Origin of the sequence: Streptomyces sp. P13-3-3 (assembly GCF_050571355.1) — a bacterium.
Classification (GTDB): Bacteria; Actinomycetota; Actinomycetes; order Streptomycetales; family Streptomycetaceae; genus Streptomyces; species Streptomyces althioticus.
Map to the genome: position 1 here is coordinate 55,208 of NZ_CP192229.1, position 54,699 is coordinate 109,906.

The window sequence follows — 54,699 nt, forward strand, 5'->3', positions numbered from 1 at the left end:
GCTCATCGGCCGCAACTACTGGCTCGGCAGCGTCTGCGTGACCCCGCTGGCGCTGCTCGTCACCGAGCTGCCCGGCTACCAGCCCACCGGCGAGCTGGTCACCGGCCGGGTCGTGGACACGCTGGTCGGCGCCCTGGTCGGCTTCGTCGCCGCCCTCGCCGTCACCAACCGGCGGGCCGGCCGGCGCGTCGAGCGGGCGCTCACCGCCGTCGACCGTGCCCGCGAGCACGCCGCCCGCCTGGCGGCCGACCCCATGTCCACACCCGCCGCGCTGGAGGCAGCCCGCCGCGGACTCGCCGCCGCCGTGGTCGACCTGCGCGCGACCGCCGACGCCGCGGCCGGAGAATGGTGGCAGCGCGCGCTGCCCCAGGAACGGGTGGTGCTCGCCGAGCAGGCGGCACACCGTACGCTCGCGGCGACGGTACGACGCCAGGGACTCCTCCCGGACCCCGGCACCACCAGCACGTATACGCACACGGAGGGCGCATCGCCATGACGGCGACCCAAGGGCCATCGGCCGGCGACGGTGTCACCGGCACGCCGGACACCTCGAGCACCGCGGACGTGTCCGCCTCCGGGCGCGACACCGTCGCCGAGGTCGTCCGGCAGTGGCGGGCGGTCCACCCCGACCTCGACACCGGGCCCATGGAGATCATCGGCCGCATCAACCGCTGCGCGGCCCTCTTCCAGCAGGCCGAGGACGCCCCGCTGCGGCGGGCGGGGCTCACCCGCCCCGAGTTCGACCTGCTCGGCGCGCTGCGCCGCACGGGGCACGAGCTGACGCCCAGCGAGCTGGCCCGCGAGACGTTCTCCTCCGGCGCCGCCGTCACCAAGCGGCTGAAGACGCTCACGGAGCGGGGGCTGGTGGAGCGGCGCGGGGACACACGGGACCGGAGGGTGGCCCATGTGCGGCTGACCGACGCGGGCCGTGAGGTGGTCGACGGCATTCTGCCGTCGCAGTTGTCCTACGAGAACGCGGTGTTGTCCGGGCTCGGCCCGGGTGAACTCGGGGACCTGGCCGGTCTGCTCGGGGGGTTGCTGGCGCAGCTGGAGGGGCGCCTCGGCGTGTTGCGGGCGTAGGTCTGAACGCGTCCCAGGGGGCTGCGCCCCCTGGACCCCCCATCGGCCCTGGACCCCCCATCGGCCCTGGACCCCCCATCGACCCTGGACCCCCCATCGACCCTGGACCCCCCATCGACCCTGGACCCCCCATCGGCCCTGGCGGGCCTCGTCCTCAAACGCCGGACGGGTTGGATCAGATCCCCGGCCGGTACCTCAGCGGGTGCTCCTCCGGGATCTGGACCAGGACGATCGGCGTCCCGTCCGGGTCCTCGATCCACATCTCGATCAGGCCCCACGGCTCCTTCACCGGCGGGCGGACGATCTCCACGCCCCGGGCGGCGAGTTCCTCCCGAGCCGCCTCCGCGTCCTCCACCTGGAGCCACAGCCGCACGTCGGGCGAGCCCGCCGGGGACGCCTCCGCGCGGCCCGAGAGCTCCAGGAAGCCGCCGCCGAGGAAGTAGACCGTGCCGCGCTCCGGGCCGGTGCCGAACTCGCGGTGGACGGCGAGGCCGAGGCGGCGGCCGTAGAAGTCGCGGGAGCGCTCGGGGTCGGAGGGGCGGAGCAGGACACGGCTGCTGAGTACATGCACCATGCGGCCGAGCGTAGAGGGGCAGGGCAGGCGCCGCCGTCCGGAGAGTGGACCGGCTTCCCGCGGGCCGGGAACCGCGCGTTAATCTCGGCCCGTCCCGGCCACGTCGAAAGAGACCCGCACGAATCGAGGAACCGCGCCATGGGAACCGCCGCCGACACCACACTGACCTTCCGTGATGCCACGGCCGCCGACGTCGACGACCTCGTCGAGCTGATCGAGTCGGCCTACCGGGGGGAGTCCAGCCGCACGGGGTGGACCACCGAGGCGGACATCCTGCACGGGCAGCGGACGGACCGCGAGGGTGTGCTGGAGGTCGTCGAGGCGCCGGACAGCAGGCTGCTCACCGTGGAACGCGAGGGCCGGATCGTGGCCTGCTGCCAGCTCGAACACCGCGGTGACAACGCCTACTTCGGGATGTTCGCGGTCAGCCCCGCCCTCCAGGGCGCCGGGCTCGGCCGTACCGTCATCGCGGAGGCGGAGCGGCAGGCCCGCGAAAGGTGGGGCGTGACCGAGATGCACATGACGGTGATCACCGTGCGCGAGGACCTGATCGCCTGGTACGAGCGGCGCGGCTACCGCCGTACGGGACGGACGACGCCGTTCCCGTACGGCGACGAGCGCTTCGGCATCCCGCAGCGCGACGACCTGGAGTTCGAGCTCCTGGTCAAGGAGCTGGCCTGACCGTCGTACGACGCCCGGCCGCTCACGCCGTGAAGCGGCCGGTGCGCTTGATCTCCGGGTAGTCGGTGGTCGCCCCGTCCAGCTGAAGCGCCCGCACCAGCCGCAGGTGGTCCTGGGTGTTGACCACCCAGCCGAACACCGACAGGTCCGCCTTGCGGGCGTGCTCCACGACCTCCAGGGTGATCCGCCGGATGTTGAGGCACAGCCGCGAGGCGCCGACGGCGACCGCCCGGTCCACCACGTCCGTGCCGTAGCGGCTCGCCACGAGCGCCGTGCGTACCCCGGGCACCAGCCGCCGGATCTCGGCGAGTGCCTCGTCGTGGAAGGACGCGACCTCCACGCGGTCGGCCAGCCCTCCGTCGTTCATCACCTCGGCCAGCGCGCGGGCCGCCCGGACGTCCTTGATCTCCGCCTGCAGCGGCGTCCGGACCGCGTCCAGCACCTCTGTGAACAGGGGGACGCGCTCGCCGCGCCCGGCGTCCAGGGCGCGCAGCTCGTCGAAGGTCTTGTCGGCGATGGCGCCCGTGCCGTCCGTGGTGCGGTCCACGCGCGCGTCGTGCATCACCACGAGCGCGCCGTCCTTGCTCAGATGCAGATCCAGTTCGACGACGTCGAGCCCGGCCTCCTGGGCGGCGACGAAGGACCGAAGGGTGTTCTCGGGCTCCACGCCCATGACTCCGCGGTGACCGATGGTGAGGAAGTTCAAGATCCGACCTGCTTCCGTCGACGGCGGCGGGGGGCCGCGTCCCTACGGCCCTCTGGGACCGTATCGCCTCTGCCCGCCGCGTCCAGAGGCTGAACTCGGAACGCATGGAGCGCCGCCGGACGGGGTAGCGGACAGGAAAATATGCGGTTGCTCCCCAGGTAAGGCAGGATATTTTCCTGAGGTACCCCTTGCTGGGAGAAACGGCCTGTGTATACGGTCAGGTGTACGCAAGGTTCTCCTGTGGAGGATGGGACATGACGGAAATTCTTGTGCAGCAGGCTGCGGGGGAGCGGAATCCTTCGGTGACCAGGGTGGTGGAGCACCCGGCATGGCCCGTGCTCAAGGATGCCGTGGAGCGGATCCGGCCCTGGCAGTCCAAGGACGGCTCCATCGACTTCGAGGCCGAGGGCGCTCCGTCCCGTGGCGACGCGGAGCACGCCGTGCGCACGGTGATCGGCGCGGTCGACGAACTGTCCCCGCTGCTCCCGCACGACCGCGCGTACCACGAGGCGCTGGGCAAGGACCTGGCCCGCTGGGCCGAGGGCGGCTTCGAGGTGCCCGACTTCCTCGACTCGCTGCTGGCCTTCCAGCCCGCCGCGCACCGCGAGGACGGCCTCGAGCACCTGGTCGTCTTCCCGATGTACACGCAGAACGGCAACCCGGACCGCAACCTCGAGGCGGTCGTCTTCCGCATGGTCTGGCCCGACTGGCTGGCCGAGCTGGAGCGCACCCGCTACGACAACCCGCTCTTCTGCGGCATCACCTTCGAGGACTTCACCGCGGGCTACGACACCAACTCCGCGGTCCTCTTCCCCGAGACCATCGCCGTGCGCGAGGCCCCCGAGCGCTTCACCTGGGGCGCCATCTTCTGCGACCGCGAGGCCGCCCGCTTCCGCCGGGTCACCGACGCCGCCGTCGACATCCTGGGCCTCGAGCTGCCCGAGGACGTCGCCGCCCTGGTCCACGACCAGAAGCGCTGCGAAGAGGCCTTCGTGCTCTGGGACATGATCCACGACCGCACGCACAGCCACGGCGACCTGCCGTTCGACCCCTTCATGATCAAGCAGCGCCAGCCGTTCTGGATGTACGGCCTCGAGGAGCTGCGCTGCGACCTCACCGCCTTCAGGGAGGCCGTGAAGCTCGCCGGCGAGGGCGTGCCGCAGGCCCGTGACGTGCAGATCGCGGTCATCTTCGACCGCATGTTCCGCTTCCCGGTGACGGGCGAGCGCGTGCGCAACTACGACGGCCTCGGCGGCCAGCTGCTCTTCGCCTACCTGCACAAGCACGACGTCGTCCGCTGGACCGACAACAAGCTCTCCATCGACTGGGAGCGCGCCCCGCAGGTCACCAACGAGCTGTGCGCGGAGATCGAGACGCTCTACCGCGACGGCATCGACCGCCCCAAGCTCGTCCACTGGTTCGCCGGCTACGAGCTGGTCTCCCGGTACCTGTCCCCGCACCCCGGCTCCACGTGGGCCAAGGGTCCCGAGGCCCTCGACCTCTCGCTGCCGCCGCGCAAGCTCGTCGATGACGTGCTTCCCGACGAGTTTCCGCTGAGCATGTTCTATGAGGCACTGTCCAAGAAGCTGAAGAAGGTGATCGCCTCCACCCGGGGCATCACGGCGGACGGCGCCGAGCGGGTCGCCGCGTGAGCGATCTCGTCCACAACACTGCTCAGGAGGCGAGAACCATGGGGAACGGGGCGCTCGAAGGCGCGGTGATCGCGGTGGCCGGCGCGGGCGGGCCGGCGGGACGCGCGGCCCTGCTCAGGCTGGCCGAGGCGGGGGCCACCGTCGTCGGCTCGGACAACGACCCGGAGCGGCTCGCGGCGGCCGTGGACGCCGCGCGGTACGCGCACGGAGGCGCCACGGTCACCGGTGAGACGGTCGACCTGCTCGACCTGGAGTCGACCCGCGACTGGGCCGCCCGCACGGAGAAGGAGTTCGGCCGCGTCGACGGCCTGGTCCACCTCGTCGGCGGGTGGCGCGGCAGCGAGACGTTCACCAAGACCAGCCTGGACGACTGGGACTTCCTGGAACTGCTGCTGGTGCGCACCGTGCAGCACACCACGCTCGCCTTCCACGAGGCGCTCCAGCGCAGCGACCGCGGCCGGTACGTCCTGATCAGCGCGGCCGGCGCGACGAAGCCGACCGCCGGCAACGCCGCGTACGCGGCCGGCAAGGCCGCCGCCGAGGCGTGGACGCTGGCCATGGCCGACTACTTCCGCAAGGCCGGGGGCGAGCAGGGGCCGACCTCGGCTGCTGCCATCCTGGTGGTGAAGGCGTTGGTGCACGACGCGATGCGCGCGGACCGCCCCAACGCGAAGTTCGCGGGCTTCACGGACGTCAAGGACCTGGCCGAGTCCATCGTCGACGTCTGGGACAAGCCCGCCGCGGAAGTGAACGGAAAACGTCTGTGGCTGACCGAGAAGCCGTGAACCCGCCGCGGACCGACGCGCGTCGTCATCACGACCCGGAGGTCCGCGGTTTCGCCAGCGACAACTACGCGGGCGCCCACCCGGAGGTGCTCGCCGCCCTGGCCCTGGCCAACGGCGGGCACCAGGTCGCCTACGGCGAGGACGCGTACACCGAGAACCTCCAGCAGGTGATCCGCAGCCACTTCGGGCCCACCGCCGAGGCCTTCCCGGTCTTCAACGGCACCGGCGCCAACGTGGTGGCGCTCCAGGCGGTCACCGACCGCTGGGGCGCGGTGATCTGCGCGGAGAGCGCCCACATCAACGTGGACGAGGGCGGCGCCCCGGAGCGGGTCGGCGGCATCAAGCTGCTCACCGTGCCCACCCCGGACGGCAAGCTCACCCCGGAGCTCATCGACCGGGAGGCGTACGGCTGGGACGACGAGCACCGGGCCATGCCCCAGGTCGTCTCCATAGCCCAGTCGACCGAGCTGGGCACGGTGTACACCCCGGACGAGATCCGCGCGATCTGCGAGCACGCGCACGCGCACGGCATGAAGGTGCACGTCGACGGCTCCCGGCTGGCCAACGCGGCCGCCACGCTGGACGTGCCGCTGCGCACCTTCACCAACGCGGTGGGCGTCGACCTGCTCTCGCTGGGCGGCACCAAGAACGGCGCGCTGTTCGGCGAGGCGGTCGTGGTGCTGGACCCGGACGGGATCAAGCACATGAAGCACCTGCGCAAGCTGTCCATGCAGCTCGCCTCCAAGATGCGCTTCGTGTCCGTGCAGCTGGAAGCCCTGCTCGCCCGTGACCTGTGGCTGCGCAACGCGCGGCACGCCAACGAGATGGCCCAGCGCCTCGCCGAGGGCGTGCGCGCGGTGCACGGCGTGGAGATCCTCTACCCGGTCCAGTCCAACGCCGTGTTCGCGCGGCTCCCGCACGGCGTGAGCGAGCGGCTGCAGAAGCGGTTCCGCTTCTACTTCTGGGACGAGGCCGCGGGCGACGTCCGCTGGATGTGCGCCTACGACACCACCGAGGACGACGTGGACCGGTTCGTGGCCGCCCTCAAGGAGGAGATGGCCCGCTGACACGCTGACTCCCCCAGTGTGCATAGGTATGCGATCGACTGAAAAGTCATTGACTCTCGGCCGGTCGCATACCTATGCTCCGGCGCCATGCAGCTGATCCAGGAAAACCGGGACCTCTCCGCCTACTTGGCCGCCGACGAGGTGATCGACCACCATCACCCGCTGGTCCGGGAGGTGTCCGCACGCGTGGCCGCCGATGTGCACGACTCGTATGAGTATGCGCGGGCGGCTTTCGAGTACGTCCGTGACCGGGTCACGCACTCCCAGGACGCCGACGACCCCCGCGTCACCTGGCGCGCCTCCGACGTACTGGAGCAGGGCACGGGCATCTGTTACGCCAAGGCCCACGCCCTGGCCGCGCTGCTGCGCGCCGAGGACATCCCTGCCGCGCTCTGCTACCAGCGTCTCGGAGTGGTGCACGGACTGGTCGCCGTGCGCTTCCACGGCGCGTGGCATCGCCAGGACCCGCGGGGCAACAAGCCCGGCGTGGACGCGCGCTTCTCCCTCGACGGCGAGCGGCTGGCGTTCACCCCCGACCCGTCGAAGGGCGAGACGGACCACCCGGTCCTGTACGCCACCCCGCCCCCGGCCGTCCTACGCGCCCTCCGCGACGCCACCGACCGGGCCCACCTGTGGCGGACGCTGCCGACCGCGCTCTGACCTCCGGTCATGAACCTGGGCGCCCTGGGGGTGAGGTCGTCAGGTGCCGTCGCGTGGCGGGTGCGGCGTTGTGGGGGTTGGTCGCGCAGTTCCCCGCGCCCCTGGGAGGTGGGTGGTTCCTCTGCGGTGCGGTGCGTGCGGCATTGTGGGGCTGATCGCGCAGTTCCCCGCGACCCTGGGGTGGGTGGTTCCTCCGGAGAACGCAGCAAGGTCCCGGGTGCGTGCTGTGCACGCTGCCCGGGACCTGGGCGGGAGTCTCAGCGGGCCTCTGCCTCGCGGACCTGCTCCGGGGTGGGGGCCGTGCCGCCGAGGTGGGCCGGCATCCACCAGGTGTCCTGCGCGTCCTTCGGCCGCACCGGGTACGCCCGCTGCGCCGCCTCCAGCAGCTCCTGCACCCGCTCGCGGAGCTGGCGGGTGATCGCGCCGGCGTACTTGTCCTTGGACGCCTCGATGGCCTCGCCGACGCGGATGGTGATCGGGGTGTGGCTGCGCTTGAAGTTGCGCGGGTGGCCCTTGGTCCACAGCCGCTGCGTACCCCATACGGCCATCGGGATCAGCGGGACGCCCGCCTCCTGGGCCATGCGCGCGGCACCGGACTTGAAGCTCTTCAAGGTGAACGACTGGGAGATCGTCGCCTCGGGGAAGACGCCCACGATCTCACCGGACCGCAGCGAACGCAGCGCGTGCTCGTACGCGGCCTCGCCCTGCGTGCGGTCGACCGGGATGTGCTTCATGCCGCGCATCAGCGGGCCGGAGACGCGGTGCCGGAACACCGACTCCTTGGCCATGAAGCGGACGAGCCGCTTCTGCGGAAGCGCCGCCAGTCCGTTGAACACGAAGTCGAGATAGCTGATGTGGTTGCTCACCAGCACGGCGCCGCCCGAGCGCGGGATGTTCTCCGAACCCTGGCAATCGATCTTGAGGTCCCACGCCTTGAACAGGGTGCGGGCGAAGCCGATCACGGGCCGGTAGACAAGTTCTGCCATGGGCGGGTCGGAACCCTTCCTTCTCTGCCTGGGAAGGGGCTCTCCCAGTCGAAGTTACGCAGCCGTAGGTTTACGGCCTGTCGCTGATGCTGCCCCAAGAACGGCCGGTGAACCAGCCCCGGTGCCGGTCCGTGGCGGAGATTCTCGTCACGTTCCGCCGGTCGACCTCGGGTTTTGCGGTGCGGGCGGGAATCTTCGCGGCGCCTGGGACGCTGGAGACGGTTGGACGTGACACCCAGGGCGGGAGCGGCGAGTGCGAGGCAGTGACGACACGGGACGGTCCGGCGGCGACGGCGGAGCGGGGCCGGGTCTCGCGGCCGAACTCGGCGCGGAATTGGGTGAACGCGCCACGCTGGTGCAGTTCTCCAGCGCCTTCTGCGCGCCCTGCCGGGCCACCCGCCGCGTGCTGGGCGACGTGGCGGCCATGGTCCCCGGCGTGGCCCACGTCGAGATCGACGCCGAGGCCCGCCTGGATCTCGTACGGCGGCTGGGCGTCGAGAGCACCCCGACCGTGCTGGTGCTCGACGCGGCCGGCCGGGTCGTGCGGCGCGCGGCCGGACAGCCGCGCAAGGCCGACGTGATCGCCGCCCTGGGCGCCGCGCTGTGACGGCCGTCGCGATCATGGTGAGACATCTCCCATCCGCGGGGGCCCGCTTGACGCTGCGTGCTCGTTGTCGTCAGCCTGACAACAAGTGGTCGGGATCGTCGGGACTCCCTCGCCGCCGTCGGGTACCCGGCCCCCTCCCGGCCGACGCCCGCGTCCTCCCGCACGGGACGCGGCCGGGCCGGTGAGCAGCCGCACACCCGCTCGTGACCCCTCCCAGAAGGATTTCTTCATGACGGCAACGTCCGACCTCGGCGCCGCCCGGCCCGCCTCGCCCGACCTGCTGCGCTCCGTCTTCCGCCGGCACCCGGCGGGGGTCGCGGTGGTCACGGCGCGCGGCCGTTCCGGTCCGGTCGGCTTCACCGCCACCTCCCTCGCCTCCGTGTCCGCGGAGCCGCCGATGCTGTCGTTCGGCGTGTCCACGGGCGGTTCCAGCTGGCCCGCGATGGCGGAGACCGACCATGTCGGCGTGCATCTGCTGGGCGAGCACCAGCAGGACCTCGCGGAGACCTTCGCGCGCCGCGGCGCCGACCGTTTCGGTCCGGGCACGGCGTGGCGGGAGGGGCCGGAGGGTGTGCCGGTGCTCGACGACGTGCCGGCGTGGATGGTGTGCCGGGTGGCGGCGCGGGTGCCCGCGGGCGACCACCGGATCGTGGTGGCCGAGGTGCTGCTCGGGGACCCCACGGGCCACGGCCGCCCCCTCGTCTACCACCAGGGACGCTTCGGCGGACTGCCCGACTGAGACGTGGGGACGCCGGTCGCGGGCCGGAGGAGTTCCGGTTACGCTGCGTTGCGAAGGTCACAGTTCAAAGCGCTTGCTTAGCGGGCAGGAACTGAGTGTACTGACGAGTAATATTTCGGTCGGAGCGTGGGTCGCCCCGACCGGGACCGCCCGCTTGAGGCGCCTATGCTGCCTGCAGGCAGGCAGCCAGAAATGACGATGCAGTAGGAGAGCCGGCGTGAGCTTGAGGATCGTTGTCACTGTGAAGTACGTGCCCGACGCCACTGGCGACCGGCACTTCGCCGATGACCTGACCGTCGACCGTGACGACGTGGACGGTCTGCTCTCCGAGCTGGACGAGTACGCGGTCGAGCAGGCGCTGCAGATCGCGGAGAACTCGGACGACGACGTGGAGGTCACCGTCCTGACCGTGGGTCCCGAGGACGCCAAGGACGCGCTGCGCAAGGCGCTGTCCATGGGCGCCGACAAGGCCATCCACGTCGAGGACGACGACCTGCACGGCACGGACGCCATCGGTACCTCCCTGGTGCTGGCCAAGGCCGTCGAGAAGGCGGGTTACGACCTGGTCGTCTCCGGCATGGCCTCCACCGACGGCACCATGGGCGTCGTCCCGGCACTGCTCGCGGAGCGCCTCGGCGTGCCGCAGGTGACGCTCCTGTCCGAGGTGAACGTCGAGGACGGCAAGGTCACCGGCCGCCGCGACGGCGACGCCGCCTCCGAGCAGCTCGAGGCCTCCCTCCCCGCGGTCGTGTCGGTCACCGACCAGTCGGGCGAGGCCCGCTACCCGTCCTTCAAGGGCATCATGGCGGCCAAGAAGAAGCCGGTGGAGTCCTGGGACCTCTCCGACCTCGACATCGACGAGGACGAGGTCGGCCTGGAGAACGCCTACACCACGGTGGAGTCGGCGTCCGAGCGCCCGGCCCGTACCGCGGGCACGATCGTCAAGGACGAGGGCGAGGGCGGCAAGCAGCTCGCCGAGTTCCTCGCGAGCCAGAAGTTCATCTGAGCCGCAAGGCACGGCTCGCTTCCCGCCCCTCATACTTCGCAAGCAGGAGAGAAGAAGTCCCATGGCTGAAGTTCTCGTCTACGTCGACCACGTGGACGGCGCCGTCCGCAAGCCGACCCTGGAGCTGCTGACCCTCGCCCGCCGCGTCGGCGAGCCGGTCGCCGTGGCGCTGGGCAACGGCGCCGGCGACACCGTCGCCACGCTCGCCGAGCACGGCGCTATCAAGGTCCTCACCCACGAGGCCGCCGAGTACGCCGACTACCTGGTCGTGCCGAAGGTCGACGCCCTCCAGGCCGCCCACCAGGCCGTCTCCCCGGCCGCCGTGCTGGTCTCGTCCTCCGCCGAGGGCAAGGAGATCGCCGCCCGCCTGGCGCTGCGTCTCGGCTCCGGCATCATCACCGACGCCGTCGACCTCGAGGCCGGCGACGAGGGCCCGGTGGCCACCCAGTCGGTGTTCGCCGCGAGCTACACCACCAAGTCCCGTGTCTCCAAGGGCACCCCGGTCATCACGGTCAAGCCGAACTCGGCCGCCGTGGAGGCCGCCCCGGCCGCCGGCGCGGTCGAGTCCCTGAGCGTCACGTTCTCCGAGCAGGCGACCGGCACCAAGGTCACCGGCCGCACGCCGCGTGAGTCGACCGGCCGTCCGGAGCTCACCGAGGCCGCGATCGTCGTCTCCGGCGGCCGCGGAGTCAACGGCGCGGAGAACTTCTCGATCATCGAGGCCCTCGCCGACTCGCTCGGCGCGGCCGTCGGCGCCTCGCGTGCCGCCGTCGACGCCGGCTGGTACCCGCACACCAACCAGGTCGGCCAGACCGGCAAGTCGGTCTCGCCGCAGCTGTACATCGCCAACGGCATCTCCGGCGCGATCCAGCACCGCGCCGGCATGCAGACCTCGAAGACCATCGTGGCCGTCAACAAGGACGCCGAGGCTCCGATCTTCGAGCTCGTCGACTTCGGTGTCGTCGGCGACCTGTTCGACGTCGTCCCGCAGCTGACCGAGGAGATCAAGACCCGCAAGGGCTGATCACCTCCGGAACCGTCCGAGGCCCCCGCGACCGCACCGGTCGCGGGGGCCTCGTCGCGTTCCGCCGGGCCCGCTGGCGGGCCGGACCGGCCCGTAGGACGGTGTTGACCGTCGTGGAGACCGGCGGATACCGTCCTTCAACGAATTGTTGAAATGGCGTCGCGGAAACGCGGTGCCGGGTTCCGGATCGCGGACGTCTGGGAGGGTGGCATGGGCCAAGGGCAGCAGGAGCGGGTGCCGACGAGTCTGGCGGGCGCCGTCGCCGAGGAGATCGGCGCCTCCCTCGCACCGGTCGACGCCGCACTGGAGCGCCTGTACCCCGGGGACCCGGGAACCCGTCAGCCCGTCCACACCGTGTACGTCCCCGGCGACCGGTTCACCGCGGACACCGTGCGCGAGTGGGGCGACCAGGCCCTCGCGGCGCTGGACGACCACGCGCCCGACGCGGCCTCGTTCGGCGCCGTCCTCGGGATGGACGGCGCCCTCGCCGAGGACGTGTACGCCCGGGTCCGCGCCAAGCTGGAGCGCGAACCGGTCGAGGACCTGCGCGTCGACTTCGAGGACGGCTACGGTCACCGCCCCGACGCCGAGGAGGACGAGACCGCCGCCCGCGCCGCACGGCTGGTCGCCGAGGCCGCCGCGCACGGCACACCGGCCACCGCGGCCCCCTGGGCCGGCATCCGCATGAAGTGCATGGAGGCGGCCGTCCGCGACCGCGGCATCCGCACCCTCGACATCTTCCTCACCGGCCTGATGCGGGCCGGCGGACTGCCCGACGGCCTCGTCCTCACCCTCCCCAAGGTCACCTACGCCGAGCAGGTCACCGCCATGGCGAGGCTGCTCGACGCCTTCGAGAAGACCTGGGGCCTCGCACCCGGCCGCATCGGCTTCGAGATCCAGATCGAGACCAGCCAGTCCATCCTGGCCGCCGACGGAACCGCCACCGTCGCCCGCATGATCCAGGCCGCCGACGGCCGCGCCACCGGACTGCACTACGGCACCTTCGACTACAGCGCCTGCCTCGGCGTCTCGGCCGCGCACCAGTCCTCCGACCACCCCGCCGCCGACCACGCCAAGGCCGTCATGCAGGTCGCCGCCGCCGGCACGGGGGTCCGCCTCTCCGACGGCTCCACCAACGTGCTGCCGGTCGGCCCCACGGAGCAGGTCCACGCCGCCTGGCGCCTCCACCACGGTCTCGTCCGCCGCGCCCTCGCCCGCGCCTACTACCAGGGCTGGGACATGCACCCCGGCCACCTCCCCACCCGCTACGCCGCCGTCTTCGCCTTCTACCGGGAGGGCTTCGCGACGGCCGCCGCCCGTCTCCGGCGGTACGCAGAACAGTCCGGCGGGGACGTGATGGACGAGCCGGCCACGGCGAAGGCTCTCGCGGGGTATCTGCTGCGCGGCCTGGACTGCGGCGCCCTGGACGAGGCGGAGGTGGCGCGGGATAGCGGCTTGGACCGCGACGGGCTGGAGGGTTTCGCCTCACCCCGGCGAGGAGGCCTGACCGTCTCGGCCCAGTGACGGACCGGCCGCCCGGAATTGCGCGGGCTATCGAAAATCGATAGATTCCCATCGTGCTTCGAGTGGAGGAGTGGCGATGGGACAGGTAACCGTGCTCGCGCTGCGCGCGGTGATCGCGGCGCTGCTGGCGGGCTCCCTGGCGGTGCAGACGCTGATGGTGCCGCTGCTGGCGAGCGACCTCGACGGGCTGGACGAGCGGTACGCCTACGTGCGGACCCCGCTCCTGGCCGTCGTCGTGCTCATCGTGCTGGCCGCACAGACCGTGCTGATCTGCGTCTGGCGGCTGGTGACCATGGCTCGCCGCGGCACGGTCTTCTCCTACGCCGCCTTCCGCTACGTCCACATCGTGATCGGCGCGTTCGTCGCCGCGGCCCTGCTGGTCTTCACGCTCGGCGCGCTGCTGGCGCCCGGGGAGGCCGTCGCGCCCGGCGTCGTGCTCCTGGTCGGCGGGGTCGGCCTGGCCGTCGGGGGCATCGCGCTCGTCGTGCTGGTCCTGCGGATGCTGCTGGCCCAGGCCGTGGCGCGGGAGCTGGAGGCCTCCCGGATGCGGGCCGAGCTGGCCGAGGTGATCTGATGCCGATCGCCGTCGACATCGACGTGATGCTCGCCCGGCGCAAGATGTCCGTGGGCGAACTCGCCGAACGCGTCGGCATCACCCCGGCGAACCTGGCCGTCCTGAAGAACGGCCGGGCGAAGGCGGTCCGCTTCACGACGCTCGCCGCACTGTGCGAAGTACTGGAGTGCCAACCGGGAGATCTGCTGCGGTACGAGCCCGACCACGCGCCGGCGGAACCGGCGACGAACCGGGCGTAGCTGTTCGGCTCCGCCGGTACGGAGGGCGTGGGGGGCGGTCCCCTCTTCCATGGCCGGCACCTGCGCTTCCGGTGTGGCGGATGACGCCGCGCCTGTCTCCGGGGGCCGGTCCTCGCGGAGCTCGGTGGCACCCTGCTGCTCGCGTACGGCGTGGGCGCGGGACACGTCTGGACGGTGGCGGTCCTCGAGTTCACCCCGGAACTGCGCCCCTGAGCGCAACGGCGCCGCAGGTGCCCCCGGCCACGAGCCCGTACTCGGCGACCCGTTCGGCGCCGTGCTCCGCCGCTGCTGGGAGGGCGGCGGCCGCGACCTGGCCTTCGAGGTGGTGGGGCGCGACGACGGCTTCATCATCGCGTAGGACGCCGGCAAGTACTTCGAGCCGCAGGAGCAGTGGCCGCAGACGGAACAGTGGGCGGTCGAGCGCGCTCACGGCCGGGTCCTCGACGTAGGCTGCAGCGCCGGACGCCACGGTCTGGCGCTCCCGCAGTCCGGGCACGAAGTCCTCGACGTGGACTCGACGCGATTCAGGCCGAGTTCACGGGTCTGCCGGAGGGCATCGGCCGCTTCGACTCGTTCCTGCTGCTCGGCAACGGCACCGGTCTGCTCGGCACTCCGGAGCGGGCCCGCGCGATCCTCGACGCGCTCGCCGAGGTGGCCGCTCCCGGCGCGCTGCTGTTCGGCGACGGCCTCGACGTCCCCACGCCGCCCGACCGGCTCAGCTACGAGCAGTGGAACAGCGAGCGCGGCCGCCCCGAGGGGTTCGTCCGTATCCGGCTGCGCGACCGGCTCCTGGCGAGCGACTGGTTCGAGTACGCGATGATCCCGCCGTCGGACCTGGACCGGATCCTCGAAGGCACCCGGTGGGAGCTGAAGTCGGTGGAGAAGTCGGCGGTGCACTACCTGGCGACGCTGCGTCTGCGGGACTGAACGGGCGCGGACGGCGCACAGGGGCGGCGGGCGCCCGGAGAGATCCTCTCCGGGCGCCCGCCGCCGTATGCCCTGCCGCCGTGCGTCCCGCCGTCACACGAAACGTACGTTCCGCTCCTCCGCGTCCTCTCCGGCGAAGGCCAGCAGCGCCTCGCCCTCGGCGAGCACCTGCTTCCTGTCGGACGCGGCGAACGGCGCGAACGGCTCGATCTCCAGCGTCACCGCCTTCTTGGCGCGCACCAGGCGCCAGCGGCCCGCGACCTTGCCGTCCACGAGCACGGTGGCCGCGACGCCTCCGTTGCGGGTGTTGGTGATCGCCCGGTGCTCGTCGCTGATCACCCGGGTGCGGTCGGCGTGGGCCACCAGGAGATTGTCGAACTCGGGCAGGAACCGCACCGGCGCGGGCGTGCCGGCGTCGGGACGCGGCGCATCGGGCAGGTCGAACAGCTCGACGCCGGACTCCGCCGAGCGGAACGTCACCAGTTTCGGGCGCAGTTCGTCCACCGGCTGCTTGAGCCGTGTCAGTCCCGACCAGGCCTGGATGTCCTTGACGGAGGCCGGGCCGAACGCCGCGAGGTAGCGCAGGATCATCTCAGAGGGCCCGTCGGACTCCGGCAGCGGCGTGCCGAGCCAGGAGTCCACGGTGGCCAGCGGGGTCGAGCCGCCCGTGCCCCAGGTGCCGCCGGGCGGCACGTAGACCGTGGGCAGCAGGTACTGCACCGAGTGCAGCAGCGAAGTGGCGTTGCGCTCGGGCCACTTCGCCGCCAGGGCTTTGCGCAGCTCCACGTTGGTGGAGTACCGCTCATCGAGGACCGAGGCGCAGAACGCGGCCAGTTCGCCGAGGTCCATCCCCTCGGTGTCACGCCGGAAGAACCCGCGCTGCGCCCTGTCGTGCACGGGCTGCAGGACGGGCCGCAGCCGCAGGAAGTCCCGTGCCGTCACCACGTGCAGCGTGCCGCGCATCAGCCCGCCGCGTACGGCCTTGCGGCTGGTCAGAAGCTCGGTGAGATCCGTGATCGCGAACGTGGACAGCCGCGACCACAGGCCCAGGTAGGGCGGGTTGGCCAGCTGGCCCTGGAGACCGACCAGGTGCTCCATGGCCTCGGTGGCCGTCATGGCGTGCCGTCGCAGCAGCAGCTGGCGGGCGAGGGTGGCACGGCCCAGTGCCCTGTTGTCGAGCACTTCGGGGTCCGGCATGCGATCCACTGTCCCTGTGTCCTCTCGCTCAGGTACGTCCGGTGAGCCTGCCCTCCCAGACGCGGCTCATATCCGACGTGTCGTGCCGCAGGAAGCGTGACCGGGTGCGCCACCGGCCGCCGCCCGCGCCTGCCAGTGCCGCAGCGCCTTGCCGGCGTAGCGGGCCAGGCCGGAGCGGGTGCCCTCGATGTGTGGCGTCAGGTTCGCGCGCCGCCTCCTGGGCCGGGCGCGCCCCGAGAGGCCGGGTGCCTGGGTGGCACGGGTGCGCTAAGTCCGGGGCGGGTCCGACGGGGCGCCCTGTTCCGCGCCGCCGGGAGGCGTCACGTACCGCTCCAGCCCGCCGGTCGTCACCAGCCCCTCCTCGGCGAACAGCCGTGTCCCCTTCTCACAGAGCGCGCGGTCCGCGGACGCGCGGGCGGTGAACTCCTGCGGCGTGGTGCCGAACAGGTCCCGCAGGCGAGGGAGAGTCGCCAGGAGGTTGGTCAGCAGGGGGCGTTGACCGGGGTGGGTGCGGGGGGCGCCGGCGCCGTCGTGGAGGACGCCTCGTCGGTTGACGTAGGCGTACGCGCCGGGGAGCGTGCTGCCGTCGGGCAGTTCGACCCGCGCGTCCGGCGCCGGCAGCCACGCGCGGCGGAAGTTGCCGTGGGGCAGCGGAACGCCTTCGCTCGCGTCGATCACCGTGAGCTGCCGGGCGTCCAGCCAGAGCACGAACAGCTCGCTCACCCGCCCCGGCGTCGCCACGGGGGAGTTGGAGACGTAGCCCATGAGGCTCACGTGGGCCGAGACGCCGATGCCGACGCCCGTCACCCGGGCCCGCACCATGGGCAGCGGTGTGGTGATCCCCGCGCCGGTCAGCTTGTGGCGCAGTTGCCCGGGGCAGGCGTTGGAGCCGATCGAGATCACCGGCACCCGGTCCTCGAACGCCCACCGGTCCAGCGGCAGCATCCGGTCCCCGTCGAGCAGCCCCGACTCGCGCGGCCAGGCGCCCGGATACTCCAGCGGATGCTCGCGCGGCACCACGTCAAGCCCCAGCGCCGCCAGCGTACGGTCCTCCGTCGGCACCGATCCCGCCTCAGTCCGCCGGGGGCAGCTCGCCCGAGCCGCGGGTGATCAGACGGGTCGGCAGCTCGATGCGCTCCGGGGCGATCAGCGTGCCGTCGAGCTGGCGGAACAGCCGCTCGGCGGCGGTCCGGCCGAGGGCGGCGGCGTCCTGCGCGACGACCGTGACGCCGGGCTGCAGCAGATCGGCCAGCTCGATGTCGTCGAAACCGACGAGGGCGACCGGGCGGGCGTGCTCGGCCAGCACCCGGATCACCGTGACCGTCACCCGGTTGTTGCCCGTGAAGATGGCGGTGACCGGCTCAGGTCCGGAGAGCATCTCCCGCGCCGCCCGGCGCACCCGCTCGGGGTCCGTGACGCCCAGCGACATCCACGCGTCCGCCACCGGTATCCCCGCGTCCTCCATGGCGGTGCGGTAGCCCCGCAGCCGCTCGGCCGCCGTGTGGATGCGGGGCATGTCGCCGATGAAGCCGATCCTGCGGTGCCCGTGCGCGATCAGATGGCGCACGCCGTCGCGCGCGCCCCCGAAGTTGTCCGACACCACCACGTCCGCGTCGATGTGCCCCGCCGGACGGTCGACGAACACCGTGGCGACGCCGGCCTTGATCTCCGGCTCAAGGTAGCGGTGGTCGTCGCCGGCCGGGATCACCACCAGGCCGTCCACCCGGCGGGCGCACAGCGCCAGCACCAACTCCTGCTCACGGTCGGCGTCCTCCGCGCTCGACCCGTTGATCAGCAGCGCGCCGTGGGCGCGGGCCACCTCCTCCACGGCCCGGCTCAGCGGGCCGTAGAACGGGTCAGCGAGGTCCTCCAGGACCAGGCCGATGCTGGCGGTCCGCCCTTTGCGCAGCACCCGCGCGCTGTCGTTGCGGCGGAAGCCGAGCGCCTCGATCGCCTCCTGCACCCGCCGCTCGGTCTCCGGCGTCACGCCCGGCTCGCCGTTCACCACACGCGAGACCGTCTTCAGGCCTACCCCGGCCCGCGCGGCCACGTCCTTCATCGTCGGACGGTTGCCGTATCGGGTCCCTGGGAAGCGGTCGGTGCGGCGGGTCGTCTCCGGCACGATGCGGTGTCCTGTCCTGTCGGCCACGGGGATGCGTGAGTCCATGGGCTTGTATGAGGATGTGGCGTCGAGCATAGAGCCTGGACAACGTTGTCAGGCTCGGGGGACACTGTCCGACGCACACTCCGGCCCGCACCTCACCGCTCGACCGGGCCGTTGCCCGTGTTCCATGTGTTGCCTCCTGGTCGCGCATGGCCGTTCTCAGCGTGTTCTCTGATGGTTTCCGATGGTTGACGGGGAGATCCGACTCTGATGCACACCGACCTCGTGGCTGCGCTCGACATCGGCGGCACCAAGATCGCCGGCGCGCTGGTGGACCGTGAGGGCCGGATCCTGGCCCGCGCCCAGCGGCCGACCCCGGCGCAGGAGGACGGCGACACCGTCATGGCGGCCGTCGGGGCGGTGATCGGCGACCTCGCCGCGTCCCCCCTCTGGGAGCGCGCGAGCGCGGTCGGCATCGGCAGCGCGGGACCCGTCGACGCCTCCGCCGGCACGGTGAGCCCGGTCAACGTGCCCGGGTGGCGCGACTATCCGCTGGTCGCGCAGGTGCGGGACGCGGTCGGCGGGCTGCCCGTCGAGCTGATCGGCGACGGGGTGGCCATCACGGCCGCCGAACACTGGCAGGGCGCCGCCCGCGGCCACGACAACGCGCTGTGCATGGTCGTCTCCACGGGGGTCGGTGGCGGCCTGGTGCTCGGCGGGCGGCTGCACCCGGGACCCACCGGCAACGCGGGACACATCGGCCACATCAGCGTGGACCTCGACGGCGACCCGTGCCCGTGCGGGGCGCGCGGCTGCGTGGAGAGGATCGCGAGCGGTCCCCACATCGCGCGGCGCGCGCTGGAGAACGGCTGGCGGCCCGGCCCGGACGGCGACACCTCCGCCGCCGCGGTGGCCGCCGCCGCCCGCGCCGGCGACCCGGTCGCCGTGGCCTCCTTCGAGCGGGCGGCCCGCGCCCTCGCCGCCGGCATCGCGGCGACGGCGACCCTCGTCGAGATCGACATCGCGGTGATCGGCGGAGGCGTGGGCAAGGCGGGCGAGGTGCTGTTCGCCCCGCTGCGGAAGGCGCTGACCGAGTTCGCCACGCTGTCCTTCGTCCGGCGCCTCACGGTCGTCCCGGCCCAGACCGGCACGGACGCGGGTCTCGTGGGCGCGGCAGCGGCGGCGCTGATGGGGCGGACGGACGCGGCGGACGCGGCGGTTGCCGGGGTGTGAGGGGCGCGGCCGGGATCGACCCGGGCGGGTCGGAGGAGGCGCCGGCCGGGATTGACAGGGGCGGGTCGGAGGCGGCCCCGGCCGGGATTGACAGGGGCGGGTCGGAGGCGGCCCCGGCCGGGATTGACCGAGGCGGGTCGGAGACGGGTCCGGCCGGCCCGGGCCGGGGTGGTTCCGGGCGTGGCTGGAGCGCCACCGGGTCGAGTCCGGCCGGGGGCTGGCTCGGGCCGTGCGCAGGGCGGTGTCCGGGCGCGAGCACCGACGCGTCCGAGCCCCCGAGCCCGGCCGGAGACAGGTCCGGGCGCTCGGGGAAGCGAGCCGTGACCGAACGGCCCGTTCCACAGTTGAGCCGGGCATGAAGAAGCGCAGCATGCTCGCCATCGCCTCCCTCGCCACCGGTTTCGTCGTCGCGGCCGTCACCCCGTCGCACGCGCTCACCGAGACCCCCGCCCTCGGCACGCTCGACGTCGAGAACACGCTCGACTCCCTCGACCGCACGGTCGGGGAGAACAACACCTTGGAGCTGGACATCGACCGGGACGGCAACGCCTGACGGGCCCCACGCGGCGTCGAAGGCGGCGCCGGCACCCCTCCTCCACGACGGGGCGCCGGCGCCGCCTTCATGTGTTCTCAACTCGATCTGGTTTCCGTGGCAGGGTGGAACGGGCAAGCCTCAGGGGGCCAACAGAAGAGGGGGAACCGTGATCGTCTGGATCAACGGGGCGTACGGTGCGGGGAAGACCTCCACCGCGCGCGAACTGATCGAGCTGATCCCGAACAGCACGCTCTTCGACCCCGAGGTCATCGGCGGAGCACTGGACCGGCTGCTCCCGCCCAAGCACCTCGCCGAGGTCGGCGACTTCCAGGACCTCCCGATCTGGCGACGCCTCGTGATCGACACCGCGGCCGCGATGCTCGCCGAGCTCGGCGGGACCCTGGTGGTCCCCATGACCCTGCTGCGCCAGGAGTACCGAGACGAGATCTTCGGCGGCCTCGCCGCCCGGCGCATACCGGTCCGTCATGTCCTGCTCGCCCCGGCCGAAACGATCCTGCGGGAACGGATAGCCGGCCGCGAGGTCCCGGAGGACCTCCCCGACGGGGAGATGCGGGTGCGGCAGTGGTCGTACGACCACATCGAACCGTTCAAGGCGGCGCTCGCCGCGTGGCTCACCGCCGACGCCTACCCGGTCGACAGCGGCAGTCTCAGCCCGCGCGACACCGCCCGCCGCATCGCCGAGGCGGTCGGCAGCGGGGAGGTGCCCGCCTGCGACATCGTGCAGACGCCCGAGCCGACGGCGGAGACCGTCGCCGCGGGCGTGCTGCTCTTCGACGAGCAGGACCGGGTGCTGCTCGTCGACCCCACCTACAAGGCCGGCTGGGAGTTCCCCGGCGGGGTCGTCGAACGCGGTGAGGCTCCCGCCCGGGCGGGCATGCGGGAGGTCGCGGAGGAGACCGGCATACGGCTCGACGACGTGCCGGCCCTCCTCGTCGTCGACTGGGAGCCGCCCGCGCCACCCGCCTTCGGCGGACTCCGGCTGCTGTTCGACGGCGGCCGCCTCGACTCCGAGGACGCCGGCCGCATGCTGCTGCCCGGCCCCGAACTCCGCGCCTGGCGCTTCGCCTCCGAGGCGGAGGCGGCCCACTTGCTGCCCCCGGTCCGCTACGAACGCCTGAGGCGCGCGCTGCGGGCCCGCGAACGCGGGCGGGCGATGTACCTGGAGGGCGGAGTGCCGGTGGGGTGAGGGGTTGGACGCCCTTTGGGCCGTCGCCCCCTGTCCTTCGGCGGCTCGCGTGACGCGTGAGTCGCGTTGCCGGGGTGGTCGGTGGTGGGGGGCGGGGTACGGGTGAGCCTGTCGGCTTGGTGCGCCCGGTGTGCCCGTCGCGGATCGGCGGGCGGCGGGTGTGCCGCACGCGTGCGGCGTCTGTCTCCCAAGGCGCCGAGGGGAGCACTCCCGCGCGGGCATGTGAAGCGGGGTGGCGTAGGCCTCAGGGGGTCGTGTGCTTGTTGGCCCCGGTGCCCTAGCTCAGACACCAGCCGCAAAGTAGCGACGAGTGAAGCTCAGGCCGCAGGTTGGTCGGGTGTCACTCACCAGAGTGGGTTGACGCGGTACTCATACTCGCGGTGGGCCTTGCGCTGTGCCGGGATCGCCGGCGCGTTGGGTGTGCCGTCGAGGGGCTGACAACGGGCGAGAAGCTGGCGGTGGATCGCGGGCGCGTCGCTGACGCGCAGGGTGTAGCCCTGGCCTCGCCGTACGGTCACGCCCTGGTCGAGCACGGCGCGCTCGGCGGGCTTCAGGTCGGCCGCGCGTAGGAAGTCGGCGACCTTGCCCGGCAGATCGAGGGGGCCAGCAGCTCCGGAGCCGGGGCGTCCAGGTCGACGACGGTGTAGTCGGGCAGGAGGTCGGCGACGGCGGTACGGACGGCGCCGCGGCTGACGGCGTACTCGCGGGCGAGGCTGGGGATGGACTGGCCGCCCAGGTGCGACGACGTGCGCACGTGGTCGGTCTTGTCGGCCGGGATGGCCGGGCGGCGACCGCCCTTGCTGCCCTTGGCCTCGGCGGCCCGTAGTCCGTCGTAGGTCAGCTCGCGCTGGAGGTCGCGCCGGAGTTCACCGGCGGCGGCGAGGGTCTGCACCATGAACTGCACGGTGGACAGCAGCTCGTCGGTGCGCGGGCGGCGGGCATGAGGTCCATCGCGGAGAACGCGCCGTGGTGGATGCGCAGGGCGAGACGGTCGCGGTGAAGGGCGTCGAGCACCTCGAGGACGTGCTGGGTGCCGCGTACGCGGCGGAACATGTCGCCGATGTGCACGGTGTCGCCCGGTCGCGCGCGTCTCTTGACACCCGGGCGAGGTCTGGCGAGCACCAGGATCACGCGGCTGGCTCCCCTCGGCGCCGGGGCGGCAGGCGCCTGCAGTGCACGCCTTGCCGAAGGGTCGACGCAAGGAGCTATAGTGCTAGTCAACTAGATAAATGGAGGAACCGGTGATTGAGTTCCACCTGAACAGCCGGTCGGGCCTGTCCCCGTACCAGCAATTGGTCCAGCAGGTGAGGCACGCACTGCGCCTGGGCCTGCTGAACGAGGGGGACCGCCTGCCGACCGTCAAGGACGTCGCTAAGCAGATGGCGGTCAACCCGAACACGGTGCTCAAGGCGTACCGAGAGCTGGAGCACGACGGGCTGGTGGCCGCCCGCCCCGGCGTCGGGACGTTCGTGACCCGGACGCTGGCCGACGGCACGCTCGCCGCGCACGGACCGCTCCGCAAGGACCTGCAGCGCTGGCTGACCAAGGCCCGCCTGGCCGGGCTCGACGACGAGAGCATCGAGGCGCTGTTCATGAACACATTCCGCAACGTCGCCGGAGAGGACGTGGCGTGAGCGCCGTCCTGCGAGCCCAAGGCCTGGGCAAGAGGTACAAACAGCGCTGGGCGCTGCAGAACTGCGACCTGGACGTCCCCGCCGGCCGGGTGGTCGGCCTGGTCGGCCCCAACGGCGCCGGCAAGTCGACCTTATTGAACCTGGCCTCCGGCATGCTCACCCCGACGGCCGGCACCATCGAGGTGTGCGGCGGCCGTCCCGCCGCAGGGGTGGAACAGCTGGCCAAGGTCGGCTTCGTCGCCCAGGACACCCCGACCTACTCCGCGCTGAGCGTCGCCGACCACCTCGACCTCGGCAAACGCCTCAACCGGAACTGGGACGACGTCGTGGCGCGTGACCGGATCCGTCGCCTCGGCCTGGACCTCAAGCAGCGAGCCGGCAAGCTGTCCGGCGGCCAGCGCGCACAGCTCGCTCTCACCCTGGGCATCGCGAAGCGCCCGGAACTGCTCATCCTGGACGAGCCGGTCGCGGCCCTGGACCCGCTCGCCCGACGGGAGTTCATGCAGGACCTGATGGAGGCCGTCGCCGAGCACGAGCTGAGCGTCGTGCTTTCCTCCCACTTGGTCTCCGACGTGGAACGGACCTGCGACTACGTCATCGTCCTGGTCGACTCCCGGGTGCAGGTGGCCGGCGACATCGACGACCTGGTCGCCTGCCACCACCGGCTCACCGGACCGCGCCGGGACCCGGACACGCTCCCGGCCGGCCAGCACGTCATCACCGCCAGCCACACCGAGCGGCAGACCACCCTCCTGGTACGCACGGACACCGCGGTCCACGATCCGACCTGGACCGTCAGCCCGCTCGGTCTGGAAGACATCGTCCTGGCCTACATGACCCGACCCGCCGATGCGGTGCGTGACACCCGGCGCGCACTGGAGGTACTCCGATGATCTGGCTGACCTGGCGCCAGTTCCGCACCCAGGCCGCCGTGCTGTTCGCCGTCGTGGCCCTTCTCGCCGCCACACTCGCGGTCTCCGGCCCGCAGTTGGCCGATCTCTACCGGACGGCCGGCAGCAGCCTGGTGGACCAGGTCTCCAGTGCCGACCAGACCCTCTACTACACCGGACTGCTGGTCGTGCTCGCCGTGCCGGCGGTCATCGGGATGTTCTGGGGCGCGCCGCTGATCTCCCGTGAACTGGAGACCGGCACCCACTACCTCGCGTGGAACCAGGGCGTCACCCGCACCCGCTGGCTGGCGACCAAGCTGGGGTTCGGTGCGGCGGCCTCCATGACCGCTGCCGGACTGACCAGCCTCGCGGTGAGCTGGTGGAGCAGCCCCATCGACCGGGCCATCAACGGCGGCGGCGCGACGGACACGTACTTCCCACGGCTCGACCCCGTGGCCTTCGCCGCACGAGGCGTCGTCCCCCTGGCCCACGCCGCCTTCGCCTTCGTCCTAGGCGTCGCCCTCGGCCTGGTCATCCGCCGCACCCTGCCCGCGATGGCCACCACGTTCGCCCTCTACACCGCCGTCCAGATCGCCGTGCCAATGTGGATCCGGTCCCACCTGGCCGCCGCGGACCGGACCACCCTGACGGTCGAGCCCGACGGCGCCCCCATCAGCATCCAGGACGGCGCCGAGCAGATCATCGTGCACCTCGAAGAAGTGCCCGGGTCCTGGGTCACCTCCCAGCAGACGCTGAACGCCGCCGGGCAGCCGGCCCCGGTGCCGTCGTCCTTCGCCGAGTGTCTGCGCACCGAGTCGGGCCCGCCCCCTCTGCAGCAGGTCGAAGGCTGCGTCGCCGACCTCGGCGCCCTGGGCTACAAGCAACAGGTGACGTACCAGCCCGCCGGGAACTTCTGGGCCCTTCAATGGGCCGAGACCGCGCTCTACCTCGGCCTCGCCCTGGCCCTGACCGGGTTCTGCGCCTGGTGGATCCGCCGCCGCGTGACCTGACAGACGCCAGCTCCGCTACGGGAGCAGCCGTGAGGGGCAGCCGGGAGCCGGCTGCCCCTCACGCCGTCGGCAAGTCCTCTTACTCGCGGGGGCCTTGCGAGAACTGTGGCTGGTCGTGGCAGGGTTCAGCCGGCGCGGTGATCCTTCCGCGGCAGGACGCAGCCCGGCGCCAGGGGGTGCAACGAGTCGTGTCGAAGCGAATGGCTTCGACACGCGGTGCTGCCCGACGATGCCCCGTCGGCGCGCGGCCACCCGGTGGAAGGTTCTCCGCCGGTCCCGTGTCCGGCGGCGGTCTCAGCGGTCGGTGTCCCCGTCGGCTGCGTCCACCATCGCCCGCAGCTTCCCTCCCGCGTCCTTCAGGGCCGGGTCGCCGTGGCCGAAGCAGGCGGTCTTTGTGTCGAGGTCGGCCAAGCGGGCGCAGGAGGTCGTGAGTTGCCGCTTGTCCAGGTTGAAGACGCCCGGGATCGGCGTGCCGTCCGTCGGTGACGCCGCCACCGTGTCGCCGGTGAACAGGACGCCCTCGTCGGGCAGATGAAGGGCGATGCTGCCCCGGGTGTGGCCGGGGACGTGCAGGACCCGGGCGCCGCCGCCGGCGTCCAGGACGTCGCCGTCGGACAACTCCGTGATGTGCGGAGGGTGTTCGTAGTCGCCCGGAGGCAGCAGGGACAGCGCGCGCCGGTGCAGGGGCAGTTCCCAGTCCTCCAGTGCCGGGGGCGGGCCCGGCGCCTCGCCGCGCACGTGGGGCGCGTCGAGCCGGTGGGCCAGCACCTCCGCGCCGGTGAGCGCCGCGACCTCCGCCGCGCCGCCCGCGTGGTCCTCGTGGAAGTGGGTCACCACGATCCGCCGGACGGCCTCCGGGCGCGCGCCGAGGGCCGTCACGGCCTCGACGATCCGCGCGCCCGACCCCGCCGGTCCGGCGTCGATCAGGGTCAGCGCGTCGGGGCCGTCACGCCAGACGTACGCCTGGCCGACCGGGAAGCGCAGCATCACCAGGCGGGGAAGCAGCTCGACGACGTCCATGCCCAGGACCGTAGGGCAGGGCCCCCGCCCGGAGGCGGAGGCTCTGCTCTCGGCAGAGGGCGCCGGTCAGTTGGCGCCGGAGGCGTAGTTGCGCAGGAACAGCGCCTCCGCGACCGACAGACGCTCCAGTTCGTCCGGCGACACGCTCTCGTTCACCGCGTGGATCTGCGCCTCCGGCTCGCTCAGGCCGATCAGCAGGATCTCCGCCTTCGGGTAGAGGGCGGCGAGCGTGTTGCACAGCGGGATCGAGCCGCCCTGACCCGCGTACTGCATCTCCTGGCCCGGGTACGCCGCCGCCATCGCGTCCGCCATGGCCTGGTACGCGGGGCTGGCCGGGTCGGCGCGGAACGCCTGGCCCTGGCCGACCTGCTCGGTGGTGACGCGCGCGCCCCACGGCGTGTGCGACTCGATGTGCGCACGCAGCAGTTCGGTCGCCCGCGCGGCGTCCACGCCCGGCGGCACCCGCAGGCTGATCAGCGCCCGCGCGCTCGCCTGCACGGACGGCGTGGCGCCGACCACCGGCGGGCAGTCGATGCCGAGCACGGTGACCGCGGGGCGCGCCCAGATGCGGTCGGCGACCGTGCCGGAGCCGATCAGCTCGACGCCGTCCAGCACCTTGGCGTCCTTGCGGAACTGCTCGTCCTCGTACTGGATGCCCTCCCAGGCGCTGTCGCCGGTCAGGCCGTCCACGGTCGTGCTGCCGTCCTCGGCGCGCAGCGAGTCCAGCACCCGCACCAGCGCGGCGAGCGCGTCCGGCGCGGCGCCGCCGAACTGCCCGGAGTGCAGGTTGCCCTCGAGCGTGTCGACGCGCACCCGCACCATCGTCATGCCGCGCAGGGTGGTGGTGACGGTGGGGAGGCCGGCGCGGAAGTTGCCCGCGTCGCCGATGACGATCGTGTCGGCGGTCAGCAGGTCCGGGTGCTCCTCGGCGTACCGCTCCAGGCCGCCCGTGCCCTGCTCCTCCGAGCCCTCCACGATGATCTTGACGTTGACCGGCACGCCGCCGTTCGCCTTCAGGGCGCGCAGCGCGAGCAGGTGCATGATGACGCCGCCCTTGCAGTCGGCGGCGCCGCGCCCGTACCAGCGGCCGTCGCGCTCGGTCAGCTCGAACGGCGGCGTGGTCCAGCCGGCCTCGTCCAGCGGCGGCTGCACGTCGTAGTGCGCGTACAGCAGGACGGTCTTCGCGCCCTCGGGGCCGGGCAGGTAGCCGTAGACCGACTGGGTGCCGTCCGGGGTGTCGAGCAGGGCGACGTCCTGGAAGCCCTCGGCGGTGAGCGCGGCGGTGATCCAGCGGGCGGCGCCCTCGCTCTCCTCACGGGGGAACTGGTCGAAGTCCGCCACCGACTTGAAGGCCACCAGCTCGGTGAGCTCCTCCTTCGCCCTGGGCATCAGTGAGGCGACGGTCACGGCGACCGGATTCGACGACATGGGCACGCTCCTTGTAGGTGCGACGTTGTGCAAGTGCGTACTTCTCGGTACGTGATGATCGTGTAGGTGTGCGTGAGTGACCCATGTAAGGGGCACTCACGTCGCCGATCCTCCCACAGCGGACCGTCACGACCGCCGCCGTAGGATGCGGGAGGACAGCAGCGGCAGGCGGCGTGATCGGAGCAGCGGACCATCGTGAGCAGCGAGAACTCTTCGGCGGACGACGAGCGGCAGGTGTGGGACGTCGTCGTGGTGGGCGCGGGACCCGCGGGAGCGTCGGCGGCCTACGCGGCGGCGGTCGCGGGGCGGCGCGTACTGCTGCTGGAGAAGGCGGAGCTGCCACGTTACAAAACCTGCGGCGGCGGCATCATCGGCCCGTCGCGCGACTCCCTGCCGCCCGGCTTCGAGCTGCCGTTCAAGGACCGGGTGCACGCGGTGACGTTCTCCAGCAACGGCCGCTTCGCCCGTACCCGCCGCTCCCGGCAGATGCTCTTCGGGCTCATCAACCGGCCCGAGTTCGACCAGCAGCTCGTCGAGCACGCGCAGAAGGCCGGGGCCGAACTGCGCACGGGTGTCGCCGTGCAGCGTGTGGAGCAGCACGGCTCGGCCGTGCCGGACCGGCGCACGGTCGCCGTCGTCCTCCAGGGCGGCGAGACGGTGCTCGCGCGGGCCGTGGTCGGCGCCGACGGCAGCGCCGGCCGCATAGGGGCGCACGTCGGGGTGAAGCTGGACCAGGTCGACCTGGGCCTGGAGGCGGAGATCCCGGTGCCGGAGACGGTCGCCGAGGACTGGAAGGGCCGGGTGCTCATCGACTGGGGCCCCATGCCAGGCAGTTACGGCTGGGTCTTCCCCAAGGGCGACACCCTCACCGTGGGCGTCATCTCGCGGCGCGGCGAAGGCGCTGCCACCAAGCGCTACTTGGAGGACTTCATCGCCCGCCTCGGCCTCGCGGGCTTCGAACCGGCCATCTCCTCCGGGCATCTGACCCGCTGCCGGGCCGACGACTCGCCGCTGTCCCGCGGCCGGGTGCTGGTCTGCGGCGACGCGGCCGGGCTGCTGGAGCCGTGGACCCGCGAGGGCATCTCCTTCGCGCTGCGCTCCGGCCGGCTGGCGGGGGAGTGGGCGGTGCGCATCGCCGAGGCGCACGACGCCGTGGACGCCCGCCGCCAGGCCCTCAACTACGCGTTCGCCGTGAAGGCGGGCCTCGGCGTCGAGATGAGCGTCGGCAAGCGCATGCTGGCGGCGTTCGAGCAGCGTCCGGGCGTCTTCCACGCGGTGCTGACCGGCTTCCGCCCGGCGTGGAAGGCGTTCAAGGACATCACGCGGGGCGCGACGACGCTCGGCGAGCTGGTCCGCACCCACCCCATGGCGCACCGCGCCCTGATGGCGCTGGACCGGCGTCCCGCGGGCGGCGGCGCTGAGGCCGGCCCCGGGCAGTGACCGAGGTCAGTCCCGGACGGTGACCGGGGTCAGTCCCGGGCAGTGACCGGGGTCAGTCCCGGACGGTGATCCGGAAGACGGGGTGGTCGGGGGCCGCCGCCAGGATCTCCTCGTCGGAGGACTTGGCGGTGACCCCCTTGAAGTACTGGTTGACCTCCCAGCCCCACTTCTTCAGGTAGGTGCGCAGCAACGGCAGCTTCTCCTCGTCGGGGATCTCCACGGCCGTGAAGGTGCGCACCTTGCGGCCGACGCGCAGCTCGCCACCGCCGGCGGCCCGCATGTTGCGCACCCATTGGGAGTGGCCGCGCGCCGAGATCAGGTACTGCTGCCCCCGGAAGGTGTGCGGGTTGACCGGGAGGCGCTGCATCCGGCCGCTCTTGCGGCCGCGGACGGACAGCTCGGCGCTGCCGGCCAGGCTGATGCCGTGCCTGGCGAGCCAGCCGACGATCCGGTTGAAGCGGGCGGCGACGGGACCGGCGGTGAAGTAGTACGGCGTGGGCGACGACATCGGTGACCTCCGGGAAGGGCATGGGGGAGAGCGCCGCTCTGTTCTGTGAGCACTGCTCTCGCTTCGATTTCAGTGTGCCCGGTCGAGCACGGCAATGCAAGAGCAGTGCTCTCGTTTGTGTGCGCTGATCTCTTTTCGTGGAACACTGACGGCATGACGAGCACACCGCACGGTGCCCGCGCACGGGCGAGGATCGAGATCACCGCGGCCATCAAGGAGGAGGCGCGCCGGCGGCTCGCCGAGCAGGGCGCCGCCGAGCTGTCCCTGCGGGCCGTGGCTAGAACGCTCGGCATGGCCTCCTCCGCGATCTACCGCTATTTCCCCAGCCGTGACGACCTGCTGACCGCCCTCATCATCGACGCCTACGACTCCCTCGGCGAGACGGCGGAAGCGGCGCTGAAGGCGTCCGAGGGCGCCCCCGCGGGGACGCGGTGGACCGCCGTGTGCGAGGCCATCCGCGGCTGGGCGCTGGCCCACCCACACGAGTACGCGCTGATCTACGGCTCCCCGGTGCCCGGGTACGCCGCGCCCGCGACCACCGTCCCGGCCGCCGCGCGCGTCGGCTTCGCCCTCATCGACGTCGTCCGCGACGCCCACCGGACCGGGGAGCTGGACGTCGCGCCCGTCCCGGCGGACCTGGAGCCCGAGGCCGCGCGCATGGCGGAGGACCTCGTCCCCGACCTGCCTCCCGCGGTGGCACCGGCCTGCGTGGCCGTCTGGGCGCAGCTGCTCGGCCTGATCGGCTTCGAGGTGTTCGGCCAGTTCACCCGCATCGTGGAGGAACGGGACGCGTTCTTCCGCCACACGATCGCCGGCCTCGCCCGCACGGTGGGCCTCCGGCCGGCCGACACTCTCTAGGCTCCGCGGCGGCGGTTGGCCTGCGGGCCTGGCGTCTTGGGGCTCGGCATCCGGCGGTCGGCCCGCCGAGCGGATGTGTGCCCGCACGGTGAGAAGGGGGGGGTCTATCGCCGCTTCCTGGGTACGCACCGCGCCAGCGGTTCTGCCCACAGGGGCGGCCTGCGACGGGCGAACGCCCTCCCCGGGCTCCCACCTCGCGGTTGCCCCACGGGGTGCACGCCCCGCAATGTCGCCCGCACGGTGGGCCGACGGCCCGCCGGCGTTTCCGGCTCCCGCACGTGCGGTGGCCTACGGCCTGGAGTCCGCCGGGCTCAGCACCTCACGGTCGGCCTGCGGGCCGGCGTCCCCAGACCGCTCCTTGCGGTTGTGCCCGCACGGTGGGCTTGGATGCCGCCGACGCCTCCAAGGGCTCCGGACTTCGCGGTCGGCCTGCGGCTCGGTGGCTCCTGGGGTGCGCATTCCGTGGGTCCGTTCAAACGGTGGGCCCGCAGCTCGTCTGCGTGTCTCCCGGGCTCCGCAGGACGCGCAGGTGGACGCTTCCTGGCTCGCTCGCCCCCTGCGGCTGCGCTCGCGCGGTGGTGTGCGGTTCGGCGGGCCCACGGGGCTTCGGATCTGGCGGTCGGTGGAGCGCGCAGGTGGACGCTTCCTGGCTCGCCCCCTGCGGCTGCGCTCGCGCGGTGGTGTGCGGTTCGGCGGGCCCACGGGGCTTCGGGCCTGGCGGTCGGTGGAATGCGCAGGTGGACGCTTCCTGGCTCGCCCCCTGCGGCTGCGCTCGCGCGGTGGTGTGCGGTTCGGCGGGCCCACGGGGCTTCGGGCCTGGCGGTCGGTGGAATGCGCAGGTGGACGCTTCCTGGCTCGCCCCCTGCGGCTGCGCCCGCGCGGTGGTGTGCGGTTCGGCGGGCCCACGGGGCTTGGGCCTTGCGGTCGGTGGAACGCGCAGGTGGACGCTTCCTGGCTCGCTCGCCCCCTGCGGCTGCGCCCGCGCGGTGGTGTGCGGCCCGGCGGGCCCACCGGGCTTCGGACCTCGCTGTCGGTCTGCGGCCCGGCGGACCGACCGGGCTTCGGACCTCGCCGTCGGTCTGCGGCCCGGCGTCTCGTGGGGTGCGCGCCCCTGCGGTCGCGCCCGTGCGGCGGACCGGCGGGGCCTGGCCCGAGGCCCGGCGCCGCGCCTTCCTGCATCGCCGCCCGCCTCGTCGTGGCCGCCCCGCCGCGTCTCCCGGGCGCCCCCGCGCCCTCCCGGCCGTACTTCCCCGGGAGTACGTGTGATCACGCCGTCCGGCCGACGTCGTCGGGTGGGTGCGGCGGCTAGCGTGGCGGGCATGGACGAACAGCGTGGGTCCGGCGTCGGGCCGCCGGATCGGTGGCGGCACGGCGCGCCGCCGCGCCGGTGGCGGTACGGCCCGCCCGGCTGGAGCCGTCGCGCCGCCGGGCGGGGCGACGGCACCCGGTGGCCGTGGCTCTCCACGGTGCTGTTCACCGCCTTCGTGCTGATCGGCTCCGGATTCGCCGACCATGCCCAGGCGGGCGAGCGGGTCGCCCTCGACCCCCTGGGCCGCGTGCTGCTGTTCCTGTCGGGCGCGGTGCTGCTGTGGCGGTGGCGGCATCCCGTCGCCGTGCTGTGGGGGACGGTCGCCGCCGTCCTGCTGTACCTCGGCGCCGGATATCCGTACGGGCCGGTCCTCCTGAGCGTCGCGGTGGCCGGTTTCGCCGCCGTCGTCTCGGGCCGGCGGTACGCGGCCTGGGCGGCGATGGCGACGCTGTGGGCCGGGCATCTGCTGACCGTCCACGTCCTGTACCGGTGGCTGCCCCCGTCGGGTGACGACGCGGCCCCCTGGACCGAGGAGATCGTCGTCGCCACCTGGGTGGTAGCGCTCCTGGCCGTGTCCGAACTGGCCCGCGTCCGCCGTGAGCAGTGGGCGCGCGAGCGGGCCGAGCGGGCCCGGGCGGAGCGGCGGCGCGCCGACGAGGAGCGGCTGCGCATCGCCCGCGAGCTGCACGACGTGCTCGCGCACAGCATCTCCGTCATCAACGTGCAGGCCGGCGTCGGACTCGCCCTGCTGGACGGCGACCCCGAACAGGCCCGCACCGCGCTCACCACCATCAAGGCCAAGAGCAAGGAGGCGCTCGGCGAGGTACGTCAGGTGCTCGACACCCTGCGCGCCCCCGGAGCCGCCCCGCGCACCCCGGCGCCCGGCCTGGACCGGCTGCCCGAGCTGGTGGAACAGGCCGCGAGCGCGGGACTGACCGTCACCGTCGAGGGCGAGCCGCCCCGACTGTCGCCCGGCGCCGACCTGGCCGCCTTCCGCATCGTCCAGGAGGCGCTCACCAACGTCGTACGGCACTCCGGGTCCCGCGAGGCGCGCGTGCGCATCGAACGGCGCGACGGGCGGCTGCGGCTGCTGGTCGACGACGACGGGCCCGCCACCGGCGCGGACGCCGGCGGCACCGGCAACGGGCTGGCCGGGATGCGGGAGAGGGCCGCCGCGCTCGGTGGCACCATCGAGGCGGGCACCCGCCCGGACGGAGGGTTCCGCGTGCTCGCCGACCTGCCGATCGACACCGAGGAGGACGACCGGTGATCCGTGTGGTGCTCGCCGACGACCAGTCACTGGTCAGGGCGGGATTCCGTGCCCTGCTCGACGCGCAGCCGGACATCGAGGTGGCGGGTGAGGCGGCCGACGGCGAGGAGGCGCTGCGTCTGGTCCACGAGGTGCGGCCCGACGTCGTGCTGATGGACATCCGCATGCCCGGACTGGACGGCCTCGCCGCCACCCGCGGCGTCACCGGGGACCCGGACCTGGCCGACGTGAAGGTGGTCATGCTCACCACCTTCGAGCTGGACGAGTACGTCTTCGAGGCGATCCGCTCGGGCGCCTCCGGTTTCCTGGTCAAGGACACCGAACCGGACGAACTGCTGCGCGCGGTACGGGCGGTGGTCGACGGCGACGCCCTGCTCTCGCCGGGTGTGACGCGCCGGCTGATCGCCGAGTTCGCCGCCCGCTCCAAGGAACCGGCCGCCGCGGGCGCCCTGTCCGAGCTGACCGAACGGGAGCGGGAGGTGATGGCGCTGGTCGGACTGGGCCTGACCAACGAGGAGATCGCCCGCCGCCTGGTCGTGAGCCCGCTCACCGCCAAGACCCACGTCAGCCGCACCATGGTCAAGCTGGGCGCCCGCGACCGCGCCCAACTGGTCGTCCTCGCCTACGAGTCCGGACTCGTGCGGCCGGGCTGGCTGGGCTGAGCCGCCCGCCGGAACCGCACCAGCACGGACACGGTGCGGACGGCGAACAGCACCCCCGCGAGCACACCGCCCCCGCGCACCAGCACCGTCTCCACCGCCCCCGGCAGCGCGAACAGCAGCGCCGGACCCGCCACCGCGCCGAACACCACGGCCGCCGCGAAGGCCGCGCTGCACAGCGCGTACCCGATCTCGACGGTGATGGCGTCCCGCTCCGCCTGACCGCGCCGGCCGCCCGACCCCGTTCCCCCGTGCTCATCCATGCCGGGAGTGAAACAGGCGGGCGGCCGACGGGCAAGCGCCCCTGCCTCAGACGACCGCGGACGTCTCCCGCCACAGCTCCGCGAGCGCCGCGTCGCCCGTCACCTCCGGCACGGGGAGCCGGTTCCACAGCGACAGGTACAGCTCGGCGGCCGGACCGGACACCTCGCACTCCGCGTCCCCGGCGGCGTCCCGCGTGGTCACCGGGGGCTCCTGCGAGAGCCGCACCGTCCACACCGCGTCCGCGTCCGTCGCGCGTATCCGGAGCACGCGCGGCCCGGGGGTGCGGACCTTGCTCTTGCGGCGGGCGTGGAAGCCGCGCAGCAGTTCGTCGACGCCGTCCACCGCGAAGGCCGTGGCGACGGGATCGGGGCCGCCGCCGCGCGCGGCCTGCGCGTCCCAGCGGTGCACGGCCGTCTCGTGGGCCTGGCGGCGGGCCCAGAAGCCGAGCCCGGATCCGGCGCCCGGCAGGAAGGTCCAGCACTCCACGTCCGGCTTCGCCTCGCGCAGCGTGTCGAGCAGCGCGCGGTGGCAGGCCCGGTACCAGGCGAGCAGCTCAGGACCGTCCAGGTCCGGGTGCTCCTCCATCGGGCGGGGGGTCGGGCACGCGTCGGCGACGAAGCCCGCCGCCCACCGGTGCACCACGCCGGTGTGCCGCAACAGGTCCCGGACCCGCCAGTCCGGGCAGGCGGGGACGGGGGCCCCGGGCCCCGCCTGCCCCGCCGCGTCGGCCAGCGACCGGCCCTCGCGCTCGAGAATCTCCAGGTACCAGGCAGTCTCCATGGCCGGGAGTCTGCCCCACGGAGGGCCGGTGCGGTCAGTGCTTTTCCCGGCGCCCTACGGCAGCGGCGTCCCGCCCGTCGCGTTCACGATCTCGGCGGTGATGAACGACGCCTCCTGCGAGGCGAGGAACACGTACGCCGGGGCCATCTCGGCGGGCTGGGCCGGACGCCCGATCGGGGCCTGCTTGCCGAACTCCGCGGTGTCCGGCAGCGTCGCCGGGATCAGCGGCGTCCACACCGGTCCCGGCACCACGGCGTTGACCCGGATGCCCCGCTCGATCAGCATCTGCGCCAGCCCCTGCGTGAACGTGACGATGGCGCCCTTGGTGGTCGCGTAGTCCAGCAGATGCGGACTCGGCTTGTACCCCTGCACGGACGCCGTGTTGATGATGCTGCCGCCCTCGTTCATGTGCGGCACGGCCATCTTGCACAGCCAGAACATGCCGTAGAGGTTGGTGCGCACCACCCGGTCGAACTGCTCGGTGGTGATCGCCTCGATGCCGTCCGGCTGCGACATCTGGTACGCGGCGTTGTTCACCAGGATGTCGATGCCGCCGAACTCGGAGACCGCCCGGTCGATCAGCGCCCGGCAGTTCTCCTCCTCCCGGATGTCGCAGGACACGGCCACGGCGCGCCGGCCGGCCTCCTCGACCCAGCGCGCGGTCTCGTCCGCCTCCTCCTTCTCGCTGTCCAGGTACGTGAACAGGACGTCGGCCCCCTCACGGGCGAACGCCAGGGCGACCGCGCGGCCGATTCCGGAGTCCCCGCCCGTGATCACGGCCGTACGGCCGGTCAGGCGGCCGCTGCCCCGGTAGGAGTCCTCACCGTGGTCCGGCGGCGGGTCCATGGGGCCGGTCCAGCCCGGATGCGGCTGGTCCTGGGAGGGGAAGTCGGGGGTGGGGTGCTGGTCGACGGGGTTCTGCTGCTCGCTCACGTTCTCTCCCGGATCCGCGGGGTGGTCTCCTGCGGCGTCCGCCGGGCGGAGGACCGGCGGACGCCGACGACCGGGTACCCCGGGACCGCCCGGCGATCCCCGCCGGGCGCTCAGTCCGTCCGCACGTGCCGGGTGGTGAACCCGATGGCGGTGGCCACCGCCGCCAGCACCGCCACGCTGGTGAGAGCGGCCGGGAGGCTGTACCAGTCGGCCATGAAACCGATCGCGGGCGGGCCGAGCAGCATCCCGCCGTAGCCGAGCGTGGAGGCGGTCGCCACCCCGGTCGGGCCCGCCAGCGCGCCCGCCCGTTCCACGGCGACCGGGAAGAGGTTGGCGAGCCCCAGCCCGGTGACGGCGTACCCCAGCAGCGCCGCCCCCAGGTACGGGGCCAGCGCGCCGAGCAGCATGCCGGCCACGGCCGTGGAGCCGCCCACCAGGATGGTGCGGGTCCGGCCCAGCCGTTCCAGCAGGGTGGTGCCGCTCAGCCGGCCGATCGTCATGGCGAGCGCGAAACACAGATAGCCGACGGCCGCCGCGCCCGGCGAGGCGTCCAGGTCCTGCTCCAGATGGAGCGCCCCCCAGTCGGCCAGCGCGCCCTCGCCGTAGGCGGTGCACAGCGCGATCAGCCCGAAGACGACCACCAGGGCGCGGGTGCGCCGGTCGTGCCGGGGCGCGGAGCCCTCGGCGGGCCGTCCCCCGTCCGCCGGGCTCAGCGGCTCGCACCGCATCAGCGCCCGCCCCGCCACCGCCGTCACCAGCAGCGCGGCCACGGCGAGCCCCGTGAGATGCCGGACGGGCGACAGGGATCCCGCGACCAGGGCGCCCAGCCCCGCGCCGATCATGCCGCCCAGGCTGAACGCCGCGTGGAAGCTCGGCATGATGGGCCGCCGCAGCACCGCCACCAGGTCGACGGCCGCGCTGTTGAAGGCGACGTTGATCCCGCCGTAGGCCGCACCGAAGACCAGCAGCACGGCGCCCAGCGCGAGCGCGGAGTGGGTCAGCGGGGGCAGGGCCACGCTGACGCTGAGCAGGACCGCGCAGACCACGGTGACCAGGTGGCTGCCGTACCGGCGGCACAGTCGGCCGGTCAGCGTCATGGTGATCACGGCACCCGCGGAGACGCCGAGCAGCGCGAGCCCCAGGGCGCTCGCGGACGCCCCGGTCTGTTCCTTGATGGCGGGGATGCGTACGACCCAGCCGGCGAAGACGAAGCCGTCCAGGGCGAAGAAGGCGGTCAGGGCGAGTCGGAGTCGGACGAGGTCGGTACCCGGCACGGCACTGTGCGAACGGGTTTTGTTTATCAGCGGCACAAAAGCAGGCTAGGCGGCGTCCGATGTCCCGGCAAGAGGCCGCGGGATGCGACGGAAGTGAGCCGGCGCACGGCCGAAGGGGTGGGGGAGTTAACCCGTGTGATCGTCCCGGATGGTGGGGTCGCGCGACATGACTGAGCGTGGATCAGGCCGGAGCCCGGGAGAGTTGTGCTGACGCGGAGTCAGCTGCCCGGCCTCCAGCGGAAGGACTCTCAGATGCGCTCTGCCCGCATGGTGCTCGCCGCCGCGACGGCCACGGCGGCTCTCGCCATCGCCGCCCCCGCGGCCTACGCCGACCACGACGGCGACAGCGGCCACGACAAGTCTTCCTACAGCAAGGAGTACGACAAGGAGAGCAAGCACGACGAGGGCGGCAAGTACGGCAAGCCGCACGGCGGGGTCCACGCGGGCGGCGGCGCCCTGTCCGCGGTGACCGGGGACGACTGGGGCAGCGCCAAGGACCCGAAGTACGACCCCGAGACCTACAAGGAGAAGGGCGACTCGCAGAGCGAGGAGTCCTGGAGCGGCAAGCAGGACAAGGAGTGGAAGCACGACAAGCCGCACGGCGGCGTGCACACCGGCGGCGGCGGTCTCGCCTCGCAGCCCGGTGTCACGGCCGGCGGCCTGGCCGCGCTCGCCGTCCTCGGCACCGGCGCCTACGCACTGCGCCGTAAGAAGGCCTCCGGGAACATGGCCTGAGCCGTGCCCGGGGTCATAGCGGCCGGGGCCGTCCCAGGCGCACCGCGCGCCACGACGGCCCCGCCCGCCCCCTCCCGCGTCCTCCCTCCCTGACAGCCCTCCGCCCTGCCCGAACGAGGTGGTTCCCCCGATGCCGGCCAGTGCCCCCACTCCCGTGAAACCCGACCAGGCGTCCCCGACGAGGCGCAGGGTGCGCTCCGTCATGACCGCGGTCTTCTGGGGCGGGGCCGGTCTGCTGCTGGCCACCACGCTGATGGGCGGCGGTGAGGACCCGCCCGACGACGCCCACGGGCCGCACGCCTCCCGCACGGTCGCAGCGGCGCCTTCCGCGGGCGCGTCCACCGGACCGGCCGAGGGCGGGGCCGCCGTCTCGCCGTCCCCCGCCGAACGGTCCCCGGGCAAGCACCTGGCGCGCTCCGCGCCGACGCGGCTGGTCATTCCGTCCATCGGCGTGAACGCCCCCTTCACGGCTCTCGACGTCGACAGCAAGGGCCGGCTCGAAGCGCCCCCGCCGAACGACACCAACCTGGTCGGCTGGTACGCCAAGGGCGTCTCCCCGGGCGAGCTGGGCACGGCGATCGTCGCCGGGCACGTGGACACCAAGACCTCCGCGGCCGTCTTCGCGCGCCTCAGCGAACTGAAGAAGGGCGACCGCTTCCAGGTGCGGCGCGCCGACGGCACCCGTGCCACGTTCGTCGTCGACGAGGCGGAGTCCTTCGCCAAGGACGACTTCCCGAACGAGCGCGTGTACGCCGACACCCCCGACGCGCAGGTCCGGCTCATCACCTGCGCCGGCGCCTACGACCACACCGCCAAGGACTACACCGAGAACCTGGTGGTCTTCGCCCACCTCGTCTGAACACCGGTCCCACGACGAACGGCTGCCCGGAGGGGTGAGGGTCCCTCCGGGCAGCCGTTCCCTCACGCCGCGGAGCACTCAGTGCCGTTCAGGAGGAACACCGCAGGGCTGCCGGCGGCCCCCGGCCGGGTCCCCGTGAAGCCCAGCGCCACCGAACCGGACGGCGGGATCGTCGCGGTGTACGGGGCCGCCGTGACGCTCACCTCCGCACCGCTCTGCGTCACCGTCCCGCCCCACAGGCTGGTGATCCGCTGACCCGCCGGGAAGGTCCAGCGCAGCGTCCACCCGTCGACCGTCGTGCTCCCGGTGTTGCGGAGGACGATCTCGCCCTGGAAGCCGCCGGGCCACTCGCCCGTCACCCGGTAGCCGATCGCGCAGGACCCGGCCGCCGGACCCGGCGCCGTACGGACGGTCACCGTCGCGGAGCGCGCCGAGCGGTTCCCGGCCGCGTCCCGCGCGTACACGGCGAAGGTGTACGACGTGTCCGCCGCGAGACCGGACACCGTGGCCGTGGTGCCGGAGGCGGAGGCGGCGACGGTCTCCTGACCGCCGGCGACCCGCACGACGTCGTAGCCGGTCACGCCGACCGCGTCGGTGGCCGCACCCCAGGACAGGGCCACGGAGGAGGACGTCACCGCGGAGGCCGCGGGAGCGCCCGGCGCGGTCGGCGGCGTGGTGTCCTCACCCGAGCCGCTCCGGAAGACCGCGGCCTCCTCGGACGTGGCCGCGATCCCGTCCGGACCGTCGAAGAGACGCTGCCCCCAGCCGGTCGGCCGGTCGGGGTCGAAGTTCTCGACCATGTCCAGGTACTCGACCCCGCCGCCGTTGCCGCTCCACGACCAGCCCAGGTAGCCGATGCCGAGCTGCCGGGTGACCGACAGGACGGCGTCCTCGTCCGGGTTGCCGTCGGAGTGGTCGTGCCCGAACTCGCCCACCACGATCGGGAGTCCCGCGGCGACGAACCGGTTCAGGTAGTCGCTCACCTCGGCGGCGGTGTCGAAGACGCCATACATGTGGATGGAGAACACCGTGTTGGCGTCCGGGTCGGCCGCGAACACGGACGCCGCGTTGTCGCGCATGGTGAACGCCCAGTCCTGGCCCCAGTTGGGGGCGTCGACCATCAGCGTGTGGTCGAACCCGGCGGCCCGCAGCTTCCGGATCGCCGCCTTGGTGTCGTCGGTCCAGCGTGTGTAGCCGGTGTTGCCGTGCGGCTCGTTGCCGATGTTGACGACGACGTAGTCCTCCTGGCCGACGAGCGCGTCGCGCACCTCGATCCAGTAGTCGGCGGCGCGGGACAGCGTCACCGCTCCGCTCTGTTCGCCGTAGCCCGTGGTGTCGTGCACCTCCAGGACGCAGATCAGCCGGTTCCGCTTGCACTGCGTGACGACGTTCGCCACGTCGGCGGTGTCGTTGCGGGTCCACCGGTCGCCGCTGGACAGCACGACGCGGACGGTGTTGGCGCCCTTGGCCTTGATGTGGTCCAGCGAGTCGAGCCGGTCGGCGTACCAGGTGTGGGCGTGGTTGACGCCGCGCATCACGAAGTCGTTCCCGGACGCCTCGAGGAGCCGTCCGTCCTGCACGCGGAACCCGGTGGGCGCGGCGTGGGCCGGGGTGGTCGGGGCGAGCGGTGTCAGGAGCAGACCCGCGAGCGCGGCGAGGAGGGCGGCGGCCCAGGGGACGGTGCGACGGGTGGATCTCATGGCGGCTCCAGGGGAGGGGTGGGTGAGGGGGTTCGCGTCTCGGTGGGTGCGGGGTGCGGAGTGCCGGGTCAGGAGGCCGGTGTGGCCGCGCAGTCGGCGGAAGCGGCAGGGGCGGCCGCCCCCGTGGTGGTGGCAACGATCCCGAACACCGTGCTCGCGCCGGCGGCGAGGGAGCTGTTCCAGCCCGCGTCGGAGACGGTGGCCGTGCCGTCGGCGGCCGTCGTCAGGACGCCGTTCCAGACCTGGGTGACGCGGGAGCCGTCGGCCGGGCGCAGCGTCACCGTCCAGCCGCGGACGGGGGCGGCGGAGGTGTTCCGCACGGTCACCTCGGCCTGGTAGCCGCCCTGCCAGACGGAGACGGCACGGAAGGACGCGGTGCAGGTGAGGGCGGGGGTTCCCGGGTCGCCCGGGTCGCCGGGGTCGCCGGGGGTGTTCCCCAGCTGCGCGACGAGGGCGGGGAACCAGCGGGCGGCGATCTTCTCGTCGCCCGCCGCGTTAGGGTGCACACCGTCGTAGGTGTCGGTAGCGGTGTCGAAGCCCGTCCACTGGTCCACGACGACCACGGGGGAGCGGTCGGTGCTCGCGCCGGCGGCCCAGGCGGGTATACGGGCGTTGACGTCGGCGACCCGCCGGCCGCAGTCGGCGCAGGTGGCGGGGTTCATGGGGATCAGCTGGGCGACCAGGACGCGCATGTCCGGGTTGGACTCCCGCATCTGCGCCAGCAGCGTGTCGTAGGCGGCCAGGTCGCGGTCGGGCGCGATGTCGCTCCAGACGTCGTTCGTGCCGAAGTGCATGACAACGATGTCCGGTCGGGTGGCGGCCAGCCGTGCGGGCAGCAGGCCCTGGTTCGCGACATTGGTGACCAGTTCGCCGCCGTGTCCCTCGTTGTTGCCGTCGTGCGCGACCCCGCACCCCTGCGGGGGCAGGGTGCCGACGAAGTCGATGCCGGTGTGTCCGGCACCCTGGAGCCGGTTCCACAGCAGGGCGCGCCAGCAGCCGGGTGAGCCGGTGATGGAGTCGCCGAGCGGCATGATCCGTACGGGGTCCGCGGCCGCCGTCGTGTCCGGGGCGGGAGCCGCGGTCGCGGCCGGGGCGAGCAGGCCGAGCGGCAGCAGCAGGGCGGCCAGCAGGCCGAGCAACGAGCGGAGGCGTGAGCCTGGTAAGTGAAGCGGGCGGGTGTCGCGCATGGTGTCCCTTTCCAGGAGTGGATGTGGGAGCGCTCCCATGCGGGACATGTAGCCACCGTTGTCGGTTACCCGTCAAGAGGTGAGGCGAGGATCGGTCGCGCGACCAGCGAGGGCGGGACGCGTCGGGCCGGGACGCCGTGGGGCGTCCCGGCCCGACGCCGGGAAGTTCAACCGCCGTTCGACGGCTCGCGCCTCAGACGCCCGGGTCGGACGGCGTACGGGGGCCGGACTCCCCGGACGGCTCCGGCGCCCCGGCCGGTGTGGCCGTACGGCGGGGCAGCGCCCTGCGGAGCAGCGGCCAGGCGAGCAGCAGCACCACCACCGCGTACACGGTCACCGAGAACGGCGTGTTCACCAGACCGGTGACGCCGCCGTCGCTGATCTGGAGCGCGCGGCGCAGTTGCTGCTCGGCGGCCGGGCCGAGGATGACGCCGATGACGGCGGGCAGCACCGGCAGCCCGTACCGCCGCATGCCGAACCCGATCAGGCCGATGACGAGCAGCATCACCAGGTCGACCGCCTCGCCGCCGACCGCGTACGCGCCCACCGCCGCGAAGAACATGATCCCGGCGTACAGATACGGCCGAGGGACGCGCAGCAGCTTCGCCCACAGCGGCGCGAGCGGCAGGTTCAGCGCGAGCAGCAGCACCATGCCGACGAACAGCGAGGCGATCAGGCCCCACACCAGGTCGGGCTCCCGCTCGAAGAGCAGCGGACCGGGCTGGATGCCGTACTGCTGGAACGCGGCCAGCATGACCGCCGCGACCGCCGTGGTCGGCAGACCCAGCGTCAGCATCGACACCAGCGTGCCCGCCGCCGACGCGGACGCCGCCGACTCGGGGCCCGCCACCCCCTCGATGGCGCCCTTGCCCCACTCGTCCTTGTGCTTCGACAGCCGCTTCTCCGTCACGTACGACAGGAACGTCGGGATCTCCGCCCCGCCCGCCGGGATCGCGCCGAACGGGAAGCCGATGAACGGGCCGCGCGCCCAGGACTTCCAGGTGCGCCGCAGATCGGCGCGGCCCAGCCACGGCCGGCCCACCGGGATCGCCTCCGGCGGCCGGCGCCGCAGATGGGCGGCCACCCACAGCGCCTCGCCGATCGCGAACAGGCCCACCGCGACGATGACGACGTCCACCCCGTCGGCGAGATGCAGCGAGCCGAACGTCAGCCGCTGCTGCCCGGTCATCTGGTCCAGGCCGATCAGACCGATGGTCAGGCCGATCAGCAGCGAGGCCAGGCCCCGGATCCGCGACGAGCCGAGGACGGACGTCACGGCGATGAACGCCAGGACCATGATGGCGAAGTAGTCCGGCGCGCCGATGTCCACCGCCAGGTCGGCGACCGCCGGCGCGAGCGCCACCAGCAGCAGCGTACCCACCATGCCGCCCGCGAAGTGGCCGACGGCGGCGGCCGCGAGGGCCTGCGCGCCGCGTCCCGACTTCGCCATCGGGTTGCCCTCCATCGCGGCGACCACGGCGGCGCTCTCACCGGGCGTGTTCAGCAGGATCGAGGTCGTCGAACCACCGAACATCGCGCCGTAGTAGATGCCGGCGAACATGATGAACGCGCCGGTCGGGTCGAGCCCGTACGTCACCGGCAGCAGCAGGGCCACGGCCATCGCCGGGCCGATGCCCGGCAGCACACCGATCGCCGTGCCGAGCAGCACACCCACCGCGGCCCACAGGAGGTTGAGCGGGGTGAGGGCCGTACCGAACCCGTCCAGCAGGGAGTTGAGGGCGTTCATGTCACAGCACTCCCATCAGCGGACCACCGGGAAGCGGCACTCCGAGCAGCTTGTCGAACAGGCCGTAGGTGGCCAGCGAGAGCACCGCGGCGATCAGCGGGTCGCGGTCCACCCGGCGGCTGCCGAGCGTGTACGCGGCGCCCCAGAACAGCAGGGCGCCCGCGGCGGGGAAGCCGAGCGGCTCGATGAGGACGGCGGAGCCGAGGAACACACCGGAGAGCAGCAGCACCGTGCGCCAGTCGGCGGGCTCGGACAGGTCGACGTCCTCGCCGGCCTCCGCCTGACCCCGGCCGCCGCGGAGCACGTCCACGGCGAGCAGGACGGCGACGACGAGCAGGGCGGCGCCGACGACCACGGGCACGGTCTTCGGCCCGACCGGCCCGCGCTGGGTGATGTCGACGTCCATCGTGAGGGCGTCGGTGAGGACGAGCACGCCGAGGGTGAGGAGGAGGGCGCAGACGCCCAGTTCGGAGTGGTCGCGGAGCCAGGAACGGGCGGTGCGGGGGGTGGCCGGCGGCGCCTTCTGCTCCTTCTGAGCCTTCTGCGCCTTCCGTGTCTTCTCTTCGGGTGTCGGGGTGGAGGGAGTGGTCACAGGCCGAGCTCCTTCAGGACCGACACCACGCGCTCGTCCTCGGCGGCCAGGAACGCGCCGAACTCGTCGCCGGTCAGGAACGCGTCGTCCCAGCCGTTGCGCTTCATGGACTCCTGCCACTCCTTCGAGTCGTGCAGCGCCTCCAACAGCCGTACGAGCTTCGCCCGTTCGGCGTCCGTGAGGCCGGGCGGGGCGACGACACCCCGCCAGTTCGTGAACTCCACGTCGTAGCCCGACTCCCGAAGCGTGGGCGCGTCGAGACCCGGCACGCGCTCCGGACCGGTCACCGCCAGCAGCCGCAGTTCGCCCGCCTCGATCTGGTCGCGGTACTCGCCGACCCCGGAGACGCCGAAGGCGACCTTGCTGCCGAGGATCGAGGCGAGCAGTTCGCCTCCGCCGTCGAACGGGATGTAGTTGACGTCCTTCGGGGCGATCCCGGCGGCCTGCGCCATCAGCATCGGCGCGAGGTGGTCGGGGCCGCCGGGGGAGGAGCCGCCGCCGACGGGGAGCCGGCCGGGGTTCGCCTTCCACGCCGTGACGAGGTCGTCGACGGTCCGGTACGGGGAGTCCTTGGCGACCACCACCACGTCCTGCTCCTCGGTGAGGCGGGCGAGGGGCGTGGTGTCGGCGAGGGTGCGGGGCGCGTGGTTGGAGCGGACGGCGCCGACGACGCCGAGCCCCATCGACATCGCCAGCTTGCCGTTGCCGCGCTCGTTCACCAGGCGGGTGAGGCCGACCGTGCCGCCGGCGCCGGGCAGGTTGAACACTTCGACGGAGCGGGTGAGTCCGGCGTCCTCGGCGTTCTTCGCGGCCGTGCGGGCGGTGATGTCGTAACCGCCGCCGGGTGTGTTGGGAACCATGAGGCGCAGGCCCGGGATGTGGGTGCCGGTCTCGGCGCCGCTGCCGGTCGTGAGCAGCGGTGGGCCCACGAGGACGAGCAGAGCGGCGCCGAGCAGGGCGAGGGGTGTGCGCAGGCGCACGGGTGCCACCACCTGTCGGTCGGGTTGTGCGGGTGCGGGTGCGGGTGCGGGTGCGGGTGCGTCGTGTCTCGGGTGCGTCACCCGCGGAGGGGCGGGTGACGCGGGCCACATGGTGCCTGGGTGGGGGTGGGCTGTCGCGGTTACGGAAGCAATGGAGGTTGTGGTCGTTGTGTCAGCGGGGCGGTCGCTCCCGGTGCAGGTCCGGCGCAGGGCCCTGTGCCGGGGCGGGGGGCGGGGCGATGATGAGCGCATGTGGGACGGGCAGGATGTGAGCCGGGCCGGTGGGGCCGGCACGGTCGCCGGGGCCATCGGAGTGCTGGTGGTGGACGACGACTTCCGGGTGGCGCGGGTGCACCGGGCGTACGTCGAACGCGTCGACTCCTTCCGGGTGGTCGGGGTCGCGGGCAGCGGTGAGCAGGCCTTGAGCGCCGTCGAGGCGCTCCGTCCCGATCTTCTGCTGCTCGACCTGTACCTGCCCGACGTGTTCGGCCTCGACGTCATCCCCCGGCTGCGCACGGCCGGGCACGACTGCGACGTCATGGTCGTCAGCGCCGCGCGCGAGGCGGACGCGGTGCGTGGCGCCGTGCGGCACGGCGTCGTCGACTATCTGCTCAAGCCCTTCGACTTCGAGGACCTGCGGGGGCGGCTGGAGCGGTACGCGGTGCAGCGGGGGCTGCTGCGGGACACCGTGGTGCGCGGGCAGGCGGACGTCGACCGGGTGCTCGCGGCGGCGGCGATGCCCGTACCGACCGTGCCGTCCGGGTCGCGCCGGCTGCCCAAGGGGATGAGCGCGGAGACCGCCGGGCTGGTCGAGCGGACACTGCGGGAGGCGGAGGGCAGCCTGTCGGCGAGCGAGTGCGCTCGGCTGACCGGTGTCTCGCGCGTCAGCGCGCGGCGGTATCTGGAGTACTTCCACGCCGTGGGGGCGGCCGAGGTGTCGTTGCGGTACGGGGCGACCGGGCGGCCCGAGCGGCGGTACCGGTTCGTGGGGGCGGGGCGAGGGGTTGTCTCCCGGGGAGGGCGGGCCTAGGGTCGGGGGCGCGTGGGGTAAGCGCTTTCTAGGGCTTTCCGTGGTGGGTGTTTGCCCGCGCTCCATGGCCTGTTGCTCTCCGAGGAGCGCCGCATGACCTCGTCCTCCGGCCGCCGTCGTGCGGCTGTCGTCGGTACCGGTGCCATCGTCGTCGGCGGGCATCTGCCCGCGCTGCGGGCGCACGCCGACCGTGTCGAACTCGTCGCCGCGGTCGATGTCGACCCCGGCCGGCTGGACGCCTTTCGCGCGGAGGCCGGGGAGGGGGTGGCGGGCTTCTCCTCGACCGAGGCGATGCTCGACGCCGTACGGCCCGACCTGGTGCTCATCGGCACACCGCCGTCGTTCCACCGCGAGCAGACCGTCGCCGCGCTGACGGCGGGCGCCTGGGTGTTGTGCGAGAAGCCGCTGTGTCTGTCGCTCGCCGAGTACGACGAGATCGCGGCGGCGGAAGTCGCGTCCGGGGCGTACGCGTCGGTGATCTTCCAGCACCGGTACGGCAGTGGGGCCGTGCGCGCCCGGGAGTTGATCCGGGGCGGGGAACTGGGGGCGCCACTGGTCGCCCACTGCCAGACCACCTGGCACCGGGACGCCGGGTACTACTCCGTGCCCTGGCGCGGACGGTGGGCCACTGAGGGCGGCGGGCCGACGATGGGGCACGGGATCCATCAGTACGACCTGCTGCTGCACCTGCTCGGGGAGTGGGAGGAGGTGCAGGCGATGGCGGCGCGGCTGGTGCACGACACGGAGAGCGAGGACGTGTCGACGGCGCTGGTGCGGTTCGCGAACGGGGCGTTGGCGACCGTCGTCAACAGTGTGCTGTCGCCGGACGAGGTGAGCCGGGTACGGGTGGACTGCGCGGACGCGACCGTCGAACTGACGCATCTGTACGGGCACGTGAACGACGACTGGGTGTACACGCCCGCGCCGCATGTGGCGGAGGAGCGGGTGGCCGCGTGGCGGGGGGTGGGCGAGGGTGTGCGGGGCGCGCGGGGCGTGCGAGGCGCGCGGGGCGTGCCGGGCGGGCGGGGCGTGCCGGGCGGGCGGGGCGTGCCGGGCGTGCCGGGCGTGCTGGACGTGCCCAGTTCGCACACCGCGCAGTTGGGGTTCGTGCTGGACGCGTGGGACGCCGGGGTGCGGCCGCCGGGGAGCGGGCGGGAGGCGCGGAACACGCTGGAGTTCGCTGCCGCGTTGTACAAGGCGGCGTTCACGGGGCGGCCGGTGCGGGCCGGTGAGATCGGCCCGGGAGACCCGTTCCACGAGGCCATGCACGGGGGGTTCGGGACGACGTGGAGCGGGGTGGGGCGGGCGTGACGCTTCGGGTGGTGCACGCGCACGGGGACGCCGTGGGTGTGAGCGTGGGGGACGTCGAGATTCTGCGGTACGTGTACCGGCCCGACCCCGTCGCGTTCGAGTCGCGCAAGCCGTACGCGCATCCGGTGCGGACGCTCGGCGGGAGGGTGGTGACCGGGTACCGGCCGAACGACCACCGCTGGCACAAAGGGTTGCAGATGACGGCCAGCCATCTGTCCGGGCAGAACTTCTGGGGCGGCAACACGTACGTGCACGGGCGGGGTTATGTGCCGTTGCCGGAGCGGATCGGGTGGATGCGGCACGACGGGTTCTCGTCGTTCGCGGTGGACGAGGAGCGGTTCGCGTGTGTGGAGGAGCTCACCTGGGTGGAGAACGGGGGTGAGGAATGGGCGCGTGAGCAGCGGGGGTTGAGCGTGCACTCCGTGGACGTGGTGCGGGGCGCCTGGGTGTTGGACTGGTCGATACGGCTGACCAACGTGTGGGGTGAGGAGTTGAGGTTCGGGTCGCCGACCACGGCCGGGCGGGAGAGGGCCGGGTACACGGGGCTGCAGTGGCGGGGGCCGCGGGACTTCACCGGGGGAACGGTGTTCGCGCCGGGCGTGGAGGGAGGTGGGCCCGGGGAGCGGTTCATGGGGACGCAGGGGCCGTGGCTGGGGTTCACGGCCGAGCGGGACGGCGTCGACGGGGCGTCGACGATGGTGTTCGCGCATGCGCCGGAGAATCTGGATCCGGGGCGGGCTGTGCATCCGTCGCACTGGTTCGTGCGGTCGGAGCCGATTCCGTCGGTGGCGTTCTCGTGGGCGTTCTTCGAGGAGTTCGGGCTGTCGGTGGGGGAGTCGTTCGCGTACCGGTACCGGGTGGTGGTCGCGGACGGGGCGTGGGGGAGTGAGCGGGTGGAGTCGTTCTTGGCGGGGGTGGCGTGGTGATGCCGGTGCCGTTGCCGGAGGCGGGGACGTTCGGTATGTGGGGGGCAGGGTCGCGGTGTGGTGGGGTGGAGGTGTGACGCCTGCGGCGCATTCACCTGTTCGGTGGGGGTTGCTGTAGCGCCCAGGGTGGGGTGGGTGGTGCGGGGCCGCGGTGGGGGTGGTCGTCCTCGGTCTGGCGCGAGAGTGCGTCTTGAGAGGCCGAGGGCGTGGACGCGCCAGCCGCTGCGGGCGCCCACCCCCACCCCGTCCCCTCCCCGCCGTGGGCGGCCACGCCGACACCGGTGGTCGGTGGACGAGGGGCCCGCCGCATTAATGCCAGGGCCTGTGCGGGTTTGGTTTGCGATGCTTGTCGCCAGTCCCGACGTGAGGGGGAACGGTATGGAGTCGGCGGACCTTCACCGCGCAGTGGAGGCGGGGCGGGCTACTGCCTCGGAGGTGGGCCTTCAGGTCGACGATGTGATCGTCGTCCACAACTCGGACCGCGTCGCGCTGCGTCTGGTGCCTTGCGATGTTCTGGCTCGGGTCGCACCGCTGGGGCATCTGGGTGATTCCGAGTTCGAAGTGGACGTTGCTCGCCGTCTCGCCGAGGTTGGGGCGCCGGTGGCCGAGCTCGATCCTCGGGTCGAGCCTCGGGTGTATGTGCGCGACGCCTTCGCCGTCTCGCTGTGGACCTACTACGAACCGGTGGGATCGGAGATCGCGCCGGCCGACTACGCGGACGTGTTCCTGCGGCACCATGCCGCTCTGCGGCAGATCGATCTGGATGCACCGCAGGTCACCGACCGAGTCGCCGGGGCACTGAGGGAGGTGGACGACGGGGAGCGGTCTCCCGAGCTGTCCGACCGTGACCGGGCGTTTCTCAGCGACACACTCGGTGGACTGAGCGCCGCGATCAGCAGCGACAGAGCCGGCGATCAGCTGCTGCACGGCGAGCCTCACCCGGGCAACCTCCTGAACACGAGGAGAGGCCCGCTGTTCGTCGACCTCGCCACCTGCTGCCGTGGGCCGGTCGAGTTCGACCTCGCCCATGCACCCGAAGACGTGGGAAAGCACTACCCGGGCGCCGACCAGGACCTGATCCACCGGTGCCGGGCTGTGAACTGGGCGATGTTCTCCGCCTGGCGCTGGCGCCGAGACGACCAGATGCCCGACCGGGACCACTGGAGAGTGGAGGGCCTCAGCCGGGTTCGCGCCGCGCTCGATCGCTGCGGAATGGGCTGAACCCGTGAGCGACGACGTCCTGTCTGTCATTCCGACGCCGATCCCCGGCACGACGTCACCTGGTACGACGCCCTCACACCTGTCGACTGCCCGCGTTGCGGCGCCGAGACATCGCTGGACGTGTTGCACCACGACTGGCCGTGTGGCTGGTTCGGCGAGGAGGAACTGGCGGCTATCGGCGACGCGCTGGGGCACCCTGTGCGGCAGATCAGAGCGCACATCTGATCTCCCGGTACTGACTCAAGAGCTTCGTGGCGGATGTCAGTCAGTTGACGGAGGCTGCCGGTACGTCCTCCGAGCCATTCTCGTGGAGACATCGAAGCCGCCCGGCAGCCGGGCGGGACCACGAGGAGCGGACCATGAACACCATCGCGCAGCACTGGATCAACGGAGAGTGGACCGGCTCCGGTTCGGTCCTGGAATCGATCAACCCGGCCGACGGCACAGTCGTCGGCTCGTTCTACGAAGGTGGTGAGGCGGAGGCCTCGGCCGCCGTGGACGCTGCCGCCGCCGCGTTCGAGACCACCGCATGGGCGCGCACTCCCTCGCTGCGGGCGACCGCGCTCAGCAGGTTGGCCGACGCCCTCGAGGCCCGGGTGCCCGAGGTCGCGGCCATGCTGTCCCGGGAGAACGGCAAGCTGCTGGGCGAGACCATGTGGGAGGTCAGCGGTGCGGTCGGGTGGCTGCGGTACGCGGCGGCCACCGCGCGCACCCAGAACGCCGGGCGCGCCGCCGAGACGGGGCCCGGCCAGTACACCCACTCGGTGCCCGAGCCGCTCGGTGTCGCCGGGATCATCTCCCCCTGGAACTCCCCCATCATGCTGACCGTGCGGGCACTGGGTCCGGCGCTGGCCGCCGGCTGCACCGCCGTGGTCAAGCTTCCGGCGCAGACGGCGCTGACCAACGAGCTGTTCGCTCAGGTCCTGGCCTCGGTCCCGGAGATCCCGGCGGGTGTGGTCAGCGTGTTCACCGAGTCCGGCAACACCGGGGCGCCGTTCCTGGTCTCCTCGGACAAGGTCGCCGTCATCAACTACACCGGCAGCACGCCGGTCGGGCGCCGTATCGCGGCCGCGGCCTCCACCACGCTCAAGCGGCTCGGTCTGGAACTGGGCGGCAAGGCGCCGATGGTGATCCTTCCCGACGCCGATCTGGACATGGTGATTCCGACCGTCGTGCAGTCGCTGGTGCTGATGAACGGGCAGTTCTGCTGCACCGGCTCCCGCGTGCTGGTGCACCGGGACATCGCCGACCAGGTGCGCATCCGGCTCACCAGCGCCCTCGCGGAGGTGCGGCTCGGCTCGGGCGACGACGAGAAGGCCCAGCTCGGCCCGGTGATCGACCGGGCGTCCGCCGAGCGGGTCGACGCGATCGTCGAGGAAGCCGCCTCGTACGGCACGGTGCTGCTGCGCGGCGGTGTGGTCACCGACGGCCCGCTGGCCGCCGGCGCGTTCTACCGGCCGAGCCTGATCGAGGTGGACCGCACCGACGTCCCGATCGTGCAGGAAGAGGTCTTCGGCCCGGTCCAGACGTTCGAGATCTTCGACGACGAGGACGACGCCGTGGCCAAGGCGAACGCCACCATCTACGGCCTGGCCGCCTCGGTGTTCAGCTCGGACTCGATGAAGGCCCGCAGGATCGCCCGGCGCATCCGCACCGGCACCGTGTGGACCAACACCTGGGGAGCCATCAGCGAGGACTTCGAGGAGGGCGGCGTCAAGGGAAGCGGCTACGGCTACCTGTGCGGCCCCCGAGCGATCGAGGAGTTCCAGGCCCTCAAGGTGTACGTGGAGCAGGACCACACCCAGTCCGCTCACTGATCACGTCATCACTTGGCCCGGCGCCCCTGTGGGCGCCGGGCAGCCCGTCACGCGGCGCCCACATCGCCTCGGGCGGGCGCATCGAAGCGACACGCGGAAACGCGATTCGGAGTGGTCCATGAACGAGAGAACCGTTTCCCGAACCTACGGTGCCGACGATCCTGGGCACCCCACCGTTCCGGCCGCCGTCCGACGGTGGAAACTGTGGCTCCTCACCGTGTGCGGTATCTACCCCACCATCGTCGTGCTGGGCCTGGCCACGGACCCTGTTCTCGGAGATCTGTACCTGCCGGTGCGACTCGCCGTACTCGTCCCGGCGGCGGCAGCGGCGATGGTCTGGCAGATCAATCCCCGGCTCCAGCGGCATTTCGGAGCTTGGCTCACCAGATGACAAGCAGCCCCGCTCCGCCGCCGGTGTGCTCCGCGGCGCCCGCACACCGCGGACCACTGCGCAGGCTCACGGCGCGAGGCCGCGACGAGACCCACCGAACCGTCTCCTCGCTGGAACTCTTCTTCGACGTGTGCTTCATCGTGGCCCTGGCCCAGGCAGGGGCCCAGTTGGTGCACGCCATGGTCGAGGGACACGTGGGCGAGGGGATCCTCGACTACTTGATGGTCTTCTTCGCCATCTGGTGGGCGTGGATGAACTTCACGTGGTTCGCCTCGGCCTACGACAACGACGACGCGCTGTACCGGATCGTCACGCTGATCCAGATGGCCGGTGTGCTCGTCCTGACGGCAGGCGTCTCCCAGGTGTTCGAGGAACGCGCGTACCTGGTCGTCATCCTGGGCTACGTGATCATGCGGCTCGCCATGACGGCGCAGTGGCTGCGCGTGGCGCGGTCGAGCCAGGGCCCCGAGCGGACGATGGCGCTGCGGTACGCCATCGGGCTGTGCCAGATCGGCTGGCTGGGGCTGCTCGCCCTGCCGGAGGCCGGCCGCCCGTGGGTCTTCCTGGTGATGGCGCTGCTGGAGATGGCCGTACCGCTGTACGCGGAGCGGGCCCACCCCACGCCGTGGCACCCCCGCCACATCGCCGAACGGTACGGGCTGCTCACGCTCATCGTGCTCGGCGAGACCATCGCGGCGGCCACCGTCGCCGTGAAGTCGGGGATCGACGAGCACGAGGCCCTGGGCGAGTTGCTGCCCATCGCCGCCGGCGGACTGTTGATCATCTTCGCCGCCTGGTGGGTGTACTTCGAGGTCCCCGTCCACGCGCACCTCCGGTCCAACCGGCAGTCCTTCCTCTGGGGCTACGGCCACTACCTGATCTTCGTCTCGGGTGCCGCGATCGGGGCCGGCCTGGAGGTGGCGGTGGAGCAGGCGGTGGGCAAGGCGCACCTCTCGGCGCTGTCGGCGTCGGCGGCGGTGACGCTGCCGACCGCGCTGTTCCTGCTCACGGTGTGGGCGCTGCACTCGCGGTTCCACAGGGCGGGGACCGCCCAGCAGTCGGTGCTGCCGGCCACGGCGCTGCTGGTGGTCGTCTGCACGTTCCTGGGTCACTGGGCGGTGCTCGCGGCGGGGCTGGTGACGGCGCTGGCGGTGGCAGCCGGGGTGACGCTGGCGGCGCGCGGGGCGAGCCCGGAGCGCGGGACGGGCGAGGAAGGCGTCGCGGCGCCAGTGCTGTGAGGGCCCCCTCGCCGCCGCGGGAACCTGGCCGGCAGGGCGTACGACGGCGCCGAGCGCCGGCCGGCTCCCCCACAGGTCCTCCGCAGCCCGCTCCACGGGGCTCGGGTCACCCACCGCGGGGGACCCGAGCCCCGACGCCTCCCCTGATTCGTCACCAGGGCACGGGCGTTCCGTCCCAGGAGAAGAAGCCGCCGGTGGGGCCGTCGTCCGGCAACAGGGCCAGGCGGACGGCGCCTCGGGCGGCCTCGGCCGGGTCGCCGCCGGCAGCGGCCGCCCCGGGAGTGAGGTCCGTGGCCCGCAGGCCAGGAGCGAGCGCGTTGACCTTGAAGCCGTCGTCTGCCAGCGTCTGGGCGTACAGGACGGTGAGGGCGTTGAGGGCGGCCTTGGACGACCGGTAGGCGGCGGCGCCGCCGTTCCCCGGGGTGAACTGAGGGTTGGGGTTCGCGCTCCAGGTCAGGGACGCGGTGCCACTGGAGACGTTGACGACGCGCGGGCGCGGCGACCTGCGCAGGGCCGGCAGGAAGGCATTGGTCACCGCCACCACCCCGAACACGTTGGTCTCGTACGTGCGCCGGAACTCCTCGACGCCGGTGTCGGCCGGCGGGGCGAGTGACAGCGAGACACCGGCATTGTTGACCAGCACGTCCAAGCGGTCCACCCGCGCCGCGGCCCGTGCGATGCCGTCGGGATCACTCACGTCGAGGACCAGCGGGCGGGCCCCGGCGCCGATCTCCTCCACGGCCCGCTGTCCGCGCCCGGGGTCGCGGGAGCCCACGTACACGGTGAGGCCCTCGGCGGCGAGCAGCCGGGCAATATGCTTGCCGATGCCCTTGTTGGCACCGGTGACCAGAGCTGTGCGTTCGTTCATGGCGACCACGCTCCTCCGGTCGCAGGCGCCCGGCCAGGGACAGTCTGTACCAGGCGGTGGGAGGACAGGAGGAGGTATGGCACGGCAGGAGCTGGCCCGCTACCTGCGGGACCGCCGGGCGGCCCTGCGTCCGCACGAGATCGGCCTGACGGAGACGGGCACCACCCGTCGCACACCGGGCCTGCGCCGCGAAGAGGTGGCGGAGCTCGCCCACATGTCGGTCGACTACTACACGCGGCTCGAGCAGGCCCGGGGACCGCGGCCGTCGGCCCGGATCCTGGACGCGTTGGCCCGCGCGCTGCGGCTCACGCCGGCCGAGCGCAGTCACCTGTTCCGCCTGGCGGGTTCGCACCCGCCGCCCGGCACCAGCGCCGTGCGGCGGGTGCGCCCGCACGTCGCCCGGATGCTGGAGCGGCTGCCGGAGACCGGTGCCGTCGTCACCGACGCGGCGTACCACGTCGTCGCCTGGAACCCCTTGGCCCAGGCACTGCTCGGCGGCGATCTCGCAGACGGCACGACGAACCTCGCCCGCCGCCGCTTCCTGGGCCAGGGGCGGATCCACGAGAGCTCCGGCGCCGAGGAGTTCGGACACATCGCGGTGGCACGGCTGCGCCGGGCCGCCGACCGCTACCCGCACGACCGGCGGCTGGCCGCCCTGCTGGCCGAACTGCGTGACGGCAGTGAGGAGTTCCGGCAGATCTGGCGGACGCATCCGGTCCACGCCCCCGGGCACCGCACCAAGACCCTGGATCATCCGGAGGTCGGCGCGCTGCGGTTGAACTGCGACGTCCTGCTCGTGCCCGAGGACGACCAGGAGGTCGTCCTGATGACGGCCGACCCCGGGTCGTCTGCCGTGCGGGCCCTGCGCAGGCTGGCCGGGCGAGCCGCCTGAGACGGAGGGTGCGCCCACCTGCGGATGGCGTCGGGCTCCGTTCGCCGATGGTGCGATACTTCCTGGTCAGGTGCGTGGCAAGTGTGTCGACTGCTTCGCGAGGCAGGACGAGGGACGCGGCGGATGTGGGCGAAGTCAAGCACAGGCACGAGTGTCGGACCGACCGGGCTGGTCGGCCGGGAGAGCGAGCTCGCCGAGCTTGCGGCGTTCCTGGACACGGCCGGGACGGACGGAGCCGTCCTGCTGCTCACCGGTGATCCGGGCGTGGGGAAGACGGCGCTCCTGGACGCGACCGCCGAGCTGGCGGTGGCGAAGGGAATGCGGGTCGTCCGCGGGAGCGGTGTCGAGTACGAGACGGACATCAGCTACGCGGGGCTCCACCAGCTCGTCGGCTCGCTGCCGGACGAGTTCGGTCGTCTGCCGCGTTCCCTGCGGGAGGCCCTCGAGGTCGCCCTCGGTCTCGGCGCCGGTCCCGCGCCGAGCCGGATCGCCGTCCTGAACGCGGCGCTGTCCTTGTTCGACGAGGCCGCGAAGGAGCGGCCGCTGCTCCTCGTGGTCGATGACCTGCATGTCGTCGACCAGGCGAGCCGGGCCGCCGTGGGGTTCGTCGCCAGAAGACTGGCGGGCCGCCGCATCGGGCTGCTCGGGGCGCAGCGGGCGGAGTCCGGCGCATCCTTCCCGTCCACCGGTCTGCCGGAGCTCGCGGTCGCACCGCTGGACGACGCGGACGCCCTGCGTCTGCTGTCCCGGCGCTTCGCCCACCTTCCCCGCCGGGTTCTTTCGACCGTGGCCCACGAGGCGCAGGGGAATCCCCTGGCGCT

General features: G+C 72.7%; 58 protein-coding genes (2 of these 58 only partly in view). 36 read left to right on the forward strand and 22 right to left on the reverse strand.

Going from position 1 to position 54,699, the window contains the following annotated elements:
* On the forward strand, window positions 1–496 hold the final stretch of the coding sequence (locus ACQZOG_RS26550) for an FUSC family protein (protein WP_359670996.1). It extends 1,802 nt beyond the left edge of the window; only the last 496 of its 2,298 coding nucleotides appear in the window; its start codon lies off the left edge, out of view; it ends in the stop codon at window positions 494–496.
* Entirely contained in the window at window positions 493–1,080 is a 588-nt protein-coding gene (locus ACQZOG_RS26555; protein ID WP_033277903.1) for a MarR family winged helix-turn-helix transcriptional regulator, read from the forward strand. The genes ACQZOG_RS26550 and ACQZOG_RS26555 overlap by 4 nt, the downstream gene beginning before the upstream one ends.
* Before the next feature lie 175 nt (window positions 1,081–1,255).
* Here ACQZOG_RS26555 and ACQZOG_RS26560 read toward each other — a convergent pair whose 3' ends face one another.
* Entirely contained in the window at window positions 1,256–1,654 is a 399-nt protein-coding gene (locus tag ACQZOG_RS26560) for a VOC family protein (RefSeq protein WP_037638270.1), read from the reverse strand.
* Window positions 1,655–1,792: 138 nt separating this feature from the next.
* Here ACQZOG_RS26560 and ACQZOG_RS26565 point away from each other — a divergent pair, with 138 nt between their 5' ends.
* A complete protein-coding gene (locus ACQZOG_RS26565) occupies window positions 1,793–2,335 on the forward strand; it encodes a GNAT family N-acetyltransferase (protein ID WP_203551252.1) in 543 nt (180 codons plus the stop codon).
* Between the two features lie 22 nt (window positions 2,336–2,357).
* On the opposite strand, the gene ACQZOG_RS26570 is transcribed toward ACQZOG_RS26565, so the two are convergent.
* Complete coding sequence (locus tag ACQZOG_RS26570) at window positions 2,358–3,041, reverse strand: glycerophosphodiester phosphodiesterase (protein WP_033277900.1); 684 nt, start codon at window positions 3,039–3,041, stop codon at window positions 2,358–2,360.
* A 254-nt stretch (window positions 3,042–3,295) separates the two neighbouring features.
* On the opposite strand from ACQZOG_RS26570, the gene ACQZOG_RS26575 reads away from it, so the two are divergent.
* From ACQZOG_RS26575 to ACQZOG_RS26590, 4 genes are all read left to right on the forward strand, one after another.
* On the forward strand, window positions 3,296–4,693 hold the full coding sequence (locus tag ACQZOG_RS26575) for a DUF6421 family protein (RefSeq protein ID WP_033277899.1): 1,398 nt from the start codon (window positions 3,296–3,298) through the stop codon (window positions 4,691–4,693).
* Between the two features lie 38 nt (window positions 4,694–4,731).
* Complete coding sequence (locus tag ACQZOG_RS26580; protein WP_033277898.1) at window positions 4,732–5,478, forward strand: SDR family NAD(P)-dependent oxidoreductase; 747 nt, start codon at window positions 4,732–4,734, stop codon at window positions 5,476–5,478.
* Window positions 5,475–6,545, forward strand: coding sequence for a threonine aldolase family protein (locus ACQZOG_RS26585; protein ID WP_033277897.1), 1,071 nt, complete (start codon window positions 5,475–5,477; stop codon window positions 6,543–6,545). Before ACQZOG_RS26580 ends, ACQZOG_RS26585 begins: the two co-directional genes overlap by 4 nt.
* Before the next feature lie 87 nt (window positions 6,546–6,632).
* Window positions 6,633–7,205: a transglutaminase domain-containing protein gene (locus tag ACQZOG_RS26590; RefSeq protein WP_058915609.1), complete on the forward strand. Its 573-nt coding sequence runs from the start codon at window positions 6,633–6,635 to the stop codon at window positions 7,203–7,205.
* A gap of 257 nt (window positions 7,206–7,462) precedes the next feature.
* On the opposite strand, the gene ACQZOG_RS26595 is transcribed toward ACQZOG_RS26590, so the two are convergent.
* On the reverse strand, window positions 7,463–8,191 hold the full coding sequence (locus ACQZOG_RS26595; RefSeq protein WP_033277895.1) for a lysophospholipid acyltransferase family protein: 729 nt from the start codon (window positions 8,189–8,191) through the stop codon (window positions 7,463–7,465).
* A gap of 253 nt (window positions 8,192–8,444) precedes the next feature.
* Here ACQZOG_RS26595 and ACQZOG_RS26600 point away from each other — a divergent pair, with 253 nt between their 5' ends.
* The 7 genes from ACQZOG_RS26600 to ACQZOG_RS26630 all read left to right on the forward strand — a co-directional run bounded on the left by ACQZOG_RS26600 (window position 8,445) and on the right by ACQZOG_RS26630 (window position 13,904).
* Window positions 8,445–8,798 (forward strand): TlpA family protein disulfide reductase, encoded by a 354-nt coding sequence (locus tag ACQZOG_RS26600; RefSeq protein WP_033277894.1) that lies wholly within the window; start codon window positions 8,445–8,447, stop codon window positions 8,796–8,798.
* 229 nt (window positions 8,799–9,027) lie between these two features.
* Complete coding sequence (locus tag ACQZOG_RS26605; protein ID WP_033277893.1) at window positions 9,028–9,537, forward strand: flavin reductase family protein; 510 nt, start codon at window positions 9,028–9,030, stop codon at window positions 9,535–9,537.
* A 217-nt stretch (window positions 9,538–9,754) separates the two neighbouring features.
* Window positions 9,755–10,543 (forward strand): electron transfer flavoprotein subunit beta/FixA family protein, encoded by a 789-nt coding sequence (locus ACQZOG_RS26610; protein WP_033277892.1) that lies wholly within the window; start codon window positions 9,755–9,757, stop codon window positions 10,541–10,543.
* 61 nt (window positions 10,544–10,604) lie between these two features.
* The gene (locus tag ACQZOG_RS26615) at window positions 10,605–11,567 is read left to right on the forward strand and encodes an electron transfer flavoprotein subunit alpha/FixB family protein (protein ID WP_037638254.1); all 963 of its coding nucleotides are present in this window, start codon (window positions 10,605–10,607) and stop codon (window positions 11,565–11,567) included.
* A 210-nt stretch (window positions 11,568–11,777) separates the two neighbouring features.
* Window positions 11,778–13,091 carry a DUF6986 family protein gene (locus ACQZOG_RS26620; RefSeq protein WP_193456753.1) on the forward strand — a complete coding sequence of 438 codons (1,314 nt, stop codon included), beginning with the start codon at window positions 11,778–11,780 and terminating at the stop codon, window positions 13,089–13,091.
* 76 nt (window positions 13,092–13,167) lie between these two features.
* Window positions 13,168–13,665: a DUF2975 domain-containing protein gene (locus ACQZOG_RS26625; protein ID WP_033277889.1), complete on the forward strand. Its 498-nt coding sequence runs from the start codon at window positions 13,168–13,170 to the stop codon at window positions 13,663–13,665.
* On the forward strand, window positions 13,665–13,904 hold the full coding sequence (locus tag ACQZOG_RS26630) for a helix-turn-helix domain-containing protein (RefSeq protein WP_193467250.1): 240 nt from the start codon (window positions 13,665–13,667) through the stop codon (window positions 13,902–13,904). The genes ACQZOG_RS26625 and ACQZOG_RS26630 overlap by 1 nt, the downstream gene beginning before the upstream one ends.
* A 190-nt stretch (window positions 13,905–14,094) precedes the next feature.
* On the opposite strand, the gene ACQZOG_RS26635 is transcribed toward ACQZOG_RS26630, so the two are convergent.
* Entirely contained in the window at window positions 14,095–14,334 is a 240-nt protein-coding gene (locus ACQZOG_RS26635; RefSeq protein ID WP_193467249.1) for a hypothetical protein, read from the reverse strand.
* Window positions 14,335–14,555: 221 nt separating this feature from the next.
* On the opposite strand from ACQZOG_RS26635, the gene ACQZOG_RS26640 reads away from it, so the two are divergent.
* A complete protein-coding gene (locus ACQZOG_RS26640; protein WP_430741899.1) occupies window positions 14,556–14,831 on the forward strand; it encodes a hypothetical protein in 276 nt (91 codons plus the stop codon).
* A gap of 93 nt (window positions 14,832–14,924) precedes the next feature.
* Here the strand turns inward: ACQZOG_RS26640 and ACQZOG_RS26645 are convergent, their stop codons facing one another.
* The 3 genes from ACQZOG_RS26645 to ACQZOG_RS26655 form a co-directional block, all read right to left on the reverse strand.
* On the reverse strand, window positions 14,925–16,028 hold the full coding sequence (locus tag ACQZOG_RS26645; RefSeq protein ID WP_430741900.1) for a winged helix DNA-binding domain-containing protein: 1,104 nt from the start codon (window positions 16,026–16,028) through the stop codon (window positions 14,925–14,927).
* A 267-nt stretch (window positions 16,029–16,295) separates the two neighbouring features.
* Window positions 16,296–17,090: a hypothetical protein gene (locus ACQZOG_RS26650; RefSeq protein ID WP_193467247.1), complete on the reverse strand. Its 795-nt coding sequence runs from the start codon at window positions 17,088–17,090 to the stop codon at window positions 16,296–16,298.
* 10 nt (window positions 17,091–17,100) lie between these two features.
* Entirely contained in the window at window positions 17,101–18,195 is a 1,095-nt protein-coding gene (locus ACQZOG_RS26655) for a LacI family DNA-binding transcriptional regulator (RefSeq protein WP_193455990.1), read from the reverse strand.
* A 207-nt stretch (window positions 18,196–18,402) separates the two neighbouring features.
* On the opposite strand from ACQZOG_RS26655, the gene ACQZOG_RS26660 reads away from it, so the two are divergent.
* The 3 genes from ACQZOG_RS26660 (at window position 18,403) to ACQZOG_RS26670 (ending at window position 21,107) form a co-directional block, all read left to right on the forward strand.
* Entirely contained in the window at window positions 18,403–19,365 is a 963-nt protein-coding gene (locus ACQZOG_RS26660) for an ROK family protein (RefSeq protein ID WP_033277681.1), read from the forward strand.
* Between the two features lie 355 nt (window positions 19,366–19,720).
* Window positions 19,721–19,918, forward strand: coding sequence for a hypothetical protein (locus ACQZOG_RS26665; RefSeq protein ID WP_033277680.1), 198 nt, complete (start codon window positions 19,721–19,723; stop codon window positions 19,916–19,918).
* Between the two features lie 148 nt (window positions 19,919–20,066).
* Window positions 20,067–21,107 carry an NUDIX hydrolase gene (locus tag ACQZOG_RS26670; RefSeq protein ID WP_033277679.1) on the forward strand — a complete coding sequence of 347 codons (1,041 nt, stop codon included), beginning with the start codon at window positions 20,067–20,069 and terminating at the stop codon, window positions 21,105–21,107.
* Between the two features lie 344 nt (window positions 21,108–21,451).
* Here ACQZOG_RS26670 and ACQZOG_RS26675 read toward each other — a convergent pair whose 3' ends face one another.
* Together ACQZOG_RS26675 and ACQZOG_RS26680 are read right to left on the reverse strand one after the other, a co-directional pair.
* On the reverse strand, window positions 21,452–21,625 hold the full coding sequence (locus ACQZOG_RS26675) for a hypothetical protein (RefSeq protein ID WP_286159909.1): 174 nt from the start codon (window positions 21,623–21,625) through the stop codon (window positions 21,452–21,454).
* A 32-nt stretch (window positions 21,626–21,657) separates the two neighbouring features.
* A complete protein-coding gene (locus tag ACQZOG_RS26680) occupies window positions 21,658–22,002 on the reverse strand; it encodes a hypothetical protein (protein ID WP_286159908.1) in 345 nt (114 codons plus the stop codon).
* 334 nt (window positions 22,003–22,336) lie between these two features.
* On the opposite strand from ACQZOG_RS26680, the gene ACQZOG_RS26685 reads away from it, so the two are divergent.
* The 3 genes from ACQZOG_RS26685 to ACQZOG_RS26695 are packed head-to-tail and all read left to right on the forward strand — an operon-like array spanning window position 22,337 to window position 24,641.
* Window positions 22,337–22,741 (forward strand): GntR family transcriptional regulator, encoded by a 405-nt coding sequence (locus ACQZOG_RS26685; RefSeq protein ID WP_033277678.1) that lies wholly within the window; start codon window positions 22,337–22,339, stop codon window positions 22,739–22,741.
* The gene (locus tag ACQZOG_RS26690; protein ID WP_033277677.1) at window positions 22,738–23,634 is read left to right on the forward strand and encodes an ABC transporter ATP-binding protein; all 897 of its coding nucleotides are present in this window, start codon (window positions 22,738–22,740) and stop codon (window positions 23,632–23,634) included. Before ACQZOG_RS26685 ends, ACQZOG_RS26690 begins: the two co-directional genes overlap by 4 nt.
* Entirely contained in the window at window positions 23,631–24,641 is a 1,011-nt protein-coding gene (locus ACQZOG_RS26695; protein WP_033277676.1) for an ABC transporter permease, read from the forward strand. Before ACQZOG_RS26690 ends, ACQZOG_RS26695 begins: the two co-directional genes overlap by 4 nt.
* 294 nt (window positions 24,642–24,935) lie before the next feature.
* On the opposite strand, the gene ACQZOG_RS26700 is transcribed toward ACQZOG_RS26695, so the two are convergent.
* Window positions 24,936–25,661 (reverse strand): MBL fold metallo-hydrolase, encoded by a 726-nt coding sequence (locus ACQZOG_RS26700; protein ID WP_033277675.1) that lies wholly within the window; start codon window positions 25,659–25,661, stop codon window positions 24,936–24,938.
* Between the two features lie 66 nt (window positions 25,662–25,727).
* On the reverse strand, window positions 25,728–27,089 hold the full coding sequence (locus tag ACQZOG_RS26705) for a dipeptidase (protein WP_033277674.1): 1,362 nt from the start codon (window positions 27,087–27,089) through the stop codon (window positions 25,728–25,730).
* 195 nt (window positions 27,090–27,284) lie between these two features.
* On the opposite strand from ACQZOG_RS26705, the gene ACQZOG_RS26710 reads away from it, so the two are divergent.
* On the forward strand, window positions 27,285–28,529 hold the full coding sequence (locus ACQZOG_RS26710) for a geranylgeranyl reductase family protein (RefSeq protein ID WP_033277673.1): 1,245 nt from the start codon (window positions 27,285–27,287) through the stop codon (window positions 28,527–28,529).
* A 52-nt stretch (window positions 28,530–28,581) separates the two neighbouring features.
* Here the strand turns inward: ACQZOG_RS26710 and ACQZOG_RS26715 are convergent, their stop codons facing one another.
* A complete protein-coding gene (locus ACQZOG_RS26715) occupies window positions 28,582–29,037 on the reverse strand; it encodes a nitroreductase family deazaflavin-dependent oxidoreductase (protein WP_033277672.1) in 456 nt (151 codons plus the stop codon).
* A 153-nt stretch (window positions 29,038–29,190) separates the two neighbouring features.
* On the opposite strand from ACQZOG_RS26715, the gene ACQZOG_RS26720 reads away from it, so the two are divergent.
* The 3 genes from ACQZOG_RS26720 (at window position 29,191) to ACQZOG_RS26730 (ending at window position 33,136) form a co-directional block, all read left to right on the forward strand.
* Complete coding sequence (locus tag ACQZOG_RS26720) at window positions 29,191–29,895, forward strand: TetR/AcrR family transcriptional regulator (protein WP_033277671.1); 705 nt, start codon at window positions 29,191–29,193, stop codon at window positions 29,893–29,895.
* A gap of 1,310 nt (window positions 29,896–31,205) precedes the next feature.
* Entirely contained in the window at window positions 31,206–32,474 is a 1,269-nt protein-coding gene (locus ACQZOG_RS26725) for a histidine kinase (RefSeq protein ID WP_033277670.1), read from the forward strand.
* Window positions 32,471–33,136, forward strand: coding sequence for a response regulator (locus ACQZOG_RS26730; RefSeq protein ID WP_033277669.1), 666 nt, complete (start codon window positions 32,471–32,473; stop codon window positions 33,134–33,136). The genes ACQZOG_RS26725 and ACQZOG_RS26730 overlap by 4 nt, the downstream gene beginning before the upstream one ends.
* Here the strand turns inward: ACQZOG_RS26730 and ACQZOG_RS26735 are convergent.
* The 4 genes from ACQZOG_RS26735 to ACQZOG_RS26750 all read right to left on the reverse strand — a co-directional run bounded on the left by ACQZOG_RS26735 (window position 33,097) and on the right by ACQZOG_RS26750 (window position 36,384).
* A complete protein-coding gene (locus ACQZOG_RS26735; protein ID WP_033277668.1) occupies window positions 33,097–33,396 on the reverse strand; it encodes a DUF6332 family protein in 300 nt (99 codons plus the stop codon). The genes ACQZOG_RS26730 and ACQZOG_RS26735 overlap by 40 nt on opposite strands.
* 46 nt (window positions 33,397–33,442) lie before the next feature.
* On the reverse strand, window positions 33,443–34,177 hold the full coding sequence (locus ACQZOG_RS26740) for a maleylpyruvate isomerase family mycothiol-dependent enzyme (RefSeq protein WP_033277667.1): 735 nt from the start codon (window positions 34,175–34,177) through the stop codon (window positions 33,443–33,445).
* A 54-nt stretch (window positions 34,178–34,231) separates the two neighbouring features.
* Window positions 34,232–35,110: an SDR family oxidoreductase gene (locus ACQZOG_RS26745; protein WP_430741901.1), complete on the reverse strand. Its 879-nt coding sequence runs from the start codon at window positions 35,108–35,110 to the stop codon at window positions 34,232–34,234.
* Between the two features lie 110 nt (window positions 35,111–35,220).
* A complete protein-coding gene (locus ACQZOG_RS26750) occupies window positions 35,221–36,384 on the reverse strand; it encodes an MFS transporter (RefSeq protein WP_033277665.1) in 1,164 nt (387 codons plus the stop codon).
* Between the two features lie 252 nt (window positions 36,385–36,636).
* Between ACQZOG_RS26750 and ACQZOG_RS26755 the strand changes: the two genes are divergently transcribed.
* Together ACQZOG_RS26755 and ACQZOG_RS26760 are read left to right on the forward strand one after the other, a co-directional pair.
* Window positions 36,637–37,119 (forward strand): hypothetical protein, encoded by a 483-nt coding sequence (locus ACQZOG_RS26755; protein WP_359671443.1) that lies wholly within the window; start codon window positions 36,637–36,639, stop codon window positions 37,117–37,119.
* A gap of 202 nt (window positions 37,120–37,321) precedes the next feature.
* Window positions 37,322–37,978 (forward strand): class F sortase, encoded by a 657-nt coding sequence (locus ACQZOG_RS26760; RefSeq protein ID WP_033277692.1) that lies wholly within the window; start codon window positions 37,322–37,324, stop codon window positions 37,976–37,978.
* A gap of 62 nt (window positions 37,979–38,040) precedes the next feature.
* On the opposite strand, the gene ACQZOG_RS26765 is transcribed toward ACQZOG_RS26760, so the two are convergent.
* From ACQZOG_RS26765 to ACQZOG_RS26785, 5 genes are all read right to left on the reverse strand, one after another.
* A complete protein-coding gene (locus ACQZOG_RS26765) occupies window positions 38,041–39,678 on the reverse strand; it encodes a cellulase family glycosylhydrolase (RefSeq protein ID WP_033277663.1) in 1,638 nt (545 codons plus the stop codon).
* 68 nt (window positions 39,679–39,746) lie between these two features.
* Complete coding sequence (locus ACQZOG_RS26770) at window positions 39,747–40,865, reverse strand: GDSL-type esterase/lipase family protein (RefSeq protein WP_033277662.1); 1,119 nt, start codon at window positions 40,863–40,865, stop codon at window positions 39,747–39,749.
* A gap of 193 nt (window positions 40,866–41,058) precedes the next feature.
* The gene (locus ACQZOG_RS26775) at window positions 41,059–42,612 is read right to left on the reverse strand and encodes a tripartite tricarboxylate transporter permease (protein ID WP_359671439.1); all 1,554 of its coding nucleotides are present in this window, start codon (window positions 42,610–42,612) and stop codon (window positions 41,059–41,061) included.
* A 1-nt stretch (window position 42,613) separates the two neighbouring features.
* The gene (locus ACQZOG_RS26780; RefSeq protein WP_203551265.1) at window positions 42,614–43,204 is read right to left on the reverse strand and encodes a tripartite tricarboxylate transporter TctB family protein; all 591 of its coding nucleotides are present in this window, start codon (window positions 43,202–43,204) and stop codon (window positions 42,614–42,616) included.
* On the reverse strand, window positions 43,201–44,184 hold the full coding sequence (locus tag ACQZOG_RS26785; protein ID WP_058915592.1) for a Bug family tripartite tricarboxylate transporter substrate binding protein: 984 nt from the start codon (window positions 44,182–44,184) through the stop codon (window positions 43,201–43,203). The genes ACQZOG_RS26780 and ACQZOG_RS26785 overlap by 4 nt, the downstream gene beginning before the upstream one ends.
* Window positions 44,185–44,434: 250 nt before the next feature.
* Here ACQZOG_RS26785 and ACQZOG_RS26790 point away from each other — a divergent pair, with 250 nt between their 5' ends.
* From ACQZOG_RS26790 to ACQZOG_RS26820, 7 genes are all read left to right on the forward strand, one after another.
* Window positions 44,435–45,214 (forward strand): response regulator, encoded by a 780-nt coding sequence (locus ACQZOG_RS26790; protein WP_058915591.1) that lies wholly within the window; start codon window positions 44,435–44,437, stop codon window positions 45,212–45,214.
* 93 nt (window positions 45,215–45,307) lie between these two features.
* The gene (locus tag ACQZOG_RS26795; RefSeq protein WP_033277658.1) at window positions 45,308–46,525 is read left to right on the forward strand and encodes a Gfo/Idh/MocA family oxidoreductase; all 1,218 of its coding nucleotides are present in this window, start codon (window positions 45,308–45,310) and stop codon (window positions 46,523–46,525) included.
* Entirely contained in the window at window positions 46,522–47,451 is a 930-nt protein-coding gene (locus tag ACQZOG_RS26800) for a PmoA family protein (RefSeq protein ID WP_033277691.1), read from the forward strand. The genes ACQZOG_RS26795 and ACQZOG_RS26800 overlap by 4 nt, the downstream gene beginning before the upstream one ends.
* A gap of 378 nt (window positions 47,452–47,829) precedes the next feature.
* On the forward strand, window positions 47,830–48,672 hold the full coding sequence (locus ACQZOG_RS26805) for a phosphotransferase (protein WP_033277690.1): 843 nt from the start codon (window positions 47,830–47,832) through the stop codon (window positions 48,670–48,672).
* Window positions 48,673–49,031: 359 nt separating this feature from the next.
* Window positions 49,032–50,489, forward strand: a complete 1,458-nt coding sequence (locus tag ACQZOG_RS26810; protein WP_286159904.1) for an aldehyde dehydrogenase family protein — start codon at window positions 49,032–49,034, stop codon at window positions 50,487–50,489.
* A 118-nt stretch (window positions 50,490–50,607) separates the two neighbouring features.
* The gene (locus ACQZOG_RS26815; protein ID WP_078492754.1) at window positions 50,608–50,880 is read left to right on the forward strand and encodes a hypothetical protein; all 273 of its coding nucleotides are present in this window, start codon (window positions 50,608–50,610) and stop codon (window positions 50,878–50,880) included.
* A complete protein-coding gene (locus tag ACQZOG_RS26820; RefSeq protein WP_033277656.1) occupies window positions 50,877–52,118 on the forward strand; it encodes a low temperature requirement protein A in 1,242 nt (413 codons plus the stop codon). The genes ACQZOG_RS26815 and ACQZOG_RS26820 overlap by 4 nt, the downstream gene beginning before the upstream one ends.
* Window positions 52,119–52,269: 151 nt before the next feature.
* Here ACQZOG_RS26820 and ACQZOG_RS26825 read toward each other — a convergent pair whose 3' ends face one another.
* Window positions 52,270–52,986 (reverse strand): SDR family oxidoreductase, encoded by a 717-nt coding sequence (locus tag ACQZOG_RS26825; protein WP_033277655.1) that lies wholly within the window; start codon window positions 52,984–52,986, stop codon window positions 52,270–52,272.
* 76 nt (window positions 52,987–53,062) lie between these two features.
* Between ACQZOG_RS26825 and ACQZOG_RS26830 the strand changes: the two genes are divergently transcribed.
* Together ACQZOG_RS26830 and ACQZOG_RS26835 are read left to right on the forward strand one after the other, a co-directional pair.
* Window positions 53,063–53,878, forward strand: a complete 816-nt coding sequence (locus ACQZOG_RS26830) for a helix-turn-helix transcriptional regulator (protein ID WP_033277654.1) — start codon at window positions 53,063–53,065, stop codon at window positions 53,876–53,878.
* Between the two features lie 123 nt (window positions 53,879–54,001).
* On the forward strand, window positions 54,002–54,699 hold the start of the coding sequence (locus ACQZOG_RS26835; RefSeq protein WP_430741902.1) for an ATP-binding protein. It continues 2,086 nt past the right edge of the window; only the first 698 of its 2,784 coding nucleotides appear in the window; it begins with the start codon at window positions 54,002–54,004; its stop codon lies beyond the right edge, outside the window.

Coding starts and splice junctions, on each gene's coding strand:
- ACQZOG_RS26605 (WP_033277893.1), top strand. CDS start 9,028: ATGACGGCAACGTCCGACCTCGGCGCCGCCCGGCCCGCCTCGCCCGAC.
- ACQZOG_RS26580 (WP_033277898.1), top strand. CDS start 4,732: ATGGGGAACGGGGCGCTCGAAGGCGCGGTGATCGCGGTGGCCGGCGCG.
- ACQZOG_RS26590 (WP_058915609.1), top strand. CDS start 6,633: ATGCAGCTGATCCAGGAAAACCGGGACCTCTCCGCCTACTTGGCCGCC.
- ACQZOG_RS26555 (WP_033277903.1), top strand. CDS start 493: ATGACGGCGACCCAAGGGCCATCGGCCGGCGACGGTGTCACCGGCACG.
- ACQZOG_RS26760 (WP_033277692.1), top strand. CDS start 37,322: ATGACCGCGGTCTTCTGGGGCGGGGCCGGTCTGCTGCTGGCCACCACG.
- ACQZOG_RS26820 (WP_033277656.1), top strand. CDS start 50,877: ATGACAAGCAGCCCCGCTCCGCCGCCGGTGTGCTCCGCGGCGCCCGCA.
- ACQZOG_RS26565 (WP_203551252.1), top strand. CDS start 1,793: ATGGGAACCGCCGCCGACACCACACTGACCTTCCGTGATGCCACGGCC.
- ACQZOG_RS26660 (WP_033277681.1), top strand. CDS start 18,403: ATGCACACCGACCTCGTGGCTGCGCTCGACATCGGCGGCACCAAGATC.
- ACQZOG_RS26685 (WP_033277678.1), top strand. CDS start 22,337: ATGGAGGAACCGGTGATTGAGTTCCACCTGAACAGCCGGTCGGGCCTG.
- ACQZOG_RS26705 (WP_033277674.1), bottom strand. CDS start 27,089: ATGTCGTCGAATCCGGTCGCCGTGACCGTCGCCTCACTGATGCCCAGG.
- ACQZOG_RS26740 (WP_033277667.1), bottom strand. CDS start 34,177: ATGGAGACTGCCTGGTACCTGGAGATTCTCGAGCGCGAGGGCCGGTCG.
- ACQZOG_RS26755 (WP_359671443.1), top strand. CDS start 36,637: ATGCGCTCTGCCCGCATGGTGCTCGCCGCCGCGACGGCCACGGCGGCT.
- ACQZOG_RS26575 (WP_033277899.1), top strand. CDS start 3,296: ATGACGGAAATTCTTGTGCAGCAGGCTGCGGGGGAGCGGAATCCTTCG.
- ACQZOG_RS26765 (WP_033277663.1), bottom strand. CDS start 39,678: ATGAGATCCACCCGTCGCACCGTCCCCTGGGCCGCCGCCCTCCTCGCC.
- ACQZOG_RS26695 (WP_033277676.1), top strand. CDS start 23,631: ATGATCTGGCTGACCTGGCGCCAGTTCCGCACCCAGGCCGCCGTGCTG.
- ACQZOG_RS26720 (WP_033277671.1), top strand. CDS start 29,191: ATGACGAGCACACCGCACGGTGCCCGCGCACGGGCGAGGATCGAGATC.
- ACQZOG_RS26700 (WP_033277675.1), bottom strand. CDS start 25,661: ATGGACGTCGTCGAGCTGCTTCCCCGCCTGGTGATGCTGCGCTTCCCG.
- ACQZOG_RS26825 (WP_033277655.1), bottom strand. CDS start 52,986: ATGAACGAACGCACAGCTCTGGTCACCGGTGCCAACAAGGGCATCGGC.
- ACQZOG_RS26620 (WP_193456753.1), top strand. CDS start 11,778: ATGGGCCAAGGGCAGCAGGAGCGGGTGCCGACGAGTCTGGCGGGCGCC.
- ACQZOG_RS26655 (WP_193455990.1), bottom strand. CDS start 18,195: ATGGACTCACGCATCCCCGTGGCCGACAGGACAGGACACCGCATCGTG.
- ACQZOG_RS26735 (WP_033277668.1), bottom strand. CDS start 33,396: ATGGATGAGCACGGGGGAACGGGGTCGGGCGGCCGGCGCGGTCAGGCG.
- ACQZOG_RS26680 (WP_286159908.1), bottom strand. CDS start 22,002: ATGGTGCAGACCCTCGCCGCCGCCGGTGAACTCCGGCGCGACCTCCAG.
- ACQZOG_RS26830 (WP_033277654.1), top strand. CDS start 53,063: ATGGCACGGCAGGAGCTGGCCCGCTACCTGCGGGACCGCCGGGCGGCC.
- ACQZOG_RS26795 (WP_033277658.1), top strand. CDS start 45,308: ATGACCTCGTCCTCCGGCCGCCGTCGTGCGGCTGTCGTCGGTACCGGT.
- ACQZOG_RS26630 (WP_193467250.1), top strand. CDS start 13,665: ATGCCGATCGCCGTCGACATCGACGTGATGCTCGCCCGGCGCAAGATG.
- ACQZOG_RS26615 (WP_037638254.1), top strand. CDS start 10,605: ATGGCTGAAGTTCTCGTCTACGTCGACCACGTGGACGGCGCCGTCCGC.
- ACQZOG_RS26665 (WP_033277680.1), top strand. CDS start 19,721: ATGAAGAAGCGCAGCATGCTCGCCATCGCCTCCCTCGCCACCGGTTTC.
- ACQZOG_RS26810 (WP_286159904.1), top strand. CDS start 49,032: ATGAACACCATCGCGCAGCACTGGATCAACGGAGAGTGGACCGGCTCC.
- ACQZOG_RS26770 (WP_033277662.1), bottom strand. CDS start 40,865: ATGCGCGACACCCGCCCGCTTCACTTACCAGGCTCACGCCTCCGCTCG.
- ACQZOG_RS26595 (WP_033277895.1), bottom strand. CDS start 8,191: ATGGCAGAACTTGTCTACCGGCCCGTGATCGGCTTCGCCCGCACCCTG.
- ACQZOG_RS26790 (WP_058915591.1), top strand. CDS start 44,435: ATGTGGGACGGGCAGGATGTGAGCCGGGCCGGTGGGGCCGGCACGGTC.
- ACQZOG_RS26560 (WP_037638270.1), bottom strand. CDS start 1,654: ATGGTGCATGTACTCAGCAGCCGTGTCCTGCTCCGCCCCTCCGACCCC.
- ACQZOG_RS26715 (WP_033277672.1), bottom strand. CDS start 29,037: ATGTCGTCGCCCACGCCGTACTACTTCACCGCCGGTCCCGTCGCCGCC.
- ACQZOG_RS26645 (WP_430741900.1), bottom strand. CDS start 16,028: ATGCCGGACCCCGAAGTGCTCGACAACAGGGCACTGGGCCGTGCCACC.
- ACQZOG_RS26625 (WP_033277889.1), top strand. CDS start 13,168: ATGGGACAGGTAACCGTGCTCGCGCTGCGCGCGGTGATCGCGGCGCTG.
- ACQZOG_RS26775 (WP_359671439.1), bottom strand. CDS start 42,612: ATGAACGCCCTCAACTCCCTGCTGGACGGGTTCGGTACGGCCCTCACC.
- ACQZOG_RS26805 (WP_033277690.1), top strand. CDS start 47,830: ATGGAGTCGGCGGACCTTCACCGCGCAGTGGAGGCGGGGCGGGCTACT.
- ACQZOG_RS26815 (WP_078492754.1), top strand. CDS start 50,608: ATGAACGAGAGAACCGTTTCCCGAACCTACGGTGCCGACGATCCTGGG.